This is a genomic window from Paramesorhizobium salinisoli (assembly GCF_003335045.1).
Taxonomy (GTDB): domain Bacteria; phylum Pseudomonadota; class Alphaproteobacteria; order Rhizobiales; family Rhizobiaceae; genus Paramesorhizobium; species Paramesorhizobium salinisoli.
Map to the genome: position 1 here is coordinate 111,979 of NZ_QOZG01000009.1, position 57,671 is coordinate 169,649.

Genomic DNA, 57,671 nt, shown 5'->3' on the forward strand with positions numbered 1-57,671 from the left:
TTTTGCGGTGCAACAAGAATAAATGCCGGCGAGGGCGCACGGGTGGCGTCGAGAGTGCGGCGCATCCAGCCATGCCTTCGAAGGGTGATCCAAAGCGCTGAAGCGACGCAATATTGTCTTAAATCAATCTCAGATCAAAAGACTTGTGAAGTGGGTCAAAGATTCTTTTAAAATGTAGAACGTCTACAAGAATAGCTTGAGAATTTGCTATAGAGACGTCCCAAGATGTTGGGATTGGAAGGTTTCCATAACCATCATCAATATATTTTATCGATTGTTATTTATTCCTATGCTATATCCGAATCATTGAGTTCGATGATTTGGCTCCTCCCTGAACTCAATACTGAATATGGCGCACTCCTCCCAGCCGTGTTCATAGATATGGCCCGCTGCTTTTCCTCCATGCAGCGGGCCTTTTTCTTATCCGTTTAAGCAGAGACTCGAAAATTATACTTTTTTATCATTCTGTTTACCAATGTCATTTTGATGAGGTATCCGCAATGCGTAAACATGCCATCGTCCGGATCAGATACCCTGACCGCCCGATACTTCGATGCGCTGGGCGTTCACCCAGCGATTGTCGGCTGACAACAGGCTCGCGATCATCGGGCCGATATCGTCGGGCACACCGGCGCGGCCCAGCGCGGTCATATCAGCGAAAATCCTGTTGATCTCCGGATTATCGCGGACGGCGCCGCCGCCGAAATCAGTCTCGATCGCGCCCGGCGCGACCGTATTGACCGCGATGCCACGGCCGCCCAGTTCCCTGGCCATATAGCGGGTGAGCACCTCGACCGCACCCTTCACGGCCGCATAGGCGGCATAGCCGGGATAGGTCACCCGGGTGAGACCGGAGGACAAATTGACGATGCGCCCACCATCCACGATCAACGGCAGCAGCGTCTGCGCGAGGAAGTACACGCCCTTGAAGTGGACATCGACCAGCCGGTCGAACTGTGCTTCGCTCGTTTCTCCGATCAGGGCGTAGTCGCCATGGCCGGCATTGTTCACGAGATGGTCGAATGTATCACGCTGCCAGGTCTCGTGCAGCGCCTTGCGCAGGCGCTCGCAGAATGGCGTGAAAGCGGACACGTCGCCGGTGTCGAGCTGAAAGGCGACCGCCTTGCGGCCCATGCCTGCAATCTCCGCGACGACAGATTCGGCCTCCTCCCGGCGGCTGTGATAGGTCATGATGATGTCGCTGCCGCTGCGCGCGATGGCAAGGGCAGTGTTTCGGCCGAGCCCGCGGCTGGCCCCAGTGATGAGAGCAATCTTGGTCATGCGGCAACTCCTTCTTTTGTGGAGCGCCTGTTCTATTGGGCGCGGCTTCCGTCGTCGTTGTCGAAATCTCGCCCTTCTTTGCCTATTCCTCCAAAGGCAGTATGCGGAGGGCGGAATATCGAATAGGATTCCGGCATGCTCGATACGCTGCTGACGACTGCTTGCCGACATGCAGAGAAATACGCCGATCCGAACGGAATTGCCCCAACGGCCATTCCGGGCCTGACGGTCATTCGCGCGACTGCGCCGAGCGGCCTGGATTATGCGATCTCACAACCGCTTGTCTGTCTCCTGCTGCAGGGAAGCAAGGAGGTCACGACGGGCTTGCGCACCTTCGCGTTCGAAGCCGGCGATTCGCTGCTGATTGCGGCTGATGTGCCGATCGCGAGCCAGATCACGCGCGCCAGCGCAGACGCACCCTATTTCTCGATTGTCCTGAATCTTGATCTGGCCGTCATTGCCGAGCTGACGATGGAGATGAAAGCGGCGCCGGCTACCGGTATTGTGACGGTGCAGGTCGAACCGACCGATGCGGAGATGGCCGATGCGATGCTCCGGCTGATGCGCCTGCTCGAGCGTCCGGCCTCGGTGCCGGTGCTGCAGGCGCAGCTTATACGCGAGTTGCATTACTGGCTTTTGGCCGGCCGGCATGGGGAAGCCATTCGGCGTCTTGGCTATCCGGATAGTCATGCGCAGTGCGTCGCGCGTGCGGTCGGGGTTCTGAGAGCCGAATTCGCGCGGCCATTGCGGGTCGAAGGTCTCGCCGCCGTTGCGGGAATGAGCCCGTCCTCGTTCCACCACCATTTCCGCGCCATGACCACGCTCTCGCCGCTGCAGTTCCAGAAGCGATTGCGCCTGATCGCGGCGCGACGGCTGATGATGACGCAGGGGATGTCGGCGAGCAGCGCCGCATTCGCGGTCGGCTACGAAAGCGTACCGCAGTTCTCGCGGGAATATTGCAGGATGTTCGGCCAGCCACCTGCCAGGGACATGAAGGCGGTAAGGGCGGAAGCGGCTGAATGAGCTGAATGAGCTGAAGAATGCGTCACGCTGGTGCTCAGGGCCATTATAAAAAACAACACCCGCCGCGGGAGGAGGTGCGGCGGGTGTCGTTTGGTAAAGGCTGACTGGGAGGAGGAGTGTCAGCCTTAGTCGCGCAGGTTTGGGAGGAGGTAAACCCTTGCGAAGCTCTATCTTGTAAAACCGATATTAACGCGTTTTTCCGGCGATGGAACACACAATACTGCATAGCAGCAATGTTTCTGGTGCAATGCAGCATCATCTCCGGCAAGCGCTGATGATGATGTCACAGGTTGCTAAACCCGCAATCCGGCAAAGCTTGGCCGGGCAGGTGTTAAAAAAATGGTATTGTGGATTAGCCGTTGCTGAAGGCAGGCTACAGCGCCACGCATCCATTGGATGCCAGGGGGCGCTGTAGGTTATTGAGCAACCACATCAAGCTTTCCGAAAATCGCTTCCGAACTTCGGGCCGATGCTTTCAGCTACCTTTAAACTTGGGCATCCAGGTTTTGCGGGTTTACCGCTGCCGGGCCTTGCGGGCGGCATAGCGGCGATCGCGCTCGGCCTTGCGTTCCGCATCGTCGGCGACGACACGCGCAATGCGGTTGCTCATCTCTGCTTCCTGGGCCTCGGCCTTGGCTTTCGCTTCGAGGGCTGCCGCATTGGCGAGCGCTTCGGCTTCGGCAAGCTTGCGATCGCGCTCTTCGCGCTTCAACTGTTCGCGCTCAGCGCGCCGCGCTTCCCGCGCGGCGGCAATCGCCTTGCGTTCTTCCTGCTTTGCGACCACTTCCGGGTCGGTCGGCTTCGGCGCGGTCTCGAATTTTTTCAAGAGCTGCTGCTTGGCCTCGGCGGCTGCCTTGCGGCGTTCGGCAAAACCATTGTCGGTTACGTGTCTCAATAGAGCGTCGTCCTTGTCGGTATGGAATTCATACAGCGCCACGCATCTTACAAGACGCGCAAAAGACGCTGCAGCATTTTAAAATCTGCTGCATAAATTTTTACCTTAAATCGGATTCGATTCAAGGCATTATGCAATGCCCTTCAATGAAGGTCGACGAAAAGCAAAAAGGCCAGGCAAATGCCTGGCCTTTTCTGGAATTCACCTCTGCAGCATGCCAGTACATCCGTGGTCATGGCGAGGAAAAATACCTTTAGGCAGCCTGAAGCTGACCTGCGGACATCTTGCCCGACTTGTTGTCACGTTCCATCTCGAAGCCGATCTTCTGGCCTTCGACGAGTTCGCGCATTCCGGCGCGCTCGACGGCGGAGATATGAACGAAAACGTCCGGACCGCCGTTGTCAGGCTGAATGAAGCCGAAGCCCTTTGTGGAATTAAACCATTTAACTGTGCCAGTGGCCATAACGAACCCTTTCCATAGCAACATCTGTTTACCACCGTACGACGCACGGCAGAACATTTCATCTCGATTATTGAAGTGGGAAGTTCGTCAAGAAAGCGCCAAGGCGCTAGCAAAAACAAATATCGGCAAACAACTATCGAGGCCTGTAGATAGGCCATTTCAATCGCATTGTCAATAACGGGTGAACAGGTTCTGTGAAGGTTTTTGAAATTCTCCCAGGGAGACATCGGTTAGCGGCTGGAAAATTTTCGTGAATCGTCGCTAATGTCGCGACAAAGCGGATCCGCCTAGTGCAGGAGGGAATACAAAATGGAAAGAGCTTTCGGAAACGTGGCGAACGCAGTGGCGAACGCCACCGGGCGCCCGGCGTGCTTCCTCTTATGCTGCCTGGTCGTCATCGTGTGGGCGGTAAGCGGCCCGTTTTTCGGTTTTTCGGATACCTGGCAGTTGATCATCAACACGGGCACGACGATCATCACCTTCCTGATGGTGTTTCTCATCCAGAACACCCAGAATCGGGACGGGGCGGCGATACAGGCCAAGCTCGACGAACTGATCCGCGTCAGCTCCGGTCATAACAGCTTCATTGGCATCGAGCACCTTCCGGCTTCGGAAGTCGAGGGATTCCGCCGCCGATGCGAGGCGGCAGCGCGGCACCATGACGAAACGCAAAGGCGCAAGGGGAAATAGTCTGCGTCGCCCATGCACGCTCTTACATGAACTCGCGCGCGATCCGCTTTTCAAATTTTCTTTCGAAAATCTGTGTCTCCCCCTCATAGGCAATGACTTGGGCGCTCATCAGCCAGTCATCTCCCGTGCAGGCGAGACGGGCGGTGCTTGTGGTGCGTACCGACCAGTCGCCGCGCTGCATTTCGCATGTCCAGGTCGATATGCCCGACATGGAAAGCGGATCGTGGGGAAGAATCGACCAATCCTCATCGCGGATCTGGCGCGTGGCAAGCCCGGTTTGCGGATGCTCCGAAAATCCGGTGTCCTCGTAAATCCTGTAATGCGTCCTTCCCGTGGTGAGGTCTCCTTCGACCGTGCGACGGGTTTCTGCGGGCTCATGTTCGATATAGCGGGGCAACGGATCGGGGTTGGCCGGCTCCGGCATGTCGATTTCCTCATGCGCGCCCAGTTTCGGCAGATCGAGCTGAAGACTTGCCGTGTCGATCGTCAGGCCCGGATCGCTCGGTGACGGCAAAATCATCGGCCAATAGGCGGTCGAAAGCGCAAGCCGGATGCGGTGGCCTTTGCCGAATCGATAGCCGCAGGCGTCGAGGAAAAGCCGGATCGTGGTTTTCTGTCCCTTTGGCATGGCCTTTGGATCAGAATTGCTCTCGCGATGGGCGAGATTGAGCACGCCGAAGCTGACGCGGGTCGCGGTTCCGTCGGGATGGATATCCACCAGCCGCGCCGCAAGATTGGCCCAATTCTCCTCACAGCTGACATCGAGGTTCAGAACCGGACGGCCGAGAAAATCCTGCGCTTGCGCCAGCGGATCCGTTTCGAATAGGAGGGATCGTGCATCATCGGCGCGCTGATCTCCGGCCATCTCCGCATCCGGCTTCAAGGTGAAATATTCGCCCGCATTGGTTCCCAGATCGAGCGGCGACTTCAGGAAAATATCGCGTGCATCTTTTTCCCGTCGCGCACCAAATTCGAGAATGCCCCCCTCCGTTACATGGAGCGCCTCCATCTCCGGTTGGTTCCATTCCGCTTTGGCAATCCAGCGCCCTGGATCAAGCTCCCGCCGCAGCGCCGGACGCGGACCGTCGAGAATATAGGCGCGCACTTGCGGCAGTTCTTCCACGCCGCTCTTTTCATCGCGCAGCCAGCGGTTCCACCAGCGGATCGCCTCGCCGTGGAAATCGGCACGCGGTTTTGGCCATGCGAAATGCGGGTATTTGTGAACCCACGGCCCCAACATGGCCTTCGCCCGGTTCCCCAGGCCTTCGACAGCCATCAGCGGCGTATTGCGATAACCGTCGGCCCATCCGGCAATGACGAGCGCCGGAACCTGCACCTTGGTGAAATCCTCGCAAATCGATCCATGCTGCCAGAATGCGTCCCGGCGTTGGTGCGACAGCCACTCCTCCAGGAAGAAGGGCTCACCTTCCAGCCGTTCCAGCCACTGCTCCCGCCAGCGATCGCCCAGGATCGCCGGGTCCGCCGGACGCGACTGATAGGCGAGCATCGTCGCTGCCCAGGACAGTTGCGCGGAAAGCTGGCAGCCGTTCTTGTAATGGATATCGTCATTGTAGCGATCGACGGTGGAGGCGATCGAGATGACGGCCTTGAGCGCCGGCGGCTGCAGCGCCGCCACCTGAAGACAGTTGAAGCCGCCCCAGGAAATGCCCATCATGCCGACATTGCCGTTCGACCATTTCTGCCGCGCGATCCAGGCGATCACCTGACAGGCATCGTCGAGTTCGCGCGGCGTATATTCTCCGTCGATCACGCCGTCGGATTCACCGGAGCCGCGAATATCGACGCGGACGCCGGCAATGCCCGCCGCGGCGAAGACGGGATAGGTGGATTCGTCACGCGGCGACGTACCATCGCGCTTGCGGTAGGGGAGATATTCCAGAACGGTAGGGACGGGATCGGCTCCTGCATCCTCCGGCATCCATATCCGGGCGGCAAGCCGTGTTCCGTCGGCAAGGGTGATCCACTCGTTTTCAATCACGGAGAAGGGGCGTGTCGCCATTGTTTGACGTCCTGAGATGAGAAAAGCGGCAGGAGCTAATTGCCGGCACTTGCCATGCGGCGGGTTTTCAATACCTGTTCGAGCCAGCCGATCCGCATTTCGGGAACCGATTTCAGCAGCAGGTCCGTATAGTCGTCGAAGGGCGGCGAAAGTGCGACATGTCTTGGCCCGAAGCGGACGAGCTTGCCGCGATGCATGACGGCGACCGAATCCGCGATGGCGCGGACGATGGCGATGTCATGGGTGATGAAGACATAGGAGACTTCGGTTTCTGCCTGAAGCCGCATGAGAAGCTTGAGAATGCCCTCGGCGACCAGAGGGTCGAGCGCGGAGGTCGGTTCATCGCAAAGGATCAAATCCGGCTTTGCCGCCAGCGCGCGGGCAATGGCGACACGCTGTTTTTGCCCGCCGGAGAGTTCGGCCGGGTAACGGTCGAGGAACTGCGGCCCCATCTCAATCTGTTCGAGAAGCTCGCCGACGCGCTCGGTCTTCCTGCGGCCACGCATGCCGTAATAGAAGCTGAGCGGCCGGCCGATGATATCGCGCACGGTTTGCCGCGGGTTCATGGCGGTATCGGCGATCTGGTAGATCATCTGGATGCGGCGCAAATGCTCGCGGGTACGCTGCGCCAGCGCCTTCGGCAGTTCCTCGCCGTCGAAGACAATCTTTCCGGCACTCGGCGGCAGCAGCCCGGTGATGACGCGGGCGAGCGTCGATTTCCCCGAACCGGATTCGCCGACAATGGCGAGCGTCTGGCCCTTCGGCAGATGCATCGAGACGCCGAACAGCACCTGAAGGACATTGGAATAAGCGGCGTTGATATTGTCGAGCCTCAAAAGCGGCCTGCTCTGATCGACGGCTTCTTCATGCTGCATTTCGCGCACGCTAACGAGCGCCCTGGTATAATCCTCCTTCGGCGCCTCGATGATCTGTTGGGCTGTGCCGTATTCGACGGTCTTGCCGTTGCGCAGCACCATGATGTCGTCAGCCACTTGCGCGACGACCGCCAGATCATGGGTGATGTAGAGCGCGGCGATGCCTGTTTCCTCGATCGCGTGCTTGATGGCTGCCAGCACGTCGATCTGGGTCGTCACGTCGAGCGCCGTGGTCGGCTCGTCGAAAACGATCAGCTCGGGGTTCGGGCAAAGCGCCATCGCGGTCATCGCCCGCTGGAGCTGGCCGCCAGAGACCTGATGCGGATAGCGTTCGCCGAAGCTCTCGGGATTGGGCAGGCCCAGCACGCGAAACAGATAGACCGCCCTTTCACGGGCTTCCTCACGGCTCATGATCCCGTGCTCGACACTTGCTTCGATCACCTGTTCGCCGAGGCGATGGGCCGGGTTGAAAGCGGCAGCGGCGGATTGCGCGACATAGCAGACCTTGGCGCCGCGCAGCGATCTCAGCCCGCTCCTGCCGAGCTTCAAGATATCCTGACCGTTCAGCAGCACCTCGCCGCCGGTGATGCGGATGCCGCCGCGGCCGTAGCCGAGCGTGCTCAGGCCGACGGTCGATTTGCCCGCGCCGGATTCGCCAATGAGGCCGAGCACCTTGCCTTTTTTCAGGTCGAACGACACGCCTTCGAGAATGGTGACGTCGCGGGGTGCTTCGCCTTGCGGATAAATTTTCGCTTCGATCTTGAGATCGCGAACCGAGAGCAGAGATTGAAGACGTTCATGCATCGCCGCGCCCTCCTTTCAGGGATGATGTCCGTTTCATCAGCCAGTCGACGACCATGTTGACGCAGATGGCCAGGGCCGCAATCGCCGTGCCGGGCACGAGCGCGGCGGATATGCCGAAGATGATGCCGTCCTTGTTGTCCTTGACCATGCCGCCCCAGTCGGCCGCCGGGGGCTGGATACCGAGCCCGAGGAAGGAGAGGGTGGAAAGAAACAGGATCGAGAAGGCGAAACGCAGGCCGAATTCGGCCAGAAGAGGCGACAGCGTATTGGGCAATATTTCGCGGAAGATGATCCATGATCTGCCTTCGCCGCGAAGCTTCGCCGCCTCGACGAAATCCATGACCGCGACATCGAGCGCGACCGCCCGCCCAAGTCTGTAGACGCGGGTGGAGTCGAGAATGGCCATGACGAGGATCAGGATGACAATATTCTGCGGCAGGACGGCAAGCACGACCAGAGCGAAGATGAGCGTCGGGATCGACATCATCAGATCATTGAAACGTGACAGGATCTGATCGATCACCCCGCGCGACGTGGCCGCCGTGAAGCTCAATACAATGCCGAGTGAGAAAGAGATGAGGGTGGCGGCAAGCGCCACGAGCAGCGTCGTTCGCGTGCCGTAGATCAGCCTGGACAGGATATCGCGGCCGAGATTGTCGGTGCCGAAGACGAATTGTCCATCCGGCGGTTGCCAGACATTGCCGACGATTTCCGTTTCGCCATGGGGAGCGATCCAGGGCGCGAAGATGGCGCAGAAGCAGGCAAGCAGAATACCGGCAATGCCGATCCAGGCTGTGATGGGAATATCGCGCAATCTCATCGCGGGTGCCTCAGCCGGGGGTTGGCGATGATCGCAAGGATGTCCGCCAGCATGTTCAAAAGGATATAGACGGCGGCGAAGATGAGGCCACAGGCCTGCACCACGGGCATGTCCCGCACGGTCACGGCATCGACCATATACTGGCCCATGCCAGGATAGACGAAGACGACCTCGACCACGACGACGCCGACGACGAGATAGGCAAGATTGAGCGCCACGACATTGATGATCGGCGCCACCGCATTGGGCGCGGCATGGCGCACGATGGAGCGGAAGGCGCCGAGGCCCTTCAGTTCGGCGGTTTCCATATAGGCTGACGACATGACGCTGAGGATGGCCGCCCGCGTCATGCGCATCATGTGGGCAAGCACCACAAGAACAAGTGTTGCCACGGGCAATGCGACGGCCTTGAGCCGCTCAACAAAGGCCATGCTGTCATAAACCGTGGCGGGAAAGGTGGCGATCCCGAACTTGACTGCGAAAAACAGGATCAAGAGATAGCCGATGAAGAACTCAGGCAGGGAAATCGCGGCGAGCGATACCACATTGATGATCTTGTCGGGGATGCGGTTGCGGAAATGGACGGCGAGCATGCCGAGGCCCACCGCCAGCGGCACTGATATGACGGCTGCACATAGAGCAAGGAACAGCGAATTTCCGAGCCGCTTGCCGATCTGTTCGCTCACCGAATTCCGACTTGCCCACGAGGTGCCGAAATCGCCTTGTACGGCATTGCCGAGCCATTCGAAATAGCGCGTGGTAACCGGACGGTCCAGGCCAAGATCCTTGCGGATATTGGCGACGGCCTGCGGCGTCGCCGACTGACCGAGATAGGTCGTTGCAAAATCGCCCGGCAACGCTTCGACGCCGCCGAAGATAAGGACGGAAACGGCGAGAAGCAGCGCGAGACTGAGCATCAGCCGCTGGATGATGAGCGCCAGCAGCGGAAAGCGCTCCCTGTAGCTGAGGTCCGGTTCTTTATGGTCGGGCAGGCTCGCGGTATCTACGGATTCTGACATGGATTGCAGGTCTCGCTCTGAAACGGATCGGAAGAGCCGCAGGGGTCAACCTGCGACGCTTGTTCCGGATTGCCGGGCTGTCAGGCCCGGTCAGGCGTCAACTCTCCAGCCAGACGCGGGTCGCGACATAGCCGTTGGACATGTCATTGCCGATGTCGTGGACGTAGCCCTTTACATTTTTACTGGCCGCATTCACGAAATCATTGAACATCGGCAGTATGAGGCCGCCCTCGTCGCGCACCATCATCGCCATCTCGCGATACATGTCCTTGCGCTTGGGCTCGTCGAGTTCGGAACGTGCCTCATAGAGCAGCTTGTCGAAATCCGGACGCTTGAAGCGCGTGTCGTTCCAGTCGGCGGTTGAGAGATAGGCCGTGGAATACATCTGGTCCTGCGTCGGTCGGCCACCCCAGTAGGAGGTTGAAAAGGGCTGCGCATTCCAGACATTGGTCCAGTAGCCGTCGCCCGGCTCGCGCTTGACCTCGATGTTGATGCCGGCCTTCTTGCAGCTTTCCTGATAGAGAACGGCCGCATCGACAGCGCCGGGGAAGGCAACGTCCGAGGTGCGCAGCAGCACGGAGCCATCATGTCCGGATTTCTTGTAGTGGAAAGCGGCCTTGTCCGGGTCGTATGCGCGCTGCTCGATGCCTTCGGGAAAGAGGGCATAGGTTTCATTGATCGGGAAATCATTGCCGACCTTGCCGTAGCCGCCAAGGATCCGCTTGACCATTGTTTCGCGGTCCATGGCATATTTTAGCGCCAGCCGCAGATCGTTGTTGTCGAAGGGCGTGGTATTGCAATGCATGATGAAGACGTAGTGGCCGCGGCCTGCGGTGCTAAGGATTTCCACGGTCGGCGCACGCTTCAGGAGGTCGACGGTCTTCGGATCGACGCGGTTGATGTAATGCACCTGGCCCGATGAGAGCGCGGCGATACGGGCGGTCGCATCGTTCATGCCGATGATTTCGATCGAATCGACATAGCCGCGGTCGGAGCGCCAGTCATTGGGGTTCTTTTCAAAGGTAGCGCGGACGCCCGGCTCGAAGCTTGCGAGCTTGTAGGGGCCTGTGCCGATGGAAGCGCCCGGATCGTCAACGCCGCCATTCGGCTGGATCACAAGGTGGTAGTCCGACAAGAGCAGCGGCATGTCGGCATTGCCCTCGTTGAGTGTCAGCACCAGCCTGCCGCCGTCGGCCTTGATATCCTTGATCGATTTCAGGACACCGAGCGCGCCGGATTCCGACTTCTCGTCGGTATGGCGCTTCAGGGTCGCGACGACATCATCGATGGTGAGTTCCTTGCCGTCATGGAATTGCACGCCCTTGCGGATGTTGAAGGTCCATGTCGCGGCATCGGCGGACGGTTCCCATGATTCCGCCAATGCGGGGACCGGCTTGCCGGTCAGCGGGTCGGATTCGACCAGCATGTCGCCCCAGCAGCGGCCGACGACGAACATGAATTGCGACAGGAACTTTGCTGGGTCTTTTGAATCGGTGGCAGCGCCGCCTTCAAGGCCGAGTTTCAAATGACCGCCGCGCTTTGGCTCCTGGGCTTCGGCGGTTTCGGTGAAAAGCTGGCTCGCTACCGCCAGGGTCAGTCCGGCAGCCATGGCGCGGCCCATGAACTCGCGACGGTTCATGCCCCCTGATGCCACGCGGCCGGCAAGGTATTTGGTGTAATCGCTCATTTTGTTGTTCCTTCTCTGGTTGGCTCTTTTGTTGCTCCCGGGCACGCTGTTTTTTTCGTTTGTTCCGGGGCGAGCGGCGAATTTTGCGGAAAGCTATACGGAATATGCCGGTCAATCAAAGCAATGATGACTTTTTTCTCGCTGTTTTCGCTTAAGGTTGTGGTGTGCTTTGCCCTCTTTCCCGGAGAGATTGCCGCTTTGAGGAAGAAATCGTCTGTGTGCACTTCGTGCGAAGGCTAGGATGCGCAGTTCATATTATTTGCACCCGGCAGCGGATGCATAGCAAGATCAACGGCTCTGGTCGCGGCACGACCCATCGACACGTCCCAAAATGCCGTCAGCACGGCGGATGCGAATGGGATCGGTCAAATGGTGTTGCCCTTCCGCCGGATCGGTGCGCGCGATGATGTGACGCCCAGAAGATTAGTATCCCGTTTTTCCAGATTGGAAGCTTTTGAAGCGACATATTTCGCCGTGCGTGCGACGGGGTGCACTTGCCGGCATCCGGAGGGAAATCAGGACGGCCCTGATGAACGGAGAGCGGCCCCGCCCTTGGGGAAGGACGAGGCTTGGATCTTCAATGGACCTCTTCCTACGGAACGGCGTACTCAGCCAAGGTCGATATCGTCGGGGTCCTGTGGCAGAGCCTGGATCTCCTCGGCCGCTTTCCGCAGGATATCGGCGATCTTGCGCTGGGTCGGCGGGGCGGCATGGAGCCGATGGGCGAGCGCACCCTTGAGCGCGCGGCGGGCTTCGTTTACTTCCGGTACCACTTCAGGGATGTCGCGGTCGTGTTCGCGGCCTTCCGAGCCATCGAACCATTGGCGCGCCCGTGCCAAGCGCTCGCCGATTCGACGTATCCGTTCAAGTGCGGCTTCCGCCACCTTCCGATTCTGTTCGAGGTAGGACCGTCCGTCAGTGGTGATCGAGTACACCTTCTTGTTGCCGTCGGCGGCGGAGACGGCATGACCGGTCTCCTCCAGATAGGTGAGCGTCGGGTAAATCACGCCCGGGCTGGGCGTGTAGAAGCCACTTGAGTGCTCCTCAAGCGCCTTGATCACATCATAGCCATGGCGTGGTGCGTCTTCGAGCAGGGCAAGCACGACGAGCCGCAATTCGCCATCGCCGACGAAGCGTCCGAATCCGCCGCCCATGCCGCGTCCGAGAGCGCGGGAAATTTGTCCGGAAAAGCCGCGAGGTCCGAAGTGGCGCTCGCCGTGGTGACAGCCATATCCATGCATGGGAATTTCCTTTCGTTATAGCTTAAGATATAACTTAAGCCATCCGAGAATGGATCGTCAAGATATATCTTACGTACTATCTAGTGGATGCAACGATCGGTGCAATCAGGGGAGATCCTGTCAGTATTCGGTCGGCACCGAAGCGTTACGAGGTATCCTGCCTTTAGAAGTGACCACATTCACACGCAACGGGAACTGACAGGAATGATCAACAAACCGGATCGAACCAGGGATCTGGCGCTACTTCTCGCGCTTTCAGCTCTGTGGGGTGCGTCTTACACATTCATCAAGATTGGCGTCGAAACCATCCCGCCGGTGACGCTGATCGCCGCCCGGACTCTGATTGCCGGTGGCATATTGCTTGCCATCATACGATGGCGGGGCCTGGTTTTGCCGAAGGACTTGGTGACCTGGCGGCGTTTCCTTGTCCAGGCGTGTCTCAACAGCGTTATCCCCTTCACGCTTATCGCATGGGCGGAGCTCACCGTGGATGCGGGACTGGCAACGATCCTCAACGCGACTTCACCTATCTTCACCCTCCTGCTGACAGTCCTTATCACGCGGCACGAGCCCATTGCTCCGCGTAAGCTCTTCGGCATGATTGCCGGCATTACCGGCACCGGCCTGATCATCGGCATCCAGGCGCTGACAGGCTTTGGTGATCAGTTGTGGGCACAACTTGCCATCGTGGCGGCGACGATCTGCTATGCGGGCGCAGCGATCTTCGGGACAAATTTCAAGGGGCTCGATCCGATGATGCCGGCGGCCGGGTCACTGATCTCCGGCGCGATCATCCTCATTCCGGTCAGCCTCGTGGTCGACCGACCATGGACCCTGACCCCGTCGTGGGAATCCATCCTGGCCTTGCTTTGCCTTGCGATTTTCTCGACCGCGCTTGCCCTGGTGATCTATTTCCGGCTCCTGCATACGCTCGGCTCTGTCGGCACGACCGCGCAGGCCTATCTGCGCGTGCCGATCGGGGTGGCTATCGGCGTCCTTTTTCTCGACGAAACGCTCAGCCCGACCGCCTGGATCGGCCTTGTCTGCATTATCGCCGGCGTGGCTGCGATGACGATCCCTCCGAAGGCGCGTGTCAAGCGATCATCGCGAGCAGCAGGGTGCGGCGAATGCTGAGAGGGCTGTGAAGTCCCCATCAATTACCTCATCCACGCCGAAGCTCCTGGCGACGTTGGCGTGGAGCCTGATCAGGAGCGTATTTATCAGCTATTTGCCCGGCTACCCAAGAAGCTTGCCGAGAGGCGGTGTGAAGGAAGTTGGCGAAGGGAATGCGAATCCCCGAGGCCGGACCGATAGCCCAGATGCGTTCCGGCCCGTGGGTGACAGATAAAACCACCCGTAGATCGCTGCTGAGCTGCGTGACCTCCATGTCATGCGAAAAGCAACCCCCGAAGTAAAGCGTTCTGCCCCGATGATACAGCGGCGGCGGCGAGAACCCGGTGGCTGCCACCACCAGATCGAACTTGTCAGTACTCACCGCATCAATCTTCTTCGTGCTGATGCTGCCTTCATCAATACGCGCAAGAAGCTGCTGAGCTAGCGGCAGGGTAATGGAAGTCACGTACCGCCAAAGGAATTCCCTGTCGTTGGCGACGGGAGCCCCAGCATCTACAATAGCGTCAATAATGCCTACAATAGAATCTTGCCAAGGGCACATGTCGTGCTCTGCCAGATACGTTTCTTCCCTCAACATGCTCACGGGATCCCTCGCTGGCGCCAGTTGCCCGCTTAGTGGAGGGAAACCGCGCCGCTGGCAGTCTTCATCAACTAAACGGCGGAAATCCGCCGGAGCATCGACAAGTTGGCCACCCTGATATTCATGATATAGGGTCCGTGTACGAACCGCGGGGAATTGGCCTGTACGGGAGCACATGGTGACCCGGCTCCCCGCCGCACAAAGAACAAGCGCAGCATCTATTCCGGACTGCCCTTGACCTATAACCAAGGCGTTGCGCCCCGCCAGCCTTCGCAATCTGGTAGAGGGGTATGGAGGGATTCCGGATATTCCCAATGGCCGCTGCACATCCCCGAACCCAACTGCGACAACGACATCGCTTGCATGGATATGGCTCCCGCTCTCAAGCAAGAGATCATATCCATGTGACGTCCCCCTTGCGGACCAGGCGCGGTCGGTGATCTGTACTATTTCGATCCCATGAACTGCAGCCGTTGCACAAGCTTCGAGGAAGCGTGTCCGGCAATATTTCCCGACGACGTGACGCGGAACGCTGCGTGACTTCTTGGATTCGTCGAGAAATTCAAGGAAGTCTTCCGGTCGGTCCGGAAAAAGCGAGTTTATACGGTGGGAGGTATTCGTGAGCAGAAGAGGGTCAACGTCATCAAAGACCGACGGATATTCGGTTTCGCAAGGATCCACTACGGTGATGCGTGAGCCTCGTGCAAGCGAATGCACAAGGTGTACGACAGCCGCTGTCCCGCAGGCTCGTCCTCCGATCACCACGACGTTCTGGAAATTCTGGAATGCAGAACGAGGTATCGCAGTTTTAGTAGACAAAGCAGGTCTCCTCGATTGCCGACTTGGAGCCGGTGTTTGAATTACCGCTGTGAGACTTTCGAAGTTCACAAAGATGCCGCCCGCTGCTATTTTGCAGCGCGCATCGAACGGCAATTTGTTTGAATCAGGCCCTGAGCTGGAAAGTCATGAAAGCCGTACGGGCAGCGCCCGGAATCCGTTCATGATCCACGACTCCACCGGCTCCAGGTTTTGGGTAGGTTCCGCAAGTTCTATTTGCGGAAACCGGTCAAAGAGATGCGAGAAGGCAATTTCCGCTTCGACTCGGGCCAGCAGCGCGCCGAGGCAGACATGGACGCCATGTCCGAATGCAAGATGCCTCTTGTTGGGGCGCGTTGCGTCAAACTGTTCGGCATCTGCACCAAAGAACGCTGGGTCACGACCAGCAGCAGCAAGTCCAACTATGATAGCGTCCCCTTTTGGGATCGTTACCCCGCCCAGTTCGATATCCTCCGCAGCAAAGCGCAGCGGAAGGTTGGCAACGGAGGGCTCGTAGCGCAACGTTTCTTCGATCACGTCGTGCCAGGTGATCACCGAATTGCGCAGCAGTTCCATCTGATCCGGGCGGGACAAGATGGTGACAATCGCATTCCCAAAGAGATGAGCGGTGGTCTCGTACCCACCCATCATCAGCACGAGGATCGTCCCGATAAGCTCATCTTCACTCAGCTGCGAGCCACCTTCTTCCGTCCTGGCCACAATCAAGGCACTGGTCAGGTCGTCGCCCGGCTTCTGTCCCTTCGCGGAGATCAGTTCCTTGATAATGGTGTGGATTTCCGCATGGGTTCTGACGACTTCCTCGGGAGTTGCAGCAGTGTGGAATAGCCCCCGGACACAGCGGCACATGCGCTCACGCATACCCGCCTCTGTGATGCCCATCAGTTCACAAAACACCCTGATTGGGATTTCTTGAGTATATTCCGGGCACAGATCAACGATCTTACCCCGTTGCGAGGTAAGCTTGTTCAAACAGTCAAAAGTAATCTCTTCGATCGAGGGCCGCAGGGCTTCTACCCTGCGAGGCGTCAAGGTTTTAGATACAATTCCGCGCAGTCTACGATGCTCTGACCCATGGGCAGTAAACATATTCTGGGCATCGAGCCATGTGAATAGAGGCCATTCCCGCGGAATTTTCCCGTCAATCCATGCCGGCCAATGCTTGCGTGGGTCTCTGGACACACATGGGTCCGAAAACATTTTTTTCTGAATGGCATAGGAAGTCACTGCCCAAGCCGGAACGCCATTGAGTTCCACGCGTGTTACATCCCCACGCTGACGCAGCTGGGCGACCTCGCCGTAAACGTCGCGCCCCTTAGGGTCCATTATGTAAGATTGGATGGTATTTTCCATGATGCCGCTCTCCATCAACTGATTTATTGAGCTCTGTACCGCCAGATATATTTCACCTGTTGGGCGGTATCATTGCGCAGTAACTTCAGATGCACGGGAATAGACAATGATTAATTTTGTATTGCCACTTTAGTATAGCCAGGACTAACGTTCCTAATTAAAAATATTTAATGTAGAAATACAAACCTACATCCAACAATACGTGAGATTTTCTATAAACTTGAAATAATATACTATAATATAGTTGGTTGAATATTTACTATTAATGTAATTAAATATATATTTGAATCAAATATTTACTAAAATTTTGTTGATATTGCCTCCCCCGGCGCCTGATCGGGAGGCAAATTGAGAACAGGAAACCTCCGCCAGGCTGCATTTACGACACCGACCGCGGATGCCACTACGCAAGTGAAACCTAACGGCGGGCGCTCGACACGGCTGACCTGAAAGGCTCGATGAGCACTATCCGCAAACCCCTATCACAATGTGCAGGCCGATAGCGTGTGAACCTCATGTGGAACATTGCCCGCTTATCGACGTTCCTTTTATCCGTGAACCTCACCACCCAGCCATCATCATCAAAAGAAGTGGGCATTGCCATGTTAGATTATCCGACGCCGCCATTTCCCGAGCAAAAACAGCCGATGCCGGGCTTTACGGCCAAGATGAACCCTGTTCCTGATCATGGAGAGAAAAGCTACAAGGGGTCCGGCCGGTTGACCGGCAAGAAGGCCGTGATCACCGGCGCTGACAGCGGCATTGGCCGGGCGGTTGCGCTGGCCTATGCACGAGAAGGCGCCGATGTTCTGATTTCCTATCTGAACGAGGACGGCGATGCCGAAGAGACGAAGCGGCTGATCGAGGAGGCGGGCCGCAAGGCGGTGCTCGTTCCCGGCGATATTCAATCGCCCGCCCATTGCCGTTCAATGATCGACACAGCGGTAAAGGAACTCGGTGGCATCGACATTCTCGTCAACAACGCCGCGCATCAAGCCTCCTTCAGCGATATAGGCGACATTTCCGACGAGGAATGGGAATTGACCTTCAAGGTGAATATCCATGCCATGTTCTATCTGACCAAGGCCGCGGTTCCGCATATGAAGCCCGGCAGCGCCATCATCAATACGGCGTCGATCAATTCTGACAATCCCAATCCCAGCCTTCTTGCCTATGCAACGACGAAGGGCGCCATCCAGAATTTCACCGCGGGTCTTGCCCAGTTGCTGGCTGAAAAGGGTATCCGTGCCAACACGGTCGCGCCCGGTCCGATCTGGACACCGCTCATTCCTTCTACCTTGCCTGAGGATTCCGTGGCCAATTTTGGCAAGCAGGTTCCGATGAAGCGGCCGGGTCAGCCGGCAGAACTCGCCACGACCTATGTGATGCTTGCCGATCCGCTGTCGAGCTATGTTTCAGGCGCAACCGTCGCGGTAACCGGCGGCAGGCCGATCATCTAGATCAACGGAGGAGCGCCTGCTTGGCCAACCACCGGCCCGACCATCATGTGGAGCCCGGCCATAGTGTGGAGATGGACTGCTTGCTGGAAAGTCTGGCCCGATCTGTAAGGCAGCGGCACGTCATATTGTTCGTCGGCGCCGGCGTATCGATGAGCGTCGGGCTGCCCTCCTGGCAAATGTTGACCGAACATATGGCGGACGAACTCGGGCTGGACCAGGATGTGATCGGCGAGGGAGGCGCCGATTATCAGACGATTGCGGAATACTATCGCCTGAAGCTCGGCAGCATGGATCGGTTGCGCGACTGGATGAAGGAGAACTGGCAGGTGTCACGACAGAAAGTCGAGGCTTCGCCGATTCATTCGCTCATCGTGGCGCTGGACTTTCCGATCATCTATACGACGAATTACGACAGCAACCTCGAAGTCGCCTTCGAAATCCATGGCCGCGACTACGTGAAAGTCGCCAATGCGCGCGACGTGGCACGGGCTGCCGCCGACGTGACACAGATTGTCAAATTCCACGGCGACTTCGATGATGAAGCATCGCTCGTTTTAGCCGAGACTGATTACTTCGAAAGATTGTCGTTCGATTCCCCACTTGACGTGAAATTCCGCTCAGATGCGTTGGGCCGGACGGTTCTCTTCATCGGCTACAGCATGTCAGATATGAACATCAGGCTTTTGCTGCACCGGCTGTGGAGCACCTGGCATCGCTCGGGCTATGAGCGCGATCGCCCGGCCTCCTTCATCTTCATGCCCGACCCAAACCCGGTGCAAGAAGCGGTTCTGCGCCGCTGGGGGATATCGGTTGTGAGCGAACGGGAAGATCATCCAGGACGCGCCCTGGAGGTTTTCCTGTCAAAGCTCAAGCAGATGGTCGATCAGGGATAGAGCGGTCCCCCCAAGGGGACCGCCAACGGGCAGGGCTTCAGTAAGTTGTCATACGACGCGGCTTCTTCGTTGTACGGGGGGGCGTCGTCGCCGCCTGATTAACCTGCTCGCCCGCGCTCTGCGTCGCATTCACCGCGTTCGCGGTATCAGCACCTGCTCCACGGATGGTGTTGGCGCATGCCGAAAGCGTCATCAGAACAGCGGCGAGAGCCACAAGGGTCGTGGTGATTTTCATTATTTTTGATCCATTTCGTTGAAACGTTCAACATGAACGCTGATCAGCCCCGAAAGGTTCCCGCGACACGCGTCTTGGGTGACTGGACGGCGAACCGCGTGTGCGCCTTCAACATGCTGGACATAACATCCTGGAACTAAGAGGCTTTCGTGGCGTTTCCGATGCATCCCTGGTTCTACAGAGTTCCTGAAATTGCTCTGGAAAGGTTTGCACGATGGCCAATGGATCCTTCTGGCGCAGTTATAGCTTCGCCTGGATAACCCTGGGATTTTTCATTCTGACGATCGTCGGACATTGGATATTCGGCTGGTACGCGTTCGTGAACGAACAGCAAAGCCATGGGGAAGCCGCAACTTTCGGTCCCTATGTGATCGAGATGATGCGCGACACATTAGAGAACTGGCAGTCGGAGTTTCTGCAACTCCTCTGGCAGGTGGGGGGATTGGCCTTTTTGCTTTTTTTAGGCTCCCCTCAATCGAAAGAGGGAAACGATCGCCTGGAAGCGAAAGTAGACCAATTGCTCCGGCAACTCGATCCCGCCCGTGGCGAGGCCATTATCCGCGAGATCGACGATCGCTATTCAGGAAGGCATACGGACGAGCCGCATGCGCATCGCTAGGTATGAATTCAGTCCCCCTGGACCCGCTCTCGAGGCACGGAAAGCCTGATGACCAGGCCTTGGGGAGTCCAATCCCTCGCGATGTGGCCACCCAGCGGAGCGACTGTGGCGCGCATCAGCGAGGTGCCGAACCCCTCATCCGAAGGTTCGCTTTCGATGGACGGGCCGCCGCGCTCGCGCCAGTTCAAAATGAACTGGTCGTCATTCTCATCGCACGCGATATCGAGGCGTCCCGCGGGGACGGATAGGGCGCCATATTTGGCGGCATTCGTTGCAAACTCATGCAGGAGCAGGGCGAAATTCGTAATCGCGGAACCGCCTATGATCAAATCAGCGCCGATGATCGTGGCCCGCTGGCCACCGTCCTGATTGTCCTCAAATGGCAACAGGATCAACTGGATCAATTTGTGGAGCGTCGTCGCCTGGTTCTGCTCGCCCGTCTGGTTCCAGGCTTGCGGCAGGGTCAACGTATGAGCCTGGGCCAGAGCATTGAAACGCTCGCGCACTGCGGCGGCGAGTTCCTCGGCGGAAGCTGCCGACCGGGCGCTCAGGGTCACGAGGCTGCTCGAAAGCGTGAAGAGATTCTTCACCCGATGGTTCATTTCCTTGAGAAGCAGCCGTTGTTGTTGTTCGGCCTGCCTGCGCTCAGTGATGTCGCGGGCGATCTTCGAAGCGCCTACAATGCGACCATCCTCGTTCTTGATGGGGGATACGGTCAGCGAGATATCGATCAGTGTTCCGTCCTTGCGTTGCCGGATGGTTTCATAGTGATCAATGCGCTCGCCCCGACGGATACGCGCGAGGATCGCCGGCTCCTCGTCGTGCCGCTCCGCCGGTATCAGGATCGTGACGGGCTTGCCGATCACTTCATCGGCCGTATAGCCGAAAATACGCTGCGCCCCACTGTTCCAGCTCATGAGGACGCCATTGAGGTCCTTGGAGAGAATGGCGTCGTCGGAGGATTCCACGATTGCGGCAAGCCGTTGTGCCGCCTCGTCCACGGATTTGCGGCCGCTGATATCCACCAGCATGTTGACAGCGCCGACAAGGTTCCTCGCGGAATCGAAGAGCGGGGTCGGAAAGGCGAGGAATGGAACACGACGGCCGTCCGGACGCTCGGCAACAGCCTCGATGCCCCGGATCGGCCGCTTCTCCTTAAGGGCCATCGCCATGGGGCATTCATCATGCGGCAGGAATCTCCCATCCGGCCAAAAGAGCTTCCAGGAACCGCAAAATTCGCTTTTCCCAAGCTCCGGCCTCACACCCCACAATTCAGCGGCGGCTTCGTTATAAAATGTGATGCGCCCTTCGGCATCGGTCGTGTACACCGCTGCCGGCAGCGCCTGCAGGATCGCCCCTTCATTGGACATGGTGTTCACGAGGTCGAGCGTGTGGGCATAATCGGCCAGATTCTTCATGTTCGCTCCGGAGGACAGTATATCCGGGCCGCCAAAGCCGCTCGGGTTTTGGCCGCTGTACCAGCCGAAAACCCGGCGAGAATATCATACAAAATCACCTTTTCCATAGGGATCATGATGCGAAGCCGCGGCATTGATCCGGCACGGCGGATCAGCTTTCCCGGATGCTTGCTTGACGCCATGGCCAAACGAAGCTTCACCGCCTGCCCAGGAATTGGAGGAGCTCTCCGGCGAGCTCTTCCGGCACTTCTTCCGCCATATGGTGGCCGCAGTCCAGGTCGCGTCCCTCGCAGCTTGTCGTCCACGGCCGCCACACGTCGAGAACATTGCCGTAGATCTGCTCGAGGTCGTCTCGTAACGACCACAGGAACAATGCGGGACAGGTAATTCGACGTCCTGCATTTCGGTCCGCCGCGTCATGCTCCCGGTCGATGCCAAGCCCCGCCCGATAATCCTCGATCATGCCGTGGACGGTGGCGGGGTCGTGAATGGCCGCCCGATAATCCTCGTAGGCTTCCGCGCCCATCTGCTCTGGCGATCCTCCGTACCAGGCATCGGGATCGGCGAGGATGACTCGCTCTGGCCTCTCGGGCTGGGCGAAGAAGAACCAATGCCACGAGGCGGTGGCGAAACGCGCGTCGCAACGCTCCAGGGCTTCGAGGATTGGGACGCCGTCGAGAATGGCCAGATGGCTGACCGAAGCCGGATGGTCCATGGCGGTGCGAAAGGCGGTGTAGCTACCCCGGTCATGGCCGCAAATCGCAAAGCGGTTGAAATCCAGCCTTTGCATCAGGGCCACGCAATCGCGCGCCTTGGCCCGTTTTGAAGAACCGGAATGATCTGATGTGTCGGCTGGCTTCGATGACTGTCCGAAGCCGCGCAAGTCGGGGCACACGACCGTATGGGTCCTGGCCAGCAATGGCGCCACACGGTGCCATGTGGCATGGGTTCTGGGATGGCCATGAAGGAGCAGGATCGGCGGGCCGCTCCCGCCATGCCGCACGCGCAATGTCGCCTCCGGCAGTTCGATCATTTCCAGATCAAATCCTTCGAAGATCATTCCCGCTCCTGTGATCTGCCGTGCCCAAGCTGGGCCTCAGTCGCTGGTATCCAACTCCGGATAATGGCGAAAAATACCGGATTCGTTGAAGGCGAGCCGCCGGCGAGAGGCGAGATATCGCTTGATGTTGGGTCTTTGCCCGACCGCATCGTGAAGGGCGTCCAGCGCCGGATATTGCCGCTCGTAATCCTGCATGGCGCGGGGAAAGGCGTAGCGTAGCCCTTCGATCACATGGAACAGGGAAAGATCGACATAGCTCAAGCCGTTGCCCACCATGCGCGTGTCGCCATGCGGGTTCTGCTGCAATACGCGCTCGAAATAGCCGAGATATTTTGGCAGCCGCTCGGCAATGAAGGCGGCGGCGCGCACCCTGGCGGCATCCTTCTGGTCTTCGTAATATTGCGAGACCGAGATCGGGTGGTGAGTGTCATGGATTTGGACGAGGAAATCGGCAATCGTCAATTGCAGTCCGTTCGCCGCATAGCGCAGCCTCTCGTCTTTGGGCGCAAGGCCGAGCTTCGGTCCGAGGTAGAGCAGGATGTTCGCCACATGCGAGACGATCATCTCGCCATCCCTCAAAAAGGGTGGGGCGAAGGGGATGTGCGGCTCCGTGCGACTGTTGATGATCTTCATCATCGCCGCCGTGCTGTCGCGGGCAACATCGACATAATCGGCGCCGGCTTCCTCCAGCGCCAGCCGGATGAACTCTCCGCGACCTGGAATGCCGTCCCAATAATAAAGCTCGTAAGGCATGCAATCTCCTTTCCGGTCGATCGATGATCAGTTCATCTAGCACGATCAGGGGAATCTGGCGCGAAATACGGCTCAAAAGCGAGTGAAAACACGCCAGATGCGGAGAAATTTTTGGGAAAGGAGATGAAATCAGCGGATTTTCGCGTCCGAAACCCGCTTGTTATCGCTGTCTTGCCGTTCCGGCCATCGCGGATCTGCTTCAGAGTTTGGCGACCAGGGCCGCGAGCTGATCGGTGCACTGGCCCCAGCCCTGGTGAAAGCCCATCTCCTCATGCGCCTTGCAGTCAGCGGCGCTCCAGTGGCGGACGCGCGCCGTATATCGCGTCTGGCCATCTTCATTCTCAAAGCTCAGGATGATCGTGATGAACGGCTTTTCCGAAGGTTCCCATGCCCTGGTATAGGCATCGGTCACGACGATGCGTTCGTTTTCGACGACGTCGAGATAGACGCCCCTGTTGGGAAGATCGGCGCCGTCAGGGCTGCGCATGACGATGAAATTCGAGCCGCCCGGCCGCACGTCGAGTTCCGCATGCGGTGTCGTATAGGGCAGAGGCGCGAACCATTGCTTGAGCAGTTCCGCCTCGGTCCAGGCGCGGAACAGTTTCTCGCGCGGCGCGTCAATGAGGCGGGTCAATACCAGTTCACGGTCGTTCGTTGTGGGCGCTTCAGCAGTCGTCGTCATTGTCATCATCCCGGTTGGTTGGTTCTGTCCCAAGGACGCACGGATCGCCGCCTATCCTACATTCCCGTGAATCTTTTTGAACAAAATCCGGTCAGGCGGATGCGTCGATTTGAGCAAGCTGGTCGAGATGCATGCGGATATGGGCGGCTTCGGCAGCCGTATTGGCGAGCGCAATGGCGCGGTCGAAAGCGATGCGCGCCTCCTCCTTGCGGCCGAGCTTCTTCAAAAGGCCGCCCTTGACGCCGAAATAATGGAAATAGCCGGACAGCTTTTCTTCCAGCGGCTCGATAAGCGAAAGCGCTTCCGCGGGCCCATGTACCTTCTCGAGCGCAACGGCGCGGTTGAGCGTAACCACAGGCGAGGAGGTGAACGTTTCCAGTGCTGAATAAAGCAATTCGATTTCCACCCAGTCGGTATCCTCGGGCCGCGCCGCGCGAGCGTGGAGCGCGGCGATCGCCGCCTGGATCTGGTAGGGGCCGGGGCGTCTGTGCCGCATGGCCTTGTCGATGAGCGCCAGACCTTCCGCGATCATTTGTCCGTTCCAGAGGCCCCGGTCCTGCTTTTCCAGCAGGACGATCGCGCCGTCGGCGTCGAAGCGGGCCGCGGCGCGCGCATGCTGGAGGAGAAGCAACGCCATTAGCCCCATGATTTCGGGTTCGCTGGGGAAAATGCGCAACAGCAGCCGCGCCAGCCTGATCGCCTCGTCGCACAGCGGAAAACGTGCCCTGGCCTCGCCGCCACCCGCCGAATAGCCTTCGTTGAAGATCAGATAGACCATGGCGCTGACCGCCGCGAGCCGTTCGGCGCGTTCGATGGGGCCGGGGGTCTCGAACGGAAGGTCGCCGGCGCCGATACGCGCCTTGGCCCGGGTGATGCGCTGCTCCATCGCGCTTTCGCCGACAAGGAAAGCCCGTGCGATCTGCCTGACCGACAGGCCCGAAACGATCCTGAGCGCCAGCGCGACCTGCTGCGTGGCCGGCAGATCCGGGTGACAGCAGATAAAGAGCAGCCGCAGGATATCGTCGCGATAGTCGGCCACGTCCAGTTTCTCGACAACTGTCGCCTCCGCGTCTTCGAGATCGGAAAGCTGATCTTCAGCGGGCAGCGGTTGCTGCTTGGCCTGACGGCGCACCACATCGATCGCGCTGTTGCGCCCGACGAAAATCAGCCATGCGATCGGATCGCGCGGCGGTCCGTTCTTCGCCCAGCTCTTGAGCGCCCGGAGGCAAGCCTCCTGAAATGCCTCTTCGGCCGTATCGAGATCGCGGAAATAACGAAGCAGCGCCCCGACCGCCTGGGGGCGGGCAGCAGTCAGCGCGGCATCGATCCAGTGCGTGTCGGTCATGCCGGACCTGGTGCTGGATGATAAAGCATGATCGGCCGGATCTCATAGGAGCCGGTGCCGGGATTTGCCCCCGCAAGATCACGCGCTGTGTCGAGAGCTTCGTCGAGCGACGCGGCTTCGATCACGTAGAAGCCCAGAAGCTGCTCTTTCGTCTCGGCGAATGGCCCGTCGATGACGAGCGGCGTATCGCCGTTCTTGCGCAAGGTCGTCGCCGCGGTCGTCGGCAGGAGCCGCGCCACGGGACCGAGCCGGCCCGCCTTGGCGAGCCCGTCTTGAACCGCCATCAGCTTTCCCATCACGGCGTTCTCTTCCTCCTGGGACCAGGAGCCGACGACGTCCTCGGAATTATAGCAAAGTATCGCATAAAGCATGGGCCATCCCTCTTTCCATGAAGACGAACAAGTATGGCCTTTCCCGACATTTGGTCGAGGATTTTTTGCGTAGGGTTGCGGGAAGCATAAAGCGGCACCGCCCGGTCGGGCGATACCGCTCCCTCGATGCATGCCCGCAGCTTATTCCGCTGGAACCGGGCTGAGGCCGCCTTGGTTGATGTCGCTCTCGTTCATGGAACGAGCCCTGTCCTGTCTTTGCGCCGCGCGTGCCAGAATGCCCTGGCGGTTGACGGATTTGCGCTCGGCGTCGATGCGGCGGATCAGGATTTCGGCGCGCTCGATCGAGCCGAGCAAAGCGAGGATGGTGCCGCGTTCTTCGGCGCCGGCATTCGGCCCGAGTGCGAGGGTCCGCGCGCGCAGTTCCTCAACCTCTGGATAGCTGACATGCCCGGCTGGCAGGGCTGGATCGGTGACGCCATGATCGGGCAGGATATCGCGCAACGAGACGTCGAGCTTGCCAAGTGCCGCTTCGACAATGGCACTGGCCTGAGGACTGAATTTCTCGCGTTTGACGCGTCGCGCCACCTGGTGCATCGATTCCGTCAGCGCAGCCGTGAAATCCGCCTCCTCGATCAGGCTGGCGATAAGGTCGAGCTGCTCGTAAGGCAGATCCTCCTTCATCAGGGATGCCGTATAGGCGCGGATGTCCCGGCTGAGAATGTCGGTCGCGAGGTAGTGCTCGCCCGGATCTGAGGGCGCAGTTTTGGCGCCGCGTGCGATGTCGAGGAACATGGCACCCGCCTGCAGATGACGGGCGGTTTCCTTTTGCACGGCAGGAACCGCCAGCGCGAAATCATTGGCGAGCTTGCTGTTGAGGAATTTGGGGGTCGAGTAATCCTCAATGTCCTCTGCGTCAGTTCGTCCGATGCGCGAGAGCACCCGTTCGAACACGCCGACGAAGGGGAACAGCAATGCCGTGTTGAAGATATTGAAGAAGGTGGAGTAGACGCCGACAGCGACGGGAACCAGCGGAAAGGTTTCCTTGCCATCGATCATGACAGGAAGGCTCGGATCGCCACCGAACCACTGCATGCCCCATTTCAGTATTTCGATCGAGACGAAGAACAGCGGAACCGTGATGCACACGCCGATGATGTTGAACGTGATATGCGCATAAGCGGCGCGCTTGGCGTTCTTCGACAGGTTGAGCGAGGCGATCCAGGAAGTGATCGTGGTGCCGAGATCCGCGCCGAGCGAGAAGGCGACGGCCGTCTGCCAGTCGAGGATGCCGGCGGCGCCGAGACCCATGACGATGCCGATCGTCGCCGAAGACGAGTGGATCATCGCGGTCACGCCGGCAGCGATGAGGACGCATTTGAGCAGGTTGAGATAGCTGTCAGCCTGCAGTGTCGCAAGCAACTCCATCACCTCGGGCATATTGCGCAGCGGGCGCAGGCCGCCTGTCATCAAATTCAGTCCGTAGAAGATCAGTGCGAAGCCCATGCAGGCCAGCGCGATGTTGCGAACCTTTTCGCTTTTCGAGAAGCAGTAGAGGAGCGAGAACGCCCCTGCGAAGATCAGGCCGAGCGGCCCGAGCGGCAGCGCGATCAGCCCGTTGCCGAGCGTCGTGCCGATATTGGCGCCCATGATGACGCTGATGGCGGGCCGCAATCCCACGACGCCGGCATTGACGAGGCCGACCACCATCACCGTCATCGCGGTCGATGACTGGATGACGCCGGTAATGGCCGTGCCGGCCAGGACGCCCTTGATCGGCGTCCCCGCAGCCTTGGCGAGGAAGGCGCGCATCTTGTTCACCGAAAGCGCCTGAATGCCGTTCGACATGAATTCCAGGCCGAGCATGAAAATGCCCAGCCCGCCGATAACCGGGACAAGAATGTCCTTGAATATATCTATATCCATCTACTCAGTCCCCAATTCCGTTTCCCCTGGAGTGCCGTTTGGAGGCGGCACACGAATAAACTGTCGTTCAACAGGTGCCGATTGAGCAGCGAACGGGCTCCACCTGGACGACTGGGTGGACAGCTCGTCCGCGCCCGGCGGGCATCGTTCCCTATCCCGTGCTAGCGATATATTCGTAGTGTCGTTCGTTGACGCCTGCATGACAGCGCGAAAGAGCGACGCGCGGGCCGGTTCCGGAGAATGGAATAAGGCTTCCTCGATCCGGCGCATCGACATGCGATGGCAGCGTTTCTACGCTGATTTTAATAGAGAAATGTTGTCGGTTTGCAGCTTTCCCATGGCAATACGTTGCCGGTGGAAAACGTGCCATCATTTGATCTTAGAAGGTCTTGAAAGATCTGGGGTGGAGTCGGCCCGAAGGTCAGCCGTCGGCTTCCAGCGTGGCGAAATATTGCGGATGCTGCCGGCGAAGCACGGCAATAAGCGAATTGATCCGTGAGAGATGGTGACGCATTGCCGCCTCTGCGCCCGCCGCATCGCGCCTGCGCAAGGCATCGATGATGGCGGCATGCTCCCCGATGACGACGCGTTCGTTGAAGGCCAGGCTGAGATAGCGCACCCGGTCCATCTGCGCCTTCTGCTCGTTGATCAATGTCCACACAAGGCCGCGTCCGGATCCCTCGGCGATGGAGCGGTGAAAGGCATCATCGAGATCGTGGAAAAGCTCGCGCTCGTTGACGGCGACTGCCTTGCGCTGGCGCTCGATGATATCCTCCAGCTGGTTGATCAGGGTTTCAGAGCGGCTTTCGCATGCGTCCCTGACGACTGCCGCCTCCAGCGCTTCGCGGATAAATCGCGCATTGAGGACGGCGGCCTCGGAAATCTTGCACACTTCGGTGGCGCGTTTGGGCTGGATGCGGACGAACTCTATCTGCGCCAGCCGGATGAACGCTTCGCGCACCGGTTGGCGCGACACGCCCAATTGCCTGGCTATCTCGGCTTCTGAGAACTTGGCGCCGGGGGGCATCTGCAGGGTCAAGATCGCTGAATGTAGCGTCGCGAACACGCGGTCGGCGATGGTCGGATCACCCGCTTCCAGCCTTTCCGCCAGCTTTTCATCCTTGGTCGAAAGTATGTCCATTCCGATCCGTTTTCTCTATTTACAAATCTACCATACCAGTTTTTACTAGGAAGACCAGACGCTGGGGGCCGAATTTAAGGCCCCCCGAATGCGCGCGTGGATGAGAGTGGGAGACAAGTCGGGGATGGCGATAGTGGAGCAAAACGCGCCAGGACGGGGCGAGGGATTGCTGGATGATGACAGGCTTTTTCCGGCTGACTCCCGCACGCGTGCCGTTGCGCGTGGCCTTTATGCCCATGTTCGCGATCTGCCGATCATAAGCCCGCATGGTCATACCGATCCCCGCTGGTATGCCGAAAACGAGGCTTTTCCGGATCCTGCGCAGCTTTTCGTCGTGCCGGATCATTATGTCTTCCGCATGTTGTTCAGCCAGGGCGTCAAGCTCGAAGATCTGGGGGTTCCAACGCTGGATGGCACGCCCGTCGAAACCGACAGCCGCAAGATATGGCGGCGTTTTGCCGAAAATTACTATTTGTTTCGTGGTACGCCGACCCGCATCTGGCTTGATCACGCCTTCTCGACGCTGTTCGACATTGATGTAGGGCTTTCGTCGAAGACGGCGGATTTCTATTATGAGCGCATCGCCGAGCGGCTTGCCCAACCGGATTACCGTCCGCGGGCGCTTTTCGAACGCTTCAACATTGAGGTGATCGCCACAACGGAGGGGCCTCTCGACGATTTGCGCTGGCACGAGAAGATCGCCGAATCCGGCTGGAAAGGCCGGGTGGTGACCGCCTACCGGCCCGATACGGTGATCGATCCGGAATTTCAGGATTTCCGAGAGAATGTCGAACGGTTCGGCGAGATTTCCGGTGCTGAAATCGGAAATTTTGCCGGCTATCTCGACGCGCATCGCATCCGCCGCGGCTTCTTCAAATCGCATGGCGCGACCGCGACGGACCATGGCCATGCGACGGCGCGCACGGAAAACCTCGATCGCGGCGAGGCGGAGCGGCTTTATCAAAAGGCACTGAAAGGTATCGTTTCAGCCGAGGAAGCGGATGTGTTTCGCGGTCATATGCTGACCGAAATGGCGCGCATGAGCCTTGATGACGGCCTGGTGATGCAAATCCACCCGGGATCCTGGCGCAACCATTCGCAATCGATCTTCACGCGCTTTGGCCGCGACAAGGGCTTCGACATTCCGATGCGGACCGATTATGTGCGGGCGCTCAAGCCGATGCTCGACGCGGTCGGCACCGAACCCGGTCTTTCCGTCATCCTGTTCACGCTCGACGAAACGGCCTATTCGCGCGAGCTCGCGCCGCTTGCCGGCGTCTATCCATCCCTGAAGCTCGGGCCGGCATGGTGGTTCTTCGACAGCGCGGAGGGCATGCGGCGCTTTCGCGAACTGACGACCGAGACGGCGGGCTTCTACAATACCGTCGGCTTCAACGACGACACCCGCGCCTTCTGCTCGATCCCGGCACGCCATGACGTCGCGCGCCGCGTCGACTGCGCCTATCTGGCGCAACTGGTGGTCACCGGCAGGCTTCGCGAGGACGAGGCCCATGAGGTCGCGCATGATTTGACCTATCGGCTTGTGAAGGAGGCTTACAGGCTTTGATGGCTGGCGCAAGCCGGCGATTTATCAACGGGCACAATGCCCATCTGGGAGGAAAAAGCATGAGATATCTTGGAAAGTTCAGCGCCGCGCTAGCGCTGTCCGCATCGCTTCTGGCGACGATCGTTGCCGCAGGGGCGCAGGAACTGGTACTGAAGTCCTCGGACACCCATCCTGACGGCTATCCAACCGTGGAAGCTGTCAAATATATGGGCGAGCTGTTGAAGACGAAGACCAATGGCCGCATTGGCATCGAAGTCTTCCATTCGCGTCAGCTTGGCGAGGAAAAGGAAACGATCGAGCAGACGCAGTTCGGCGTCATCGATCTCAACCGCGTCAACATGGCGCCGTTCAACGGCATTGTTCCTGAAACCCTTGTACCGTCGCTGCCCTATATATTCCGCTCGAAGGAACATATGCGCAAGGTGATGGACGGTCCGATCGGCGAGGACATCCTGAAGGCCTTCGACGCCCAGCAACTGGTCGGGCTCGCCTTCTACGATTCCGGTGCGCGTTCCTTCTATAATTCCAAGAAGCCGATCAACGCGATCGCGGATCTGAAGGGGCTGAAGTTCCGGGTCATCCAGTCGGATCTGTTCGTCGAGATGGTAAACGCGCTCGGGGCCAATGCCACGCCGATGGCCTATGGCGAAGTCTATTCCGGCATTCAGACGGGGCTTCTCGACGGTGCGGAGAACAACTGGCCGAGCTATGAATCCTCAAAGCATTACGAGGTCGCCAAATTCTATTCCCTCGACGAGCATTCAATGGCACCCGAGGTTTTGGTGATGTCGAAGAAGAGCTGGGACAAGCTTTCGCCAGAGGACCAGAAGGCGGTGCGCGAAGCGGCAAAGGAATCCGTCGCCAAGATGCGTGAGCTCTGGGATGCCAAGGAGATCGAATCGCGCAAGGTCGTTGAGGCCGCCGGTGTCCAGATCACGCAGCCCGACAAGCAGCCCTTCATCGACGCGATGGCGCCCGTCTACGAGAAATTCGCCAATACCGACGTGTTGAAGGATCTGGTGAAGCGGATTCGCGAAACGCAATAAGCGCAAAAAGCGAGAGGATTTGTCGATCCTCTCGCTATTGTCTCCCGCAGGCGAGGGAGCATGCCCAACAGGCGCGACACGTCTCTCCTCCGGTTGGGCGGAGAGAGTGCGGCCACGGCGCGTGAGCGTCATCGCATCATTTGAGAATACATCGAGGATCGCGCCATGCAGACCGCCCTGCGGCAAAGTGCTTCCGTTCTATCCCGTCTTTCGAGGCTCGCCCTATGGGTGGCCGGCATCGGGCTTGTCCTGATGACGGCCTTCACGGGCTGGCAGGTGTGGGCGCGTTATGTGCTCAACGCGTCGCCGAGCTGGACCGAACCGCTGTCCATCTTGTTGATGAACTGGTTCATCTTCCTGGGCGCCGCTGTCGGCGTGCGTGAGGGTTATCATCTTGGCTTCGACGTCCTGCTCTTCCTGTTGCCGGAGAAAGGCAAAGCGGTCCTGCGCTCGATCAGCGATATAGCGGTGCTGTTTTTCGGCGTCGGCATGGCCTGGTTCGGCTTCGATCTCGCCCGCGGCACATGGTCGGCCGTTATGCCGTCTCTCGGCCTGCCGGTCGGCGTCGATTATCTGCCGATCCTGGGCGGAGGCGTTCTCATCGTTCTTTTCTCCCTCGAACGCCTCGCACGTCGCTTTTCCGGTCAGGAAAAACTTGACGTCGAAATGATCGACGCGACGGCCTGAAGGATTAATATCAATGGCACTGACAGTTCTTTTCGGATCCTTCGTCGCGCTTCTTCTGATCGGCACGCCTATCGCGTTCTGCCTGGGGATCGCCTCCTTCCTCACCGTGATCTATCTCGGCATTCCGCCCGTGATCGTCTTCCAGCGCATGAATGCCGGCGTCAGCAGCTTTGCGCTATTGGCGATCCCCTTCTTCATTTATGCCGGCGATCTCATGGTGCGGGGTGGCATCGCGCAGCGCCTGGTCGCTTTCGCGGGCTCGATGTTCGGACATTTTCGCGGTGGATTGGGGCAGGTGAACATCGCCGCCTCGACGTTGTTCGGCGGCATATCCGGCTCCGCCGTGGCGGACGCCTCGGCCATCGGCGGCCTGATGATCCCTCAGATGAAGGCGCGCGGCTATGGGGTCGACTACGCCGTCAACATCACCGTGACCAGCGCCATCATCGCACTGATGATCCCGCCTTCGCACAATATGATCATCTATTCGATTTCGGCAGGCGGCATGATTTCGATCGCCGATCTCTTCACTGCCGGCATCATACCCGGGCTGCTGCTCGCGGCCGGTCTGATGGCCGCGGCCTGGGTTGTCGCGAAGCGTCGCGGTTACCCGCTCGCGCAGTTTCCGGGCTGGGTGGCCGTGGCGCAATTTGCGGTTGCTGCCATTCCGGGGCTGATCCTTATCGGCATCATCTTCGGCGGTGTGCGATCCGGTGTTTTCACGGCGACGGAAAGCTCCTGCATCGCCATCCTTTATGCCGCGCTGATCACAGTGACGGTCTACCGTTCCATGTCGCTTTCCGATTTCGCCGAAGCGACGATGAGCGCGGTGCGGACCACGGCTATGGTGCTGCTCATCATCGGCTGCGCGGCGTCCTTCGGCTGGCTGCTCGCTTTCCTGCGCGTGCCGGCGGCGATGATCGCCTTCATGCAGTCGATCTCAACCGAGCCGCTCGTCATCTTCCTGTTGATCAATGTGATGCTGCTCTTCCTGGGCACTTTCATGGATATGTCGCCGCTGATCATCATCACCACGCCGATCTTTCTGCCGGTCGTGCAGGCCTACGGCATGGATCCGGTGCATTTCGGCGTCATCCTTATTCTCAATCTCGGTATTGGCCTCTGCACGCCCCCGGTGGGCGCGGTGCTCTTCGTCGGCTGCGCCGTGGGCAAGATCGGGATATGGGAGGCGGTGCGCACCATCTGGCCGTTCTATGGCGCCGCTCTCGCCGTGCTGATGCTGGTCACCTATATCCCGGCGCTGTCCCTGTGGCTGCCAAAACTCTTTCATTGATACGAGGTATGAAATGACAGATCGACAAAACCCGCTTCCATGGGTCCAGACAGGGGAAGCAGTAAGCCGTCGCGTGCTTTCCCACACACCGGAGGTGATGCTTGTGGAGTTCCGCTTCGGCCCTGACGGGTTCGGCGCGCCGCACCATCACCCCCATATCCAGGCGACCTATGTGCGCGAAGGCCGTTTCGAATTCACCATCGATGGCGTGGTGCACATGATCGCGGCGGGCGACACGCTGATCGTGCCGTCGAATGCGGTGCATTCCTGCAGGGCCATCGAGCCGGGGACGCTGATCGACATGTTCACCCCGCGTCGCGACGATTTCCTCTGATCTTATTCAATCATACATCCATACATACGAGGAGGCAGAGATGCTGAAAACCGAAATACGGCAGGCTATCGATCCGCGCCATGCCAAAACGCTCGACACGGCGGCGCTCCGCAAGGAATTCCTGATGGAGGATCTTTTCATCGAGGGGAGGATCAACCTTGTCTACAGCCACCTCGACCGCATGATCGTCGGCGGCGCAGTGCCGGATGCAAACGCGCTGGAACTCAAGGCCGCCAAGGAAACCGGCACGCCGGGTTTCCTCGATCGCCGTGAGGCGGTCATTGTCAATGTTGGCGACGAGGGCACGATTTCCGTCGGCGGTACGGATCATGCGCTCGGCAATCGCGACATGCTCTATGTCGGCATGGGCGCTGGCGCGCTGATCTTCTCGGGCAAGGGCGCGCGTTTTTATATCCTTTCAGCGCCCGCTCATCGCGCCTTGCCGACGCGGCTGGTGCGCATCGCCGATGCCAAGCGCCTTGACCTCGGCGACCGGGCGACGTCCAACGAGCGCTCGATATTCCAGTTCGTTCACCCTGACGTGATGGAATCCTGCCAGCTCGTTGTCGGCATGACCAAGCTCGCAGGGGGCTCCGTCTGGAACACGATGCCGGCGCATGTTCATGACAGGCGTTCGGAGGCCTATCTCTATTTTGACCTGCCGGAGGATCAGCGCGTTTTCCATTTCATGGGAGAGCCCTCGGAAACCCGCCATCTCGTCGTGAAGAACGAGCAGGCGATCCTTTCGCCCGGCTGGTCGGTGCATTGCGGTGCGGGTACCGCGTCCTACACCTTCATCTGGGCGATGGCAGGCGACAACATGGATTATCGTGACGTCGACATGGTGAAGATGGAGGATCTGCAGTGAGCGGTCTCTTCGACCTTTCAGGCCGTCGCGCCTTCGTCACCGGAGCGAATACCGGCATCGGACAGGCAATCGCGCTTTCCCTCGGTGAAGCCGGCGCGCAGGTGATCTGCGCCGGTCGTTCGTCCATGGCCGGTACATTGGCCAAGCTGAAGGAGGCGGGCGCGACGGGGTTCGAGTGCCTGACCGATTTCGCCGACAAGGACGCTGCCATTAAGGCGTTCGAGCGCGCAGCCGAGACGCACGGGCCTATCGACATTCTGGTCAACAATGCCGGCATCATCCGCCGCGCGGATGCGTTGGATTTCACCGAAGCCGACTGGGACGATGTGATGGACGTTAATTTGAAGTCGGTGTTCTTCCTGTGCCAGACGTTTGCTCGCCCAATTCTGAATAGCAAGGCGGAGGGCACGATCATCAACATCGCCTCGATGCTGTCCTTCCAGGGAGGCATCCGTGTTGCTTCCTACACAGCCTCGAAAAGTGGGATCGCAGGGCTGACGAAGCTGCTTGCTTGCGAATGGGCGGGCAAGGGCATCAATGTCAACGCCATTGCGCCTGGTTATATATCCACCAATAACACCGAGGCGCTTCGCGCCGACCAACAGCGCAATGACGATATCCTCAAGCGCATCCCGGCCGGACGCTGGGGCGAGGCATCCGATATCGGCGGCGCAGCGGTGTTCCTGTCATCGAAGGCGGCGCGCTATGTTCATGGCGCGGTGATCCCCGTCGATGGCGGATGGCTCGCGCGGTAAGGAACCTAGTCGCCGCGGCGACGGAGCGCATTCGAGAGGGTGCGCAAGAATGCCGTCAGCACCCGGGGCAGCGGCGTTCCGCACTCTTCGTAGAACCGGTCTTCCTCCTGCCGCCGGCTGCGCTGGCTTGCGTCCTTGGGTAAATTTCCGGCTATGAGGGCTGATATCGCTTCATACATGACAAACCTCTGGAAATGAAAAGCTGTCCCTTTAATTACCGGGATTTTTCCATTTCCTGAACAGCGCGAAATGCGCTATGTTTTTCAGTGATGAAAAACGTCGGCTGGGATACCTATGAGCTGTTCATGCAGGTGGCGCGCCATGGCGGCCTTACTGGCGCGACCGCTGTCAGCGGCCTCAGCCCCGCTACGATCGGGCGGCGGATGCTGGAGCTTGAGGCCGGTATCGGGCGTCCCCTTTTTGTACGAAGCCAGACGGGCTATCGGCTGACAACTGACGGGTCGATGCTCTTTGACCAGATCCTTGAAATGGAAGGCGCCGCCCGCCGGATCCAGAATTGGCGGGAGGAGGGCGTCGGCACTCCCCTCGTGAGGATCGCCTGTGGAACATGGCTTGCCTGGTGGATATCGAGGAATTTCACGGCGATCAGAAGTGAGCGGGACGATTTCCGCATCGATCTGTTCATCGCCGAGCAGCGCGCGAGCCTTGCCCATAGGGAAAGCGATATAGGCATCCGCGCGTTCGAACCGGAAGAGCAGAATTTGGCTTCGCGACGGCTCGGCGAGGTGGCTTATGCCGCCTATCGGGCTCGTAGCGCCCACGCTTCGGTTGATGATCGGTGGGTGGCGGTTGCGGAGGAGCAGGCGATTTCAGCCTATCTGCGCTATCCCCATCAGGAGCATGCAAGCCGGATAGCGGTGGCGGTGAGTCGACCGCGGTCGCTGCGGGACCTGGTGCTTGGGGGTGCGGGGGTTGCGGTGCTGCCCTGTTTTGTCGCGGATCAGGACGAAGGGCTGGAGCGTGTAGGCGACGAGATCAATGCCTTGCGGCACAATCAATGGATTGTCATGAACAATGACGACCGGCACAGGCGGGAGATCAGAACGGTGGTCGATCGGATCACGAAGCTGGTCCGCAATCACAGCGACCTGTTCGCAGGCCGGTCCCCGGCACGCGAAATCTAGCATCCGCAAAGATATGTCGAGGGTGATTGCGGAAAGCTTTGAAATCCCGGGCCAGATAGACGATCGTCCATCCGGCCCGGGTTCAATGTTTAAAGCGATCCCAGAGGCTTCGGCAGAAGCGACTGCGGGAAGTCCTGATAGCAGACCGGCCGCAGGAAGCGGTAAATCGCCAATGTTCCGACGGAAGTCGAACGGCCATCCGATGTGGCGGGGTAGGGGCCGCCATGCACCATTGCGGGCGAGACCTCGACGCCGGTGCCGAAGCCGTTGACAAGGACGCGTCCAGCCATGAGTTCGAGTTCCGGCAGCAGCCTTTGCGCTATTCCTTCATCGCCTTCAGCCATGTGGAGAGCGACCGTCAACTGGCCTTCCAGCACCTGGAGAACCTTGTCGAGTTCCGCCTCGCTGCCGCAGCGAACGACGAGCGAGGCTGCGCCGAAGATTTCGTCCTGGAGATGCCGGTCGGCGAGGAAATCAGCAGCCGATACCTCGAAGAGCGCCGCACTGGCCTGTTGCCCTGTGCCTTCAAGGCCGAGGGCGACCTGCCGCACCTTTGCGTGACCTTGCAATTTGGCGACGCCGTTCTTGTAGGACTGGCAAATACCGCCGGTGAGCATCGTCTGCGCCGAGGCCTGCGCCAGTGCTTCGCTGGCTGCTTGCACGAATGTATCCAGACCGTCACCTTCCAAGGCCAGGATGAGGCCCGGATTGGTGCAGAACTGGCCTGCGCCGAGCGTCAGGGAGCCAACGAATGCGCGGCCGATCTCGGCTGCCCGCGAGCGCAGCGCTTGCGGCAGGAGGATGACCGGGTTGATGCTGCTCATCTCGGCATAGACCGGGATGGGCTGGGCGCGGCTGGCTGCGATCTTCATCAGCGCCGTACCGCCCGTCCGCGAGCCGGTGAAGCCGACCGCACGGATGCGCTTGTCGGCGACAAGGCCTTGACCGATTTCACGTCCTGCATCGAACAGCAGCGCGAAGGTGCCGGCTGGCAGACCGCAGATTTCAACAGCACGCTGAACGGCGCGCCCGACGATTTCGGACGTTCCGGGATGCGCGGAATGCGCCTTGACGATAACCGGGCATCCTGCAGCCAGCGCCGAAGCCGTATCACCGCCAGCGACAGAAAAGGCGAGGGGGAAATTCGAGGCGCCGAACACAGCAACCGGTCCAAGCGCGATGTTGCGCAGGCGCAGGTCCGGCTTCGGCGCGGGCTTGCGCTCAGGGTCGGCCGGATCGAGCCGCAGTTCCTGGAACGCACCGCGCCTTACCTCAGCGGCAAACATCCGCAGCTGAATGACGGTGCGCATGCGCTCGCCCTCGATGCGGCCGCGCGGCAGGCCCGTTTCCGCCATCGCCCGCTCCACCAATGGCTCGCCGGTCGACAAAACCTGTTCTGCGATCGTCTCGAGAAAGACGGCCCGTTCCTCAAGGCCGGTTTCCCGGAACTTTGCAAACGCTTCCCAGGCAAGCGCCGCTGCTTCTTCCAGATCGGAGGCAGATGCGCCGCCGAAGGATCCGGGCAGTTTTTCGCCGGTTGCGGCGTCATAGCCGAAGATTTCCCCGGATTGTCCGCGCCGTGCGGTTCCGCCAATCAGCAATTCTCCAGACAATGTCATTCTGCACTCTTCCTTGTTACGTCTTCACGCGACCGCGTTAACGGTTCGCCAGAATTTCAAAGTGTCAGGGCGTCTCGTGCGCGTCCCGTTGGACGCGGCGCTCTGACTGCCATCCACTTAGGGACTGGCGTCGCTTCGAGCAAGCTTTGCGTGTAGGGATGCACCGGATTTGCGAATATCGCCGATGTCGAACCGTCCTCGACAATCTCCCCCTGTTTCATGACGACTATTCTGTCAGCGAAATGCCGGACGATTGGCAGATCATGGGTGATGAAGATATAGGAAAGTCCGAGACGGGTTCTAAGGTCTGCCAGCAAATCGATGATCTGAGCCTGGATGGACACGTCGAGCGCCGAAACGGCTTCGTCGCAGATGATCAGGTCGGGCTCGCTGGCGAGCGCGCGTGCGATTGCAATTCGTTGTCGCTGCCCGCCGGAAAACTGGTGCGGATAACGATCCACATGTTCGGGGTTGAGACCGACAAGCTCCAGGAGTTCGACCACACGGTCCTTCCATCGGGCTTGGGGCAGGATATCGCCATGAATGGCCCAGGGTTCCGATATGATCGCGTGGACGCTCATGCGCGGGTTCATCGAACCATATGGATCTTGAAACACCATCTGGACCTTGCGGCGGAAAGCCAGCAAGCGGGCCTGGTTCATGGAAAATATGTCTTCGCCGGCGAATATCGCCCTGCCAGCTGTCGGTTCGGTCAGCCGCAGAAGCATCCGCGCCACACTCGACTTGCCTGAACCGGACTCACCGACAATGCCGAGCGTCTCTCCCTTTCTGATTTCGAAATTCACATCATTGACGGCACGAAACGACTGTTTCTTGCCAAAAAGCCCTTGGGAAAAGAGATATTCCTTGGTCAGGTTCTCCACCTTCAGCACGGTTTCGCCCGACGGTATCGTCGATCGCCGGTTGCCGCCTTCCGCCGTATCGCCATGAGGCAAGGCGGAAATCAGCTTTTTTGTATAGGCGTGACGCGGCGAGGTGAAAACGTCCCTTGCGACACCAGCTTCGACGATTTCACCGCGGTTCATGACGATAACACGGTCGGCCATCGAGGCGGCGACTTCCAGGTCATGGGTGATCAGGATAAGCGCCATGCCGGTTTCGTTCTGGAGATCGCGCAGCAGATCGAGAATCTGCGCCTGGACGCTGACGTCGAGTGCCGTCGTCGGTTCGTCCGCGATCAGGAGGTCCGGTTTCAGCGCAATGGCCATCGCGATCATCACCCGCTGCCGCTGACCGCCGGAAAACTGATGCGGATATTGGTCGATCCGCGTATCGGGTTCGGGAATACCGACCCGCCGCAACAATTCGATGCTCCGCTCGCGGGCCTCCTTGCCGCTGGCGACGCCATGGCACGCGAAGATTTCGACGATCTGGCGCCCAACCGTGTAGACCGGGTTGAGATAGGCCAACGGGTCCTGGAAGATCATCGCGATCTTCTGGCCGTTGATCAGCCGACGCGGCTCTCCGCGCAGATTGCCGATGGGGGCGCCGTCGAAGGAAATGCGGCCGCTGACGATATCGCCGGGCGGCTGGTCGATCAAATCCATGACGGCGCTGGTGCTGACGCTTTTTCCCGAGCCGCTTTCGCCCAGGATGACAAGCGTTTCACCACGGCTGACGTCGAAGGACACCGCGTTGACGGCCCGCACCGGGCTCTCGTCCGAAAGAAAATCGACCGTCAGGTTTTCGACCGTCAGAAGAGGGGAGGTGCTCTTGCTTGTCGGGCTCATCGCGGTGTCTTTCTCAGGCTCTGCAGGCGCCAGCGCTGCTGCGGGTCGGCAAACGTTCTGGCCCAACTGGACAGGAGGTTGAGCGACAGGGTCGTAAGCAATATGACAAGACCAGGCCAAAACGAGATCCACCAGGCGTTGGCAAGATAACCGCGGCCGTTTGCCACCATGGCGCCCCAGGTGAAATCCGGCGGCTGGATGCCGAGGCCGAGGAAGCTGAGCGAGGATTCAGCCAGGATCACCGTGGCGAAATCGAGCGCCGCTATCGTCAGGAGCGTGGGAAGGACGAGGGGCGCGATGTGGCGCACCACGATCCGCAAGGGACTGGCCCCCATCGATATGGCGGCGCTGACGAACATGCGCTCGCGAAGTTCCAGCACCTCGGCCCGCGTTGTGCGCAGATAGATAGGCATGCGGGTGAACGCCAGGACAATCACCAGATTGGTGATGCTCGGGCCCAGCGTGTAGAGCACGATCAGCGCGAGAAGCAGCGACGGAAAGCTCATGACGACGTCTGCCAGACGCTGGATGATCTGGCTGTACCAGCGTTCGCTGTAGCCGGCGATCAGTCCCAGAATGCCGCCGGTCAGCATCGAGCACAGCACGGCCGCAAAGGCGATACCCAGCGTATTCTGCGCGCCGACGACGAGGCGCGCGATGATCGGACGCCCGAGCGTGTCTGCGCCGAGGAAATAGATCCAGTCGTGCTGGAACGAAAAGGGTGCGAGATTGCGCTGCCGCAATCCCAGCTTGGTTGCGAGATCGCCGATGAGCGGCGGCCCTGCGAGCGTTGCAATGACGAGAAGCAGGAGAAAGATCACGGCTGCCAAAGCGAGTTTGTCTCGCTTGAGGCAGTTCCAGATCGTCCGGAGCTTTCCGGTGCGGGGAGAAACGGTGATGTCGCTGATGAGGGCGGTCATGATCTTAATACCGGATTCTGGGATCGAGCACCGCATATAGAAGATCGATGCAGATATTGAGGACAAAGATCGCGGTAGCGGTCACCAGGATGGTTGACTGGACGACGGCGAAATCGCGTAGGATGATGGCATCGATCATCAGCTTGCCGATGCCCGGCCAGCCGAAGACGGTTTCCACTATGACCGCACCATTGACCAGGCCGGCCGTCAGATCGCCGGCGACGGTGATGACGGGCAGGAGCGAATTTCGAAGCGCGTGGCCGAAGATGATTTCCTTACGGCGAAGTCCCTTGGCCCGCGCCGTCTTGATATAAGGCGCCGACAGGGCGCTCAGCATGGTGCCGCGGACGACCTGCACCAGAAGCCCGAACGGGCGAAGCGCCAGCACGAAGACCGGCATGATCCAGTGTGCGAGGCTGCCGGTGCCCGATGTCGGCAGCAGATCGAAGCTGACGGCGAAGACCAGGATGCCGACAATCGCGATCCAGAAATCGGGCGCGCTGGCGCCGGTCAGGGAGACAAGACTGACAATGCGGTCGAAGAACCCACCTGGCCTGGTCGCTGCAATCGAGCCGGCCACTATGGCCAAGGCGATGGCAAGGGCCATGGCGACGAAAGCGAGCTTGAGCGTCTGCGGAAAGGCTTCAAGCGCGATCTCCATCGCTGACCTGTTCTGGCGGACGGATTGGCCAAAGTCGAGGCTGACGAGGTCGCGCAGATAGTTCAGGAACTGCCAGTGAATGGGTTGATCGAAACCGTGTAGTCTGGCGAAGGCCTGCCGTGCCTCCAGTGTGGAATCGAGAGGCAGGAAAAGCGATGACGGATCGCCGGTCAACCGCGTCAGGAAAAACACAAGCGCAAGCAAGCCCAGGACGGAGATGATGCTGTGCGATGCGCGCCTGCCGATATAGCTGAGCATGGAAGTGCCTTGTGGATTGTCAACAGGAACTCTTTGTCTGGCCGCCTGATCCTATTCGAAAGCCTGCGACTTTTCGGATCATGCGAGGGAGCGCGGGCATCTCGCCCGCACTCAATGCCGGATCTGGCCGAACTCAGTTTTTCAACTGAATATTGGCGAGTGGAATTTCACTGTTGGTGGTGATGTCTGGATGCCAATCCAGCCGTTTGCCGACCCTGGTGTAGCCGATCATGTGATACATCGGGATATCAGCTACCACATCGTTTCTCGCCTTGGCGAAAATCATCTTGAAATCCTTGGCCCGGTCCTCGCCGCTGGTGGCAAGAGCCGTGTCGATCTCCTTGTCGAGCGCCGGGTCGGATACGGTCGCATACTGTCCCGTAGAGCGATAGAAGATCGGGATGGTAAAAGCCGCGTCGCCCTTGTTGTTGTCGTGCTGCATCTGCAGCAGGGTGGCGCCGCGCTCTTCCGGATAGGGCTTCTGGAGATAGCGTATCCAGTCGGCAACATCGAGCATGGTCAGTTTGACGTTGAGGCCGGCCTCCCGCCACATGGCGACCATAGCCTCCATGGCCTCGCCCCCATTGGGATAAATCCCGTTGCGTCCGATCAGGGTGATCTCGCTATCGACGGGAACGCCCGCGGCTTTCGCCTCGGCAACCAGCGCCGCGGCCTGTGCGGGATCGGACTCCCACGGCTTCAGGGTTTCATCATGGCCGTTGATGCCCGGAACGGCCATCTGCGAGGCGCGCTTCACATCATCGCCGAATAATTGGGTCAGCCCTTCCCAATCAATAGCCAGGTTGAGCGCCTTGCGGATACGCAGATCATTGAGCGGCGGCTTGCTCATATCGATGCGGATCGCGGTGGTTTCCGAGTTCAGATAGGCGAAATCCGTCTCCGAATTGGTTGCGTCCTGAATCGCGATCGAGGGTGTCAGATCGGCTTCGCCGGTTTCGACCATCGCGGCACGGATGGAGGATTCGGAGCGCCAGACATAGTTTGCCTTCTCGATCACCGGCTTGGCGCCCCAGTAGCCATCGAAGCGCTCAAGCGCTACCGATTGGGTGTCGAAGGATGCCAGTTTGAACGGGCCGGTTCCGACCGGATCGTTGACCGGCTTGTCCACCGGCGTATCGGGAGAAACCACCATGACCACGCTGAGCAGTGTCGGCATGATCGGTTCCGGCCGGTCCGACTTGATGTCGAGCGTCAGGGCATCGACGGGTGTCGCCTCGATCTTCCTGTCGCCGAATTTGGCCATGTTGTTGCAGGTCATCGTCCCGCCCGTCATACGCTTGATGGAAAAGGCGACGGCTTCCGCCGTCAAGTCCTTTCCGTTCTGGAACTTGACGCCGGGTCTGATTTTGAAGCGCCAGGTCGTATCATCGACGCGGGTCCATTCTGTTGCCAGTTTCGGCTGCGGCAGGCCGGTCTTGGCGTCGATGACCGTCAGGGCTTCCGTTACGTTCTGGCTCAATATCTGCCCGACATTGGTGATGATCGTGCCGCAGGGCTCCAGATTTGCCGGCTGCTCCGGCAAAACGATCTTGATGGCTTTCGACGCGTCCTGGGCATATACTGCCCACGTGGTCGAAGCCATCAGCGCCGTGGCGAAGATCGTGATTCTGCTTGTCTTTCCCATGTTTTCTCCTCCCGTTAATTAGTAACTGCGCGGCGGACCAAGCCGCCACGCGCTCTGTTCGCAAGTCCTAAGCCGCAGCTTTTTGTATCGTTTCAGCTCTTTCGATAAGCCGGGCGAGCATGGCCTTTTCCTCCGGTTTGAGGTCGGTCAGCGGCGGGCGCACCGGCCCCGGGCTCCGTCCGGTGAGTTCCACGCCTGCCTTGATGATCGAGACCGGGTAACCGACTTCACGATCGCGGATCGCTGCGAAGTCGTAGAAGAAGGTGTCAAGGATGCTTGCCATCGTCTGGCGATCATCGGCGCGCATCGCCTTGTAGAAGCGCTGTGCGAGCGCTGGCACGAAGTTGAAGACGGCGGATGAATAGGTGGTGACGCCTATCGCATTGAACGCCTCGGCGTAGAGCTCATGCGTCGGCAGGCCACCGATATAACAAAGGCGGTTGCCAAGCTTGGAGGTGACGTGCCGCACGAGTTCGACCTTGCCTGTACCGTCCTTGAAGCCGATGAGATTGGGGCAGGCGTCGGCAAGCCGGGCAATCGTATCGGCATTGGCGACGGAATTGGCGCGGTTGTATATGATGACGCCCAGACCGGTGGAGTCGCAGACCGCCTTTACATGCTGGTAGATGCCCTCCTGTGGCGCACCTATCAGATAGTGCGGCAACAATAGGAGCCCGTCCGCTCCAGCCTTTTCAGCCCGGCGGGCGATGTCCCTGGCGATCTCGACACCATATCCGCAGCCCGAGATAATCGGAACGTCCCCGGAAACCTCCTTGGCGGCTTTCGTGACTTCCGCCACCTCTTCCGGCGAAAGCGAAAAGAACTCGCCCGTGCCGCCGGCGGCAAAAAGGGCTGCGGCGTCGAAGCCGGACAGCCAGCCGACATGCTCGCGATAGCTATCCAGATTGAGGCGCAGATCTTCGCCGAAATGCGTCACGGGGAAGGACAGCAAGCCTGAGGAGAGGCGCGATTTGATTTCTTCAGGGGACATTTCAGCTCCAAGTAATATGATGTCTTCTTGACTGTCATATGATGACTTGGGCGAGTGTGTCAATCTCTGATTGGATCAGGCGGGCCTGCGGGTGGCCAGACCCCGATAGCGTTTGATGCCGCCCAGCAAGTGCCGACGCATCGCATCGCGAGCCTGCTCGGGGTCCCGTGCAAGAATGGCATCCACCACCTCGCCGTGCTCCGCCAGCAGGATGTTATCCCGATTGGGCAAAGGGTCGATTCCGCCCATTACCTTCCGGAATTTAACACGCGGGATGATGCGTCGGCCGATATGCTCGAGGAATGTCTTGAAGCGGATATTGTTGGTTGCCGTCGCTATGGCCATGTGAAATCGAAAATCGGCATCGTCGGTGGGTTGGCCCTCGGCCACCAGTTTGGCGAATATATCGAGTTGAGCCTGTATTTCGGCCTCCTGCGCCGGAGAACTGCGCAGAGCGGCAAGTCCTGCGGCCTCCACTTCTATGCCGATCCGCAACTCCAGTTCCTCGATTATATCGGAAATCTTGTCTGTCGCATTGGTAAAAAGATCCAGCGTTTCCGCCGTTTGCTTGGGCCCGAGCACGAAGACACCGACGCCGTGGCGTGATTCCACGAGCCCGTCCGCTCGCAAGGTTGCTATTGCCTCGCGAATAACGGTGCGGCTCACGCCGAACCGCTCGACAAGCACCGGCTCGGTTGGAAGCTTGTCGGCCGGAGCGTAGTCGCCTCCCTCGATCTGCTCGCGAAGCTGCTCGGCCACTTTCCAGGCCAATGTTTTCTTGGCGCTGATGCCACTGATCATATTACGCTCTCCGTTTCAGGAAACGTATATCACGAGACATGAAGATGGAAACAGCGGTGATGCCCTTAAGACATAATATGACTGCGACGGGTGTGGCGAAGAACATCGAGCCGGCCTGCCGGCTTTCCGCTCATCATTGTCTCCTGCGCGATCAAGCGAGCAACGCCGGGAGAACGCATGGAACGCGGGCCAAGATGCGTTAGCCTGGTCGCGAGGCGGCAGGAATTTTCCATCCGAATGATACAATCAATAATAGAAACGATTGCCCCGCCGGCGGCCGCTCTGTCTGGTCAGGTGGTTGCAATGGCGCCTTTAACGGCGTGAGACGGCGTGCCTTCGCCAAGGAGACTGTTCAACTCGGATACCGGAAGTGGCTGGGACAGCAGGAACCCCTGCAGATTATCGCACCCCATCTGCTGCAGGCGTTTCCCCTGTTCCTTGGTTTCCACGCCTTCAGCCGTGGTTTTCAAACCGGTGGCGCGCGCAAGTTCAACGATGGCCTGAACGATTGCTTCATCGCCACTTTCCGCTCCAAACCCTTTGATGAAGCTGCGATCGATCTTGATACGATCAACTTCCAGCCTTTGAAGGCGGCTCAGCGACGAAAATCCCGTTCCAAAATCATCCAGGGCGATTCTGACGCCCAGCTGACGTAACGCTTTGACATTCTGTTCGCACTGTCCTGAATTGTCGGTCAGCGCGCTTTCCGTCATCTCCAGTTCGAGCTTCTGCGGGTTCATGCCAAGAGAGAGAAGCAGATGAGCTACTCCCGCCGCATAGCTCGGATTTCGCAATTCGATGGCCGACACATTGACTGCGACAGTGCCGACCGGCCAGTTGATCGCTGCCGTGCATGCTTCGCGCAGCACCTGTTCGCCAAGTTTTTCAATGAGCCCGGCTTCCTCTGCGATCGGTATGAACACATCCGGAGAAATCCATCCGCTCTTGGGGTGGTGCCATCGAAGCAAAGCCTCGACGCCGGTTATTTTCCTGTCGGTGGCTGAATAGATGGGCTGATAATAGACCTGGATCTGATCTTTGGCCTGCAGGGCCGCACGCAGATCCTGTTCGATGTTGCGACGGACCTGCAGGATAGTATCCATTTCCTTGCCGAATACCGCATATCGACTCCGGCCGCTGCTTTTGGCGTGGTAGAGCGCAATATCGGCCTTTCTCGTGAGTTCCGTCCGTTCCAGCCCATCGGTCGGAGCAAATGCCACGCCTATGCTGGTGCCCACGAATATCTGGCTTCCATAGAGATCGAACGGGTGTCGGATGGTATCGATGATCCGCTGGCAGAGATTGCTGATATCTTCCTTCCGCGTCACGTCGGAAACGATGATGATGAATTCGTCTCCGCCAATGCGCGATACGGTATCGATGTCGCGCGTCAGCTTTCTCAGGCGCTCGGCGAACTCGCGGATGAGTTCGTCGCCAGCCGGATGACCGAGTGTGTCGTTGACCTGTTTGAAGTGGTCGATGTCGAGATAAAGGACCGCCAGCTTGCTTTTGCCGCGAGGCTGTCGTGCCAGGGCCTGCTCCAGTCTGGCGTTGAACAGCGTCCGGTTAGGTAATCCTGTGAGGGGATCGTGCAGAGCGAGATGGTGGAGCTTTGCTTCGCTCATCCGCAGTTTTGTCGAGCGCTTGTGAAGAACGGCGATGAGCGCTGCAATAGTCGTCAGTACGGTGGCGAGCAATGCCAACAGAATCGGGGTGATGGAATCCAGGACCGCCGATCCAGGACGGTAAGGTTTCCAGATGAAATAGCCGATTGTTCGACCTGATGCGGAATTGAGCGCGTAGCTGACTTCCTTGGGTGCGCGGTCATTGTTCCAGGAAAACCGCAGCCCTTCAAAATGATAATCCCGTCCCAGTTCCGTTGTGAACCGGCCATCGAGAAATCTCACGGCGACGTGCAGATATTCCGACCCGGGCACCTGCTCTATATTTCCCGTATCGGAAACAATCGGTTTGACGCTGACCACGGCCGGGTGGCCCTCGACGACCATAAGATCGGCTTCGCCAGGTGTAAGGATCTTCTCATTGACGCCTGTTGTGTCGGAGGCCCGCAATTTCGCCCGTAAGGATTTCACCAGGGGCAGGGCACTGGATGCGATCTTGTCATAGGCGGACACATCGGAGACATGGCCGCCGGAAAAGGCATAGACGGCTTGATCCTGGGAATTAAGTATATAGGCGCCGTCATGGCCGAAATAGGTATGCATCCATGTTCCGAGATTGTGGTCGATCCACTCCTCGGAGCCGCCTGACTTGACCGCCTTCAAAGCGTCATCCCATACGGTCACGCTCTCCTGATCGTGAGCCACCGCGGACCTCATCTGGGATACAACCAGCGCAACAAGGCGCTCCTGCCGATCGATGGCAACGCGATCAGTTTCGTGACTGGACCATACAAGGAGCAAGAAAAACGCAATCGCGGCAATGATTGCAGCGAGAACAATGGGCATTCCTGTTTTCAGAAAGACCTCCCAGTAATCGACTCACTCGACAGGCACGACATGATACAGCCCGGCTTTCCTTTTTTAGTAACATGGATGTGATTGGTTAAAAGCATATGTAGAAGGTAAGCCTCAGAAAGATTTCATGCTCCGCGGTCTTTCACAAAGTGAGGGATGCCCGACTTGGGCAAATTCGCAGAGTGATATGGCAGGAAGCGGATTTGTCCCTATCTTGGCCCAGGCGTCAAGCCTGTGTGGGGTCTTCTCGATTATTGGAAGAGTGAGCGCCAGCGCGGCGCGCAGGAACCGCTTCACATATTAAACCCATGCCATCTTTCTGTTCCAGGCCGTTGCGGATGGTGACGCAGTACAGCGTTTAAATCGTGGTATTCGGGGAATGAAAAACGGCCACGGCCTACCGCAACGCCTTCCCCTCCGCGTCGAATACATGCAACTTTGTCGCGTGGGCCGTCAGGCGTATCTTTTCATCGCGCTGGAAAGGCTGGTTACCAGGAAGCTTGGCAATCAGGGGCTCTTCGCTGGACGGCACCTCGACATAGAGAAGCGTCACTTCGCCCAGCGCCTCGATGATCGAAATCGTGCCCTCTATGATGAAATCCTCGCTAGTCGTAACGGTCAGGTCCTCCGGCCGTACGCCGAAGCTTACTGTTGCACCCTTTTTTGATTCCGCCGTGGGGATATCGAGCGTCACCTGCCGGTTCCCGGGCAGAGCCAGGGTGGTCTTCGCTCCGGAACCGATTAATGTGGCCGGAATGATGTTCATGGCCGGCGAACCGATGAATTTGGCGACGAAGAGGTTCGCGGGGCGCTCGTAAAGCTCCATCGGGGCGCCAACCTGCTCGATCCTGCCACCGGACAGGACAACGATGCGGTCGGCGAGCGTCATCGCTTCCACCTGGTCATGCGTCACATAGATCATCGTGGTATTGGGCATGGCTTCGCTGAGCTTGGCGATCTCGATGCGCGTGGCGACCCGAAGTGCCGCGTCCAGGTTCGACAGCGGTTCGTCGAAGAGGAACACCCTGGGGTCGCGGCAGATCGCGCGCCCGATGGCGACGCGCTGGCGCTGGCCGCCGGAAAGCGCCTTGGGCAGGCGGTCGAGATAGTCCGTAAGTTGCAGGACGTTCGCTGCCGCATGCACGCGCCGGTCGATCTCCTGTTTTGTTTCCCGCGCGATGCGCATGCCGAACGCCATGTTGTCGTAGACCGTCATGTGCGGATAGAGCGCATAGGATTGGAACACCATCGCAATGCCGCGTTTCGACGGGGGAACGTCGTTGACCACCTCACCGCCGATCTCCAGGGTGCCGCCCGAAATATCCTCGAGCCCGGCAATCATCCGCAGAAGTGTCGATTTGCCGCACCCCGATGGGCCGACGAAAACGACGAACTCTCCCTCGTCGATTTCCAGGTCGATCCCGTGGACCACCTTGACGCTGCCATAGGACTTCCTGATGTCCTTCAAACGTACTGCTGTCATGTGTTCCTCCCTCGGGCATCAACCAATTCGTGCGAAAAAAGCATCATATGGGGGCAGTTCTATTCGGTCCGGGTGCAGAAGGCCCGAGAAGCCATGATGTTCAAGCGGCTCGACCTGGCCTTTGGGCGGTGCGATGAACTGTTCGGTCTCCGACAGGTTGAAGGCGCAGAAAATCGCTTCGTTGCCGTGACGCCGGACGAACGACAGGACCGGGCCATCCGTCCGCATGAACGCGATATCCCCCCTGACCAACGCCGGGTGGTTGCGGCGGAAAGCAAGCAGGCGGCGATAATGATTGAGCATCGATCCCAGCACGTGCTCCTGCGCATCGACGGCAAGCGGCAGATGCTCGCGCGGCACCGGCAGCCACGGATTGCCCTCTGTAAAACCGGCGGCGCGCCCGTCCTTTTCCCAGACCATCGGTGTGCGGCATCCGTCGCGGCCCTTGAAGTCGGGCCAGAACTGGATGCCGTAGGGATCCTGCAAATCTTCATACGCGATGTCGGCTTCGGTGAGCCCGAGTTCCTCGCCCTGATAGATGCAGACGGAGCCGCGCAGCGACAGGAGCAGTCCCGGCAGAAGCCGCAAATATTTCTCGGGATCGGCGGCCTGCGAGGCCCAGCGCGTCGCGGGACGAACCACATCATGATTGGAGAATGCCCAGCAGGCCCATCCCTCGGGCGCCACCTTTTCGAATTCGCCGAGGATGGAGGCGATGCGCTCGGGCGACAGCATATCCGGCGACAAGAACTCGAACGCATAGCATTTATGCATCTTGTCGCCGCCGGTGGTGTACGCCGCGACCAGTTCAAGCCCGCGCTGGGCTTCTCCCACCTCGCCGACGGCGGCGATGGCCGGATATTCTTCCATCAAGGTGCGCAACCGGCGCAGAAAATCGAGGTTTTCCGGGCGGTTCTTGTCGTAGACGTGATCCTGGTAGTTGTAGGGATTGACCGCGGGCGTAACCTTGGCATTACGCCTTTCCGGCGGGAGCGGCGGATTATCCCGCAATTCCCTGTCATGAAAATAGAAATTGATGGTGTCGAGCCGGAAGCCATCGACGCCGCGCTCCAGCCAGAAGCGCGTCACATCGAGGAGCGCATCCTGCACCTGGCTGTTATGGAAATTCAAATCCGGCTGCGAGGCGAGGAAATTATGCAGATAATATTGCCGCCGGCGCGTATCCCAGGTCCAGGCCGATCCGCCGAAGACCGAAAGCCAGTTGTTTGGCGGCGTGCCGTCCGGCTTCGCCTCGGCCCAGACATACCAGTCTGCTCTGGGATTATCGCGGCTCTTGCGGCTTTCGATGAACCAGGGATGCTGATCGGAGCTGTGCGAGATGACGAGATCGATCATGACGCGGATGCCGAGGCGATGCGCTTCCGTAACGAGATGATCGAAATCCTGCAATGTGCCGAATATCTCGTCGACGCCGTAATAATTCGAGACGTCGTAGCCAAAATCCTTCATCGGTGAGGGGAAGAACGGGGATATCCATATGGCGTCGACGTCCAGTGAGGCGATATAGGGCAGCTTCTCGGTGATGCCGCGGAGATCGCCGACGCCATCGCCGCTCGTGTCGCGGTAGGAGCGGGGATAGACCTGGTAGATGACCGCGCCGCGCCACCAGTCCCGATCGGGTTGCTGTCCAATCGGAGCACGATGAGGCATGTTGTCGGTGCGAAGTGTCGTCGTCATGAAGAAAGACCTGTTTCCATGCGTTCAGCCGCCTTTGACCGATCCGGCCAAAAGGCCGCGGACCAGGAAGCGCTGGAGACTGAAGAAGACGATCAGCGGAACGATGATCGTGATGAAGGCCGAGGCGGTCAGGATTTCCCAATTGCCGCCGCGTGAGCCCAGGAGATTGACGAGACGGCCGGTCAGCACCAGCTGATCGTCGCGCGAGCCGAGGAATACAAGGGCGACAAGCAGGTCGTTCCAGGTCCACAGAAACTGGAAGATTGCGAAGGAGGCCAGCGCCGGGAAGGACAGCGGCAGCACGATCTTGACGAAGATATCGAAATCGCTGGCGCCATCGACCCGGGCCGATTCGATGATTTCCTTGGGCAAGCCGGCAATGTAGTTGCGGAGCAGGTAGATGGCGAGCGGCAGACCGAAGCCGGTATGGGCAAGCCAGATACCGACATAGCCTTTCGGAGTGACCCCGAATTGCGCACCGATGTCATTATAGAGCCTGAGAAGCGGAATGAGCGACATCTGCAGCGGCACGACGAGAAGGCCAACCACGAGAGCGATGAGTATCGCGCGCCCGGGAAATTTCATCCATGCCAGCGCATAAGCCGCGAATGCCGCGATCAGGATCGGGATGACCGTGGAGGGTATCGCCACGGTCAGTGAATTGATGAAGGACCGGCCGAGGCCCTGAGCGCTCAGCACTTCGCGATAATTGTCGAGCGTGAACTGTGGCGGGACGGAAGAGGTGTAGAAGATGCGCTCGCCGCGCCGCCCCTTCATCGGCTCAGTGGAGGAAATGGTGAAATCGCCATTCTCCGCCACGGTCATGGCAACCCCGTTGGACAATGTTGCAGTCTCTCCGGCCTTGAATTCGTCTGGGGTCTGCACCGAAGGACCAAAGGCCGACACGGTGCCGTTGCCGCCATCGAAGACATTGCCGCGGATGACATGGCGGCCGTTTTCCTCGACCTGGGCATCAGGCGGCGGCGCACGATAGACTGCGTTCTGATGCGATGGCGCAAGCGCCGTCCACCATCCTGAAACCGCTATCTGGTCCTTGTCGCGGAGCGACGAGATCAGCAGGCCCGCCGTCGGCAGGGTCCACAGGACGACGAGGAGCAGAACCGAGAGATGAACGACGAAGGTGAGGGGTGTGCGGCGTGCGGAGGACCCGATCATGTCAGCGTCCCTCCATTTCTTTGGCGGCGTTGCGGATATTCCAGATCATGATGGGGATGACGAGCATCATGATGATCATGGCGATGGTCGCGCCGCGGCCGAAATCGCCCCCGCCGCGGAACATCCAGTTGAACATCAAATTGGCGAGCACCTGCGTGTTCCACTGGCCGTTGGTCATCGCCAGCACGATGTCGAATACCTTGAGGACGAGAATGGTGATCGTGGTCCAGACAACGGCGATGGTGCCCCAGATCTGCGGTATCATGATCTTGAAGAAGATCTGCAATCCACTGGCGCCGTCGATGACGGCGGCCTCGATGGTCTCCTCGGGAATGCCGCGCAGCGCCGCTGAGAGGATCACCATGGCAAAGCCCGTCTGGATCCAGATCAGGATGACCATGAGGAAGATGTTATTCCAGAAGGGCAGGGTGATCCAGGCTTCCGGTGCGCCGCCGAACCAGGTGACGATGGCGTTGAGAATGCCGATCTGCTCTGTCCCTTCCGCACGGTAGTCGTAAACGAATTTCCAGATCACCGATGCGCCGACGAAGGAGATCGCCATCGGCATGAAGATCAGCGATTTGGCGATGTTGCCCCACCAGATCCGATCAGTCAGCGCGGCGACGATCAGGCCGAAGAAGGTAGCGGCGGCGGGAACGATGAGCAGCCAGAGGAAATTGTTCAGGATCGACTGTCGGAATTCGCCGTCATTGATCATCCAGCGGTAATTTCCGAGGCCGACGAATTGCCGGCCGTCCTTGCCGTGAAAGCTGAGCCATGCGGATTCGATGACCGGATAGAGGAGGTAGACGGTAAGAGCAAGCAGCGCCGGCGCAAGGAACAGCCAGGGCCTGATCATATTGGTTATGCGCAGATTGCGGGAAGCGACGGCACCGCTCCGGCTCTTGGATGGGAATATCCGGTCCAAAATCCAGTTGCTCACGATGAAATAGGCCGCGCAGGCGGCCACTCCCACGATCATGGTGAACAGGGCAAAAAGAAGCTGCTGCATTCGAGTTCCTCCCTCGGATTGCCTGTGCGCTCGGACTGGCCGACCGATCCCCTGCTCAAGTGGCGCCCCGGCGGGGCGACCACTTTCATTCTTGTTTTACATGATGCCTGAGCTCTTGAAGGCTACTTGATGGCATCCCAGGAGGACTGCACTTCCTTGGCGGCATCTTCTGCGGATTTGCCGCCGACGAAATCGACCATGGCCGTCCAGAACGCACCCGCGCCGATCTTGCCCGGCATCAGATCCGAACCGTCGAAGCGGAAGGTGGTGGCTTCCAGCAGGATTTTACCCTGTTTCTTCAGCGTGTCATTGGCATAGGCGTCCGGGTTGGCGGCCTTGTACGGCGTGAGGAAGCCCGATTGCGCCATCCACAGCTCATGTGCGATCGGCGTCTTCAGGAAATCGATAAAGGCCTTCGCGGCGGGGCTGTCCTTGGTGATCATCGCAAGCGTGCCGGCGCCGAGAACCGGCTTGCCGAGATCCTTGCCGGCATAGGGCGGGAAATAGAAGAAGTCCGCATCCACGCCAAGTTCGGTTCCCTTCGGGAAGAACGAGGAGATGAACTGCGCCTGATGATGCATGTAGCATTTCGGCGGCAGCGAGAAGAGACCATCCGGGCTTTCCCGGAAATCCGTCGTAACGACCGCGGCGGTGCCGCCGGCGACGAATTTCGGGTTCTTGGCGAACCAGCCGAATTCGTCGATGGCATTGACCACGGCGGGGTCATTGAACGGAATCTCGTCGGTGACCCATTTGTCGTAGGTTTCCGGCGGCGCGGTGCGCAGCATCAGATCCTCCACCCAGTCGGAGGCGGGCCAGCCGGTAGCGCCGCCGGAGCCGAGCCCGATGCACCAGGGCGTCCCGCCATCGGCGACGATCTTCTCGGTGAGAGCCTTCAATTCCTCCATGGTCTGCGGGATTTCATAGCCCGCATCCTCGAAATTTTCCGGCGAGTACCAGACGAGCGACTTCACGTCGGCCTTGTAGGGAAAGGCAAAGAATTGCTCTTGGCCATCCTTGCCCTTGTACTCACCGAGTTGCACCCAGGAATCCCCCGCCGCATAGTTATCCTGGACGAACTTCTTCGTCTCGTCGCCGAGCGGCGTCAGCAGTCCCTTAGAGGCCAGGTCTGCAATGAGGCCCGGCTGCGGCAGGATAGCGATATTGGGCGGGCTTCCGGCCTGCGTGTCGATGACGATCTGCTGTTCGTAATTTTCCGACGACGAATATTCCAGCTTGGCGCCGGTCGCATCCTCGAAATAGGCGGCGATGGACTGGAACAGTGTTTCGTCCTCTCCGCGCCAGGGGCCGAACACCGTAAGCGTCTGGCCCTTCAGATCGTGGCCGGCCTTGAAGTCCTCATAGCTCTTCCAGTTGAAACGTTGTTCCTCCCCCGGTTTGAACTTCAGGTCTGCGGCATGGGTAGAAACGGTGCACAGCAAAGCCGCGGCAACACCGAAAAGAAATGTCTTTCGCATGTGAATATCCTCCCTGCTTCGATCGACCATGTTCAGCATTATTGGTGCGTTTTTCAAGTTGTCTCGACGAAGTCGTCCCATTGCTCAATGCGCTCTGGCCATCTTGAAGACATATTGCCCGGGACCGAGAGTCAAGGCCAAACTGACACGCTCAGGCTGCCGAGCAGAAGTTCTGGAAACCGGCAGGTTGTACATATTGCGATGCACAATCTGTAACGTTACAGATAAGGATAGAGCCTGAATCGCGCTATGGCGCTGCTCTATAAAATTAGCAATATTTTCAATGTGAAGAGCTGAAATACCCTGCGATTGTTGCCCTCCCATAGATTAGGGACTTGCATATGTAATCGTTTTCAATACGATGATCTGTAACGTTTCAGATTTGGGAGGAGATGATATGCGTTACGCTTTGACTGCAGTTCTTTCAGCATCGGTTGCCTTTACCGGCGCGTCGTTCGCGCAAGCCGCGGATCTTGAAGTCACCCATTGGTGGACATCGGGTGGTGAAGCCGCCGCGGTGAAGATCCTCGCTGAGCAATTCGACAAGCTGGGCGGAGACAAATGGGTGGATGGAGCCATCGGCGGCAGCGGCAGCGCGGCGCGCCCAATCATCGTCAGCCGTATCCTCGGCGGCAATCCGATGGGCGCCACCCAGCTCAATCATGGACGCCAGGCGGAAGAGCTGGTCCAGGCTGGATTGATGACCGACCTGACCGAGCTGGCGCAAAAGGAAGGCTGGGCGGACTTCATCCGCCCGAAGAGCCTGCTCGATTCATGCACCTTCGAGGGCAAGATTTATTGCGTGCCGGTCAATATCCACTCTTGGGAATGGATGTGGACCAATCCCAACGTCTACAAGGAAGCGGGCCTGGAGCCGCCGACGAACTGGAACGAGTTCGTTGCCGTGGCGCCCAAGCTAAAGGAAAAGGGCATCACCCCGCTGGCGACCGGTGACGGCTTCCAGGTGAACGGAATCTTTACCGTCCTCACCGCGGCGATCGGCGGCAAGGAGCTCTATCTCAAGGTCAACAAGGACAAGGATGCCGAAGCCGCGCGCGGGCCGGAGATGAAAAAGGTGTTGCAGGCCTTCGCCGATGCGCGTTCGCTCGCCGATCCCGGATATGTCGGCCGTTCCTGGAACGAGGCGACCAATATGGTGATGACCGGCAAGGCCGGCGGCCAGATCATGGGCGACTGGGCGCAGGGCGAATTCAGCACGGCCGGAAAGGTCGCGGGCAAGGATTATGACTGCCTGCCCGGGCTTGGCGACCACGCTTTGCTCGATACCGGCGGTGACGCGTTCTATTTCCCCAAGAACAGCAATGCGGACGTCACCAAGGCGCAGATGAAGCTCGCCAGCATGATGGTCTCGAAGCAGACGCAGGTTGCCTTCAATCTGGCAAAGGGATCGCTGCCGGTTCGCGGCGACATTGACATGGCGACCGCCAACGAGTGCATGAAAAAGGGTATCGAGATTCTCAAGAACCCGGACAATATCATTCCGTCCACCGACCAGCTGCGTGCGCCCGATACCCAAGGGCAGGTCGAAGCGCTGGCGGCTGAATTCTTCTCCAACCCCGATATGAGCGTCGAGGATATGCAGGAGCGCTACGCCGAGATCGTTGAAACGGCGCAATAATAAGCCCCCCCAAGGCTATGGCACGGCCGGTGTTTCGACCGGTCGTGCCACCGACTTTCGAGGAGACCGTCGATGGCGGGCAATAAAAGACCTCCGGCACTTTTCCGTAATCTGAACGCCAAGATCGCCGCGATGCCGATGATCGCGACCGTGCTCGTCGTCTTTATCGGCTGCACGGTGTGGACCGTGGTTTATTCCTTCACGTCGTCGCGTTCGCTGCCAATGCTGAATTTCGTCGGCTTCGACCAGTATACCCGGCTGTTCAACGCATCGCGCTGGAACGTTTCGGTCAAGAACATTGCGATCTATGGCTGCCTGTCGCTGGTCTTTTCCATTGTCGTCGGTTTCATTCTCGCCGTGCTCATGGATCAAAAGATTCGTTTCGAGAACACGTTTCGCACCATCTTCCTTTATCCTTTTGCGCTCTCCTTCATCGTCACGGGCCTCGTCTGGCAGTGGATTCTCAATCCGCTGGGTATCGAGAAGGTGGTGCGTGACATGGGCTTCGAGAGCTTCAACATGTCGCTGCTGACAGATCGCAGCCTCGTTATCTACGCAATCGTCATTGCCGGGCTGTGGCAGGGGACCGGCCTCGTGATGGCGCTGATGCTGGCGGGCCTGCGCAATATTGATGAGGAGATATGGAAGGCGGCCCGGGTCGATGGCATTCCCACCTGGAAAACCTATGTCTTCGTCATCATCCCGATGATGCGGCCGGTCTTCGTGACGACGCTCGTGCTGATCGCGACAGGTATCGTCAAGCTTTATGACCTTGTCGTCGCCATGACCAATGGCGGGCCGGGCATCTCGTCCGACGTGCCGGCGAAATATGTCTACGACTTCATGTTCGCCTGGGCCAATCTCGGCCAGGGTCTCGCCGCCTCGACCGTCATGCTCACCACCGTTCTCATCATCCTCATTCCCTGGGCGATGTTCGAGTTCGGCGGCCGGAAAGCAAAGTGAAGGGGAATAAAATGGCGGAAGCAACAGCAATTCAAGACCGATCCCTGACCCATGCCGAGCCTTGGGGGGCGAAGCCCAAACGCATGTTCGCGCCGGCTACCGTCATGGTTTATTCCATCCTGATCGTGGCGGCGCTCTATTACCTGCTGCCGCTCTACGTGATGGTCATGACCTCGTTGAAAGGCATGCCGGAGATTCGTCTTGGCAACATCTTTGCGCCACCGGTCGAAGTCACTTTCGAGCCATGGGTGAAAGCATGGAGCCAGGCCTGCACGGGCCTCTACTGCGAAGGTATCAGGACCGGCTTCTGGAACTCGGTCAAAATCACCATTCCGAGCGTCATCGCCTCGATCATCATTGCCTCCGTGAATGGCTATGCGCTTTCCAATTGGAGATTTAGGGGATCGGAAGTCTTCTTCATGATCCTGCTCTTCGGCGCGTTCATTCCTTATCAGGTGATGCTCTATCCGCTCGTCATCATCACCCGCGAACTCGGCATATTCGGCACGCTGACCGGCATCGTCGTCATCCACACCATTTTCGGCATGCCGATTCTCACATTGCTCTTCCGCAATTATTTCGCCTCTCTGCCGCCCGAGCTCTTCAAGGCGGCGCGTGTCGACGGGGCCGGGTTCTGGCGGATTTTCCTGCAGATCATGCTGCCGATGTCACTTCCGATCTTCGTCGTTGCCGTCATCCTCCAGGTGACCGGTATCTGGAATGACTTCCTGTTCGGGGTGATCTTCGCCGGAACGCCGAATTTCCCGATGACCGTCCAGCTCAACAACGTCGTGAACTCGGTCCAGGGTGTCAAGGAATACAA

At 59.0% G+C, this 57,671-nt stretch carries 49 protein-coding genes and 2 pseudogenes (1 of these 51 running past the window's edge); 17 read left to right on the forward strand and 34 right to left on the reverse strand.

Going from position 1 to position 57,671, the window contains the following annotated elements:
- Positions 1–525: 525 nt before the first annotated feature.
- Positions 526–1,281 carry an SDR family oxidoreductase gene (locus DUT91_RS19680; protein WP_114442206.1) on the reverse strand — a complete coding sequence of 252 codons (756 nt, stop codon included), beginning with the start codon at positions 1,279–1,281 and terminating at the stop codon, positions 526–528.
- 135 nt (positions 1,282–1,416) lie between these two features.
- On the opposite strand from DUT91_RS19680, the gene DUT91_RS19685 reads away from it, so the two are divergent.
- Positions 1,417–2,304, forward strand: coding sequence for an AraC family transcriptional regulator (locus DUT91_RS19685; RefSeq protein ID WP_114442207.1), 888 nt, complete (start codon positions 1,417–1,419; stop codon positions 2,302–2,304).
- 514 nt (positions 2,305–2,818) lie between these two features.
- On the opposite strand, the gene DUT91_RS19690 is transcribed toward DUT91_RS19685, so the two are convergent.
- Positions 2,819–3,199, reverse strand: coding sequence for a DUF6481 family protein (locus DUT91_RS19690; RefSeq protein WP_114442274.1), 381 nt, complete (start codon positions 3,197–3,199; stop codon positions 2,819–2,821).
- A 253-nt stretch (positions 3,200–3,452) separates the two neighbouring features.
- Positions 3,453–3,662: a cold-shock protein gene (locus tag DUT91_RS19695; RefSeq protein ID WP_199194700.1), complete on the reverse strand. Its 210-nt coding sequence runs from the start codon at positions 3,660–3,662 to the stop codon at positions 3,453–3,455.
- A gap of 309 nt (positions 3,663–3,971) precedes the next feature.
- Here DUT91_RS19695 and DUT91_RS19700 point away from each other — a divergent pair, with 309 nt between their 5' ends.
- Positions 3,972–4,352: a low affinity iron permease family protein gene (locus DUT91_RS19700; protein ID WP_114442209.1), complete on the forward strand. Its 381-nt coding sequence runs from the start codon at positions 3,972–3,974 to the stop codon at positions 4,350–4,352.
- 22 nt (positions 4,353–4,374) lie between these two features.
- Here the strand turns inward: DUT91_RS19700 and DUT91_RS19705 are convergent, their stop codons facing one another.
- The 6 genes from DUT91_RS19705 to DUT91_RS19730 form a co-directional block, all read right to left on the reverse strand.
- On the reverse strand, positions 4,375–6,372 hold the full coding sequence (locus tag DUT91_RS19705) for a CocE/NonD family hydrolase (RefSeq protein ID WP_114442210.1): 1,998 nt from the start codon (positions 6,370–6,372) through the stop codon (positions 4,375–4,377).
- 35 nt (positions 6,373–6,407) lie between these two features.
- Entirely contained in the window at positions 6,408–8,051 is a 1,644-nt protein-coding gene (locus tag DUT91_RS19710) for an ABC transporter ATP-binding protein (protein WP_114442211.1), read from the reverse strand.
- Complete coding sequence (locus DUT91_RS19715; RefSeq protein ID WP_114442212.1) at positions 8,044–8,871, reverse strand: ABC transporter permease; 828 nt, start codon at positions 8,869–8,871, stop codon at positions 8,044–8,046. The genes DUT91_RS19710 and DUT91_RS19715 overlap by 8 nt, the downstream gene beginning before the upstream one ends.
- Positions 8,868–9,890 carry an ABC transporter permease gene (locus DUT91_RS19720; protein ID WP_114442213.1) on the reverse strand — a complete coding sequence of 341 codons (1,023 nt, stop codon included), beginning with the start codon at positions 9,888–9,890 and terminating at the stop codon, positions 8,868–8,870. Before DUT91_RS19720 ends, DUT91_RS19715 begins: the two co-directional genes overlap by 4 nt.
- A gap of 97 nt (positions 9,891–9,987) precedes the next feature.
- A complete protein-coding gene (locus DUT91_RS19725; RefSeq protein WP_114442214.1) occupies positions 9,988–11,577 on the reverse strand; it encodes an ABC transporter substrate-binding protein in 1,590 nt (529 codons plus the stop codon).
- A 608-nt stretch (positions 11,578–12,185) separates the two neighbouring features.
- On the reverse strand, positions 12,186–12,818 hold the full coding sequence (locus DUT91_RS19730; protein WP_114442215.1) for a PadR family transcriptional regulator: 633 nt from the start codon (positions 12,816–12,818) through the stop codon (positions 12,186–12,188).
- A 204-nt stretch (positions 12,819–13,022) separates the two neighbouring features.
- Here DUT91_RS19730 and DUT91_RS19735 point away from each other — a divergent pair, with 204 nt between their 5' ends.
- Positions 13,023–13,952: a DMT family transporter gene (locus tag DUT91_RS19735; protein ID WP_114442216.1), complete on the forward strand. Its 930-nt coding sequence runs from the start codon at positions 13,023–13,025 to the stop codon at positions 13,950–13,952.
- A 28-nt stretch (positions 13,953–13,980) separates the two neighbouring features.
- On the opposite strand, the gene DUT91_RS26755 is transcribed toward DUT91_RS19735, so the two are convergent.
- The 3 genes and pseudogenes from DUT91_RS26755 to DUT91_RS19745 all read right to left on the reverse strand — a co-directional run bounded on the left by DUT91_RS26755 (position 13,981) and on the right by DUT91_RS19745 (position 16,719).
- Positions 13,981–14,529, reverse strand: a complete 549-nt coding sequence (locus DUT91_RS26755) for a hypothetical protein (RefSeq protein ID WP_245419816.1) — start codon at positions 14,527–14,529, stop codon at positions 13,981–13,983.
- A gap of 168 nt (positions 14,530–14,697) precedes the next feature.
- A pseudogene (locus tag DUT91_RS27500) lies at positions 14,698–15,420 on the reverse strand (FAD/NAD(P)-binding protein); the annotation flags it as partial.
- Positions 15,421–15,495: 75 nt separating this feature from the next.
- Entirely contained in the window at positions 15,496–16,719 is a 1,224-nt protein-coding gene (locus tag DUT91_RS19745) for a cytochrome P450 family protein (protein ID WP_114442275.1), read from the reverse strand.
- A 602-nt stretch (positions 16,720–17,321) separates the two neighbouring features.
- Here DUT91_RS19745 and DUT91_RS19750 point away from each other — a divergent pair.
- Positions 17,322–18,179, forward strand: a complete 858-nt coding sequence (locus DUT91_RS19750) for an SDR family oxidoreductase (protein ID WP_114442276.1) — start codon at positions 17,322–17,324, stop codon at positions 18,177–18,179.
- A 71-nt stretch (positions 18,180–18,250) separates the two neighbouring features.
- Positions 18,251–19,072, forward strand: a complete 822-nt coding sequence (locus DUT91_RS19755) for an SIR2 family NAD-dependent protein deacylase (protein ID WP_114442277.1) — start codon at positions 18,251–18,253, stop codon at positions 19,070–19,072.
- Between the two features lie 88 nt (positions 19,073–19,160).
- Here the strand turns inward: DUT91_RS19755 and DUT91_RS19760 are convergent.
- Positions 19,161–19,307, reverse strand: a pseudogene (locus DUT91_RS19760) (entericidin domain-containing protein); the annotation flags it as partial.
- A 214-nt stretch (positions 19,308–19,521) separates the two neighbouring features.
- Here DUT91_RS19760 and DUT91_RS19765 point away from each other — a divergent pair.
- A complete protein-coding gene (locus tag DUT91_RS19765; protein WP_114442219.1) occupies positions 19,522–19,926 on the forward strand; it encodes a DUF6766 family protein in 405 nt (134 codons plus the stop codon).
- 8 nt (positions 19,927–19,934) lie between these two features.
- Here DUT91_RS19765 and DUT91_RS19770 read toward each other — a convergent pair whose 3' ends face one another.
- The 8 genes from DUT91_RS19770 to DUT91_RS19805 form a co-directional block, all read right to left on the reverse strand.
- The gene (locus tag DUT91_RS19770; protein ID WP_200835022.1) at positions 19,935–21,344 is read right to left on the reverse strand and encodes a PAS domain S-box protein; all 1,410 of its coding nucleotides are present in this window, start codon (positions 21,342–21,344) and stop codon (positions 19,935–19,937) included.
- A gap of 196 nt (positions 21,345–21,540) precedes the next feature.
- On the reverse strand, positions 21,541–22,401 hold the full coding sequence (locus DUT91_RS19775; RefSeq protein ID WP_114442279.1) for an alpha/beta fold hydrolase: 861 nt from the start codon (positions 22,399–22,401) through the stop codon (positions 21,541–21,543).
- Positions 22,402–22,440: 39 nt separating this feature from the next.
- Complete coding sequence (locus DUT91_RS19780) at positions 22,441–23,157, reverse strand: glutathione S-transferase (RefSeq protein ID WP_114442220.1); 717 nt, start codon at positions 23,155–23,157, stop codon at positions 22,441–22,443.
- Between the two features lie 199 nt (positions 23,158–23,356).
- On the reverse strand, positions 23,357–23,839 hold the full coding sequence (locus DUT91_RS19785) for an SRPBCC family protein (RefSeq protein ID WP_114442221.1): 483 nt from the start codon (positions 23,837–23,839) through the stop codon (positions 23,357–23,359).
- A gap of 91 nt (positions 23,840–23,930) precedes the next feature.
- On the reverse strand, positions 23,931–25,184 hold the full coding sequence (locus DUT91_RS19790) for an RNA polymerase sigma factor (protein WP_114442222.1): 1,254 nt from the start codon (positions 25,182–25,184) through the stop codon (positions 23,931–23,933).
- Positions 25,181–25,555 carry a YciI family protein gene (locus DUT91_RS19795; protein ID WP_114442223.1) on the reverse strand — a complete coding sequence of 125 codons (375 nt, stop codon included), beginning with the start codon at positions 25,553–25,555 and terminating at the stop codon, positions 25,181–25,183. Before DUT91_RS19795 ends, DUT91_RS19790 begins: the two co-directional genes overlap by 4 nt.
- 141 nt (positions 25,556–25,696) lie before the next feature.
- The gene (locus DUT91_RS19800; RefSeq protein WP_114442224.1) at positions 25,697–27,439 is read right to left on the reverse strand and encodes a Na/Pi cotransporter family protein; all 1,743 of its coding nucleotides are present in this window, start codon (positions 27,437–27,439) and stop codon (positions 25,697–25,699) included.
- Between the two features lie 421 nt (positions 27,440–27,860).
- The gene (locus DUT91_RS19805; protein ID WP_114442225.1) at positions 27,861–28,580 is read right to left on the reverse strand and encodes a GntR family transcriptional regulator; all 720 of its coding nucleotides are present in this window, start codon (positions 28,578–28,580) and stop codon (positions 27,861–27,863) included.
- A gap of 124 nt (positions 28,581–28,704) precedes the next feature.
- On the opposite strand from DUT91_RS19805, the gene uxaC reads away from it, so the two are divergent.
- The 8 genes from uxaC to DUT91_RS19845 all read left to right on the forward strand — a co-directional run bounded on the left by uxaC (position 28,705) and on the right by DUT91_RS19845 (position 36,276).
- Positions 28,705–30,147 carry a glucuronate isomerase gene (uxaC, locus tag DUT91_RS19810; RefSeq protein WP_114442226.1) on the forward strand — a complete coding sequence of 481 codons (1,443 nt, stop codon included), beginning with the start codon at positions 28,705–28,707 and terminating at the stop codon, positions 30,145–30,147.
- Between the two features lie 59 nt (positions 30,148–30,206).
- Positions 30,207–31,193 (forward strand): TRAP transporter substrate-binding protein, encoded by a 987-nt coding sequence (locus tag DUT91_RS19815; protein ID WP_114442227.1) that lies wholly within the window; start codon positions 30,207–30,209, stop codon positions 31,191–31,193.
- A gap of 165 nt (positions 31,194–31,358) precedes the next feature.
- The gene (locus tag DUT91_RS19820) at positions 31,359–31,880 is read left to right on the forward strand and encodes a TRAP transporter small permease (RefSeq protein WP_114442228.1); all 522 of its coding nucleotides are present in this window, start codon (positions 31,359–31,361) and stop codon (positions 31,878–31,880) included.
- Positions 31,881–31,893: 13 nt separating this feature from the next.
- A complete protein-coding gene (locus DUT91_RS19825; protein WP_114442229.1) occupies positions 31,894–33,174 on the forward strand; it encodes a TRAP transporter large permease in 1,281 nt (426 codons plus the stop codon).
- Positions 33,175–33,187: 13 nt separating this feature from the next.
- Positions 33,188–33,508, forward strand: coding sequence for a cupin domain-containing protein (locus tag DUT91_RS19830; protein WP_114442230.1), 321 nt, complete (start codon positions 33,188–33,190; stop codon positions 33,506–33,508).
- 40 nt (positions 33,509–33,548) lie between these two features.
- Entirely contained in the window at positions 33,549–34,376 is an 828-nt protein-coding gene (gene kduI / locus DUT91_RS19835) for a 5-dehydro-4-deoxy-D-glucuronate isomerase (RefSeq protein WP_114442231.1), read from the forward strand.
- Positions 34,373–35,131, forward strand: a complete 759-nt coding sequence (kduD, locus tag DUT91_RS19840) for a 2-dehydro-3-deoxy-D-gluconate 5-dehydrogenase KduD (RefSeq protein WP_114442232.1) — start codon at positions 34,373–34,375, stop codon at positions 35,129–35,131. Before kduI ends, kduD begins: the two co-directional genes overlap by 4 nt.
- A 269-nt stretch (positions 35,132–35,400) precedes the next feature.
- Complete coding sequence (locus DUT91_RS19845; protein ID WP_114442233.1) at positions 35,401–36,276, forward strand: LysR family transcriptional regulator; 876 nt, start codon at positions 35,401–35,403, stop codon at positions 36,274–36,276.
- Positions 36,277–36,365: 89 nt separating this feature from the next.
- On the opposite strand, the gene DUT91_RS19850 is transcribed toward DUT91_RS19845, so the two are convergent.
- The 13 genes from DUT91_RS19850 to DUT91_RS19910 form a co-directional block, all read right to left on the reverse strand.
- On the reverse strand, positions 36,366–37,895 hold the full coding sequence (locus DUT91_RS19850; RefSeq protein WP_114442234.1) for an aldehyde dehydrogenase (NADP(+)): 1,530 nt from the start codon (positions 37,893–37,895) through the stop codon (positions 36,366–36,368).
- Positions 37,896–37,951: 56 nt separating this feature from the next.
- Positions 37,952–39,646 (reverse strand): ABC transporter ATP-binding protein, encoded by a 1,695-nt coding sequence (locus tag DUT91_RS19855; protein ID WP_114442235.1) that lies wholly within the window; start codon positions 39,644–39,646, stop codon positions 37,952–37,954.
- Positions 39,643–40,566, reverse strand: coding sequence for an ABC transporter permease (locus tag DUT91_RS19860; RefSeq protein WP_114442236.1), 924 nt, complete (start codon positions 40,564–40,566; stop codon positions 39,643–39,645). The genes DUT91_RS19855 and DUT91_RS19860 overlap by 4 nt, the downstream gene beginning before the upstream one ends.
- Before the next feature lie 4 nt (positions 40,567–40,570).
- Positions 40,571–41,485, reverse strand: a complete 915-nt coding sequence (locus DUT91_RS19865) for an ABC transporter permease (RefSeq protein ID WP_114442237.1) — start codon at positions 41,483–41,485, stop codon at positions 40,571–40,573.
- Positions 41,486–41,618: 133 nt separating this feature from the next.
- Positions 41,619–43,130: an ABC transporter substrate-binding protein gene (locus DUT91_RS19870; protein WP_114442238.1), complete on the reverse strand. Its 1,512-nt coding sequence runs from the start codon at positions 43,128–43,130 to the stop codon at positions 41,619–41,621.
- Between the two features lie 67 nt (positions 43,131–43,197).
- Entirely contained in the window at positions 43,198–44,121 is a 924-nt protein-coding gene (gene kdgD, locus DUT91_RS19875) for a 5-dehydro-4-deoxyglucarate dehydratase (protein ID WP_114442239.1), read from the reverse strand.
- 75 nt (positions 44,122–44,196) lie between these two features.
- On the reverse strand, positions 44,197–44,922 hold the full coding sequence (locus tag DUT91_RS19880) for a FadR/GntR family transcriptional regulator (protein ID WP_114442240.1): 726 nt from the start codon (positions 44,920–44,922) through the stop codon (positions 44,197–44,199).
- A gap of 290 nt (positions 44,923–45,212) precedes the next feature.
- On the reverse strand, positions 45,213–47,390 hold the full coding sequence (locus DUT91_RS19885; RefSeq protein ID WP_114442241.1) for a bifunctional diguanylate cyclase/phosphodiesterase: 2,178 nt from the start codon (positions 47,388–47,390) through the stop codon (positions 45,213–45,215).
- A gap of 406 nt (positions 47,391–47,796) precedes the next feature.
- On the reverse strand, positions 47,797–48,882 hold the full coding sequence (locus DUT91_RS19890; RefSeq protein WP_114442242.1) for an ABC transporter ATP-binding protein: 1,086 nt from the start codon (positions 48,880–48,882) through the stop codon (positions 47,797–47,799).
- A gap of 18 nt (positions 48,883–48,900) precedes the next feature.
- Positions 48,901–50,580: a beta-galactosidase BglA gene (bglA, locus tag DUT91_RS19895; RefSeq protein WP_245419820.1), complete on the reverse strand. Its 1,680-nt coding sequence runs from the start codon at positions 50,578–50,580 to the stop codon at positions 48,901–48,903.
- A 24-nt stretch (positions 50,581–50,604) separates the two neighbouring features.
- Positions 50,605–51,756, reverse strand: coding sequence for a carbohydrate ABC transporter permease (locus tag DUT91_RS19900; protein ID WP_114442243.1), 1,152 nt, complete (start codon positions 51,754–51,756; stop codon positions 50,605–50,607).
- 1 nt (position 51,757) lies between these two features.
- Positions 51,758–52,768, reverse strand: coding sequence for a carbohydrate ABC transporter permease (locus DUT91_RS19905; protein ID WP_114442244.1), 1,011 nt, complete (start codon positions 52,766–52,768; stop codon positions 51,758–51,760).
- A gap of 122 nt (positions 52,769–52,890) precedes the next feature.
- On the reverse strand, positions 52,891–54,246 hold the full coding sequence (locus DUT91_RS19910; RefSeq protein ID WP_114442281.1) for an ABC transporter substrate-binding protein: 1,356 nt from the start codon (positions 54,244–54,246) through the stop codon (positions 52,891–52,893).
- Between the two features lie 397 nt (positions 54,247–54,643).
- On the opposite strand from DUT91_RS19910, the gene DUT91_RS19915 reads away from it, so the two are divergent.
- From DUT91_RS19915 to DUT91_RS19925, 3 genes are all read left to right on the forward strand, one after another.
- Entirely contained in the window at positions 54,644–55,885 is a 1,242-nt protein-coding gene (locus DUT91_RS19915; RefSeq protein WP_114442245.1) for an ABC transporter substrate-binding protein, read from the forward strand.
- Positions 55,886–55,957: 72 nt separating this feature from the next.
- Complete coding sequence (locus tag DUT91_RS19920) at positions 55,958–56,848, forward strand: carbohydrate ABC transporter permease (RefSeq protein WP_114442246.1); 891 nt, start codon at positions 55,958–55,960, stop codon at positions 56,846–56,848.
- An 83-nt stretch (positions 56,849–56,931) separates the two neighbouring features.
- Positions 56,932–57,671: the 5' portion of a carbohydrate ABC transporter permease gene (locus DUT91_RS19925; RefSeq protein ID WP_245419827.1), read on the forward strand. Its footprint extends 109 nt past the window's final position; the window shows 740 of its 849 coding nt (coding positions 1–740); the start codon lies at positions 56,932–56,934; the stop codon falls past the right edge of the window.

Excerpts from the sequence above, each read along its gene's own strand:
- DUT91_RS19680 (WP_114442206.1), bottom strand. The coding sequence starts at position 1,281 with ATGACCAAGATTGCTCTCATCACTGGGGCCAGCCGCGGGCTCGGCCGA.
- DUT91_RS19685 (WP_114442207.1), top strand. The coding sequence starts at position 1,417 with ATGCTCGATACGCTGCTGACGACTGCTTGCCGACATGCAGAGAAATAC.
- DUT91_RS19695 (WP_199194700.1), bottom strand. The coding sequence starts at position 3,662 with ATGGCCACTGGCACAGTTAAATGGTTTAATTCCACAAAGGGCTTCGGC.
- DUT91_RS19700 (WP_114442209.1), top strand. The coding sequence starts at position 3,972 with ATGGAAAGAGCTTTCGGAAACGTGGCGAACGCAGTGGCGAACGCCACC.
- DUT91_RS19705 (WP_114442210.1), bottom strand. The coding sequence starts at position 6,372 with ATGGCGACACGCCCCTTCTCCGTGATTGAAAACGAGTGGATCACCCTT.
- DUT91_RS19710 (WP_114442211.1), bottom strand. The coding sequence starts at position 8,051 with ATGCATGAACGTCTTCAATCTCTGCTCTCGGTTCGCGATCTCAAGATC.
- DUT91_RS19715 (WP_114442212.1), bottom strand. The coding sequence starts at position 8,871 with ATGAGATTGCGCGATATTCCCATCACAGCCTGGATCGGCATTGCCGGT.
- DUT91_RS19720 (WP_114442213.1), bottom strand. The coding sequence starts at position 9,890 with ATGTCAGAATCCGTAGATACCGCGAGCCTGCCCGACCATAAAGAACCG.
- DUT91_RS19725 (WP_114442214.1), bottom strand. The coding sequence starts at position 11,577 with ATGAGCGATTACACCAAATACCTTGCCGGCCGCGTGGCATCAGGGGGC.
- DUT91_RS19730 (WP_114442215.1), bottom strand. The coding sequence starts at position 12,818 with ATGCATGGATATGGCTGTCACCACGGCGAGCGCCACTTCGGACCTCGC.
- DUT91_RS19735 (WP_114442216.1), top strand. The coding sequence starts at position 13,023 with ATGATCAACAAACCGGATCGAACCAGGGATCTGGCGCTACTTCTCGCG.
- DUT91_RS26755 (WP_245419816.1), bottom strand. The coding sequence starts at position 14,529 with ATGTTGAGGGAAGAAACGTATCTGGCAGAGCACGACATGTGCCCTTGG.
- DUT91_RS19745 (WP_114442275.1), bottom strand. The coding sequence starts at position 16,719 with ATGGAAAATACCATCCAATCTTACATAATGGACCCTAAGGGGCGCGAC.
- DUT91_RS19750 (WP_114442276.1), top strand. The coding sequence starts at position 17,322 with ATGTTAGATTATCCGACGCCGCCATTTCCCGAGCAAAAACAGCCGATG.
- DUT91_RS19755 (WP_114442277.1), top strand. The coding sequence starts at position 18,251 with ATGGACTGCTTGCTGGAAAGTCTGGCCCGATCTGTAAGGCAGCGGCAC.
- DUT91_RS19765 (WP_114442219.1), top strand. The coding sequence starts at position 19,522 with ATGGCCAATGGATCCTTCTGGCGCAGTTATAGCTTCGCCTGGATAACC.
- DUT91_RS19770 (WP_200835022.1), bottom strand. The coding sequence starts at position 21,344 with ATGAAGAATCTGGCCGATTATGCCCACACGCTCGACCTCGTGAACACC.
- DUT91_RS19780 (WP_114442220.1), bottom strand. The coding sequence starts at position 23,157 with ATGCCTTACGAGCTTTATTATTGGGACGGCATTCCAGGTCGCGGAGAG.
- DUT91_RS19785 (WP_114442221.1), bottom strand. The coding sequence starts at position 23,839 with ATGACGACGACTGCTGAAGCGCCCACAACGAACGACCGTGAACTGGTA.
- DUT91_RS19790 (WP_114442222.1), bottom strand. The coding sequence starts at position 25,184 with ATGACCGACACGCACTGGATCGATGCCGCGCTGACTGCTGCCCGCCCC.
- DUT91_RS19795 (WP_114442223.1), bottom strand. The coding sequence starts at position 25,555 with ATGCTTTATGCGATACTTTGCTATAATTCCGAGGACGTCGTCGGCTCC.
- DUT91_RS19800 (WP_114442224.1), bottom strand. The coding sequence starts at position 27,439 with ATGGATATAGATATATTCAAGGACATTCTTGTCCCGGTTATCGGCGGG.
- DUT91_RS19805 (WP_114442225.1), bottom strand. The coding sequence starts at position 28,580 with ATGGACATACTTTCGACCAAGGATGAAAAGCTGGCGGAAAGGCTGGAA.
- uxaC (WP_114442226.1), top strand. The coding sequence starts at position 28,705 with ATGGCGATAGTGGAGCAAAACGCGCCAGGACGGGGCGAGGGATTGCTG.
- DUT91_RS19815 (WP_114442227.1), top strand. The coding sequence starts at position 30,207 with ATGAGATATCTTGGAAAGTTCAGCGCCGCGCTAGCGCTGTCCGCATCG.
- DUT91_RS19820 (WP_114442228.1), top strand. The coding sequence starts at position 31,359 with ATGCAGACCGCCCTGCGGCAAAGTGCTTCCGTTCTATCCCGTCTTTCG.
- DUT91_RS19825 (WP_114442229.1), top strand. The coding sequence starts at position 31,894 with ATGGCACTGACAGTTCTTTTCGGATCCTTCGTCGCGCTTCTTCTGATC.
- DUT91_RS19830 (WP_114442230.1), top strand. The coding sequence starts at position 33,188 with ATGACAGATCGACAAAACCCGCTTCCATGGGTCCAGACAGGGGAAGCA.
- kduI (WP_114442231.1), top strand. The coding sequence starts at position 33,549 with ATGCTGAAAACCGAAATACGGCAGGCTATCGATCCGCGCCATGCCAAA.
- DUT91_RS19845 (WP_114442233.1), top strand. The coding sequence starts at position 35,401 with ATGAAAAACGTCGGCTGGGATACCTATGAGCTGTTCATGCAGGTGGCG.
- DUT91_RS19850 (WP_114442234.1), bottom strand. The coding sequence starts at position 37,895 with ATGACATTGTCTGGAGAATTGCTGATTGGCGGAACCGCACGGCGCGGA.
- DUT91_RS19855 (WP_114442235.1), bottom strand. The coding sequence starts at position 39,646 with ATGAGCCCGACAAGCAAGAGCACCTCCCCTCTTCTGACGGTCGAAAAC.
- DUT91_RS19860 (WP_114442236.1), bottom strand. The coding sequence starts at position 40,566 with ATGACCGCCCTCATCAGCGACATCACCGTTTCTCCCCGCACCGGAAAG.
- DUT91_RS19865 (WP_114442237.1), bottom strand. The coding sequence starts at position 41,485 with ATGCTCAGCTATATCGGCAGGCGCGCATCGCACAGCATCATCTCCGTC.
- DUT91_RS19870 (WP_114442238.1), bottom strand. The coding sequence starts at position 43,130 with ATGGGAAAGACAAGCAGAATCACGATCTTCGCCACGGCGCTGATGGCT.
- kdgD (WP_114442239.1), bottom strand. The coding sequence starts at position 44,121 with ATGTCCCCTGAAGAAATCAAATCGCGCCTCTCCTCAGGCTTGCTGTCC.
- DUT91_RS19880 (WP_114442240.1), bottom strand. The coding sequence starts at position 44,922 with ATGATCAGTGGCATCAGCGCCAAGAAAACATTGGCCTGGAAAGTGGCC.
- DUT91_RS19885 (WP_114442241.1), bottom strand. The coding sequence starts at position 47,390 with ATGCCCATTGTTCTCGCTGCAATCATTGCCGCGATTGCGTTTTTCTTG.
- DUT91_RS19890 (WP_114442242.1), bottom strand. The coding sequence starts at position 48,882 with ATGACAGCAGTACGTTTGAAGGACATCAGGAAGTCCTATGGCAGCGTC.
- bglA (WP_245419820.1), bottom strand. The coding sequence starts at position 50,580 with ATGACGACGACACTTCGCACCGACAACATGCCTCATCGTGCTCCGATT.
- DUT91_RS19900 (WP_114442243.1), bottom strand. The coding sequence starts at position 51,756 with ATGATCGGGTCCTCCGCACGCCGCACACCCCTCACCTTCGTCGTTCAT.
- DUT91_RS19905 (WP_114442244.1), bottom strand. The coding sequence starts at position 52,768 with ATGCAGCAGCTTCTTTTTGCCCTGTTCACCATGATCGTGGGAGTGGCC.
- DUT91_RS19910 (WP_114442281.1), bottom strand. The coding sequence starts at position 54,246 with ATGCGAAAGACATTTCTTTTCGGTGTTGCCGCGGCTTTGCTGTGCACC.
- DUT91_RS19915 (WP_114442245.1), top strand. The coding sequence starts at position 54,644 with ATGCGTTACGCTTTGACTGCAGTTCTTTCAGCATCGGTTGCCTTTACC.
- DUT91_RS19920 (WP_114442246.1), top strand. The coding sequence starts at position 55,958 with ATGGCGGGCAATAAAAGACCTCCGGCACTTTTCCGTAATCTGAACGCC.